Origin of the sequence: Agilicoccus flavus (assembly GCF_014857905.1) — a bacterium.
Lineage (GTDB): Bacteria > Actinomycetota > Actinomycetes > Actinomycetales > Dermatophilaceae > Agilicoccus > Agilicoccus flavus.
The window spans coordinates 1-42936 of the sequence record NZ_JACYXE010000018.1 but is presented as its reverse complement, the minus strand read 5'-3'; the positions used below and the strand labels follow the sequence as shown (position 1 = coordinate 42936).

Annotated in this window: 45 protein-coding genes; 20 read left to right on the top strand and 25 right to left on the bottom strand. The window is 72.5% G+C overall.

The window, feature by feature from the left end; all coding sequences use genetic code 11:
- Nucleotides 1-262: 262 nt before the first annotated feature.
- From ICW24_RS18375 to ICW24_RS18335, 9 genes are all read left to right on the top strand, one after another.
- Complete coding sequence (locus ICW24_RS18375) at nt 263-1198, top strand: ABC transporter substrate-binding protein (protein ID WP_226347182.1); 936 nt, start codon at nt 263-265, stop codon at nt 1196-1198.
- A 187-nt stretch (nt 1199-1385) separates the two neighbouring features.
- Nucleotides 1386-2396: an ABC transporter permease gene (locus ICW24_RS18370; RefSeq protein WP_226347181.1), complete on the top strand. Its 1011-nt coding sequence runs from the start codon at nt 1386-1388 to the stop codon at nt 2394-2396.
- 4 nt (nt 2397-2400) lie between these two features.
- Nucleotides 2401-3423 carry an ABC transporter permease gene (locus ICW24_RS18365; RefSeq protein ID WP_372361031.1) on the top strand — a complete coding sequence of 341 codons (1023 nt, stop codon included), beginning with the start codon at nt 2401-2403 and terminating at the stop codon, nt 3421-3423.
- A gap of 66 nt (nt 3424-3489) precedes the next feature.
- Nucleotides 3490-4539, top strand: a complete 1050-nt coding sequence (locus ICW24_RS18360) for an ABC transporter ATP-binding protein (protein ID WP_226347183.1) — start codon at nt 3490-3492, stop codon at nt 4537-4539.
- Entirely contained in the window at nt 4536-5828 is a 1293-nt protein-coding gene (locus tag ICW24_RS18355; RefSeq protein ID WP_226347179.1) for an ABC transporter ATP-binding protein, read from the top strand. Before ICW24_RS18360 ends, ICW24_RS18355 begins: the two co-directional genes overlap by 4 nt.
- The gene (locus ICW24_RS18350) at nt 5825-6136 is read left to right on the top strand and encodes a 4a-hydroxytetrahydrobiopterin dehydratase (protein ID WP_226347178.1); all 312 of its coding nucleotides are present in this window, start codon (nt 5825-5827) and stop codon (nt 6134-6136) included. The genes ICW24_RS18355 and ICW24_RS18350 overlap by 4 nt, the downstream gene beginning before the upstream one ends.
- Nucleotides 6137-6362: 226 nt before the next feature.
- Nucleotides 6363-7583, top strand: coding sequence for a pyridoxal phosphate-dependent aminotransferase (locus ICW24_RS18345; RefSeq protein ID WP_226347177.1), 1221 nt, complete (start codon nt 6363-6365; stop codon nt 7581-7583).
- Between the two features lie 2 nt (nt 7584-7585).
- A complete protein-coding gene (locus tag ICW24_RS18340) occupies nt 7586-8269 on the top strand; it encodes a type 1 glutamine amidotransferase (RefSeq protein WP_226347176.1) in 684 nt (227 codons plus the stop codon).
- A gap of 32 nt (nt 8270-8301) precedes the next feature.
- Nucleotides 8302-9642, top strand: a complete 1341-nt coding sequence (locus tag ICW24_RS18335; protein ID WP_226347175.1) for an alpha/beta hydrolase fold domain-containing protein — start codon at nt 8302-8304, stop codon at nt 9640-9642.
- Here the strand turns inward: ICW24_RS18335 and ICW24_RS18330 are convergent.
- The 4 genes from ICW24_RS18330 to ICW24_RS18315 all read right to left on the bottom strand — a co-directional run bounded on the left by ICW24_RS18330 (nt 9609) and on the right by ICW24_RS18315 (nt 13760).
- Entirely contained in the window at nt 9609-10946 is a 1338-nt protein-coding gene (locus ICW24_RS18330; protein ID WP_226347174.1) for a kynureninase, read from the bottom strand. The two genes, ICW24_RS18335 and ICW24_RS18330, sit on opposite strands and share 34 nt — an antisense overlap.
- A complete protein-coding gene (gene kynA, locus ICW24_RS18325; protein WP_226347173.1) occupies nt 10943-11827 on the bottom strand; it encodes a tryptophan 2,3-dioxygenase in 885 nt (294 codons plus the stop codon). Before kynA ends, ICW24_RS18330 begins: the two co-directional genes overlap by 4 nt.
- Before the next feature lie 133 nt (nt 11828-11960).
- Complete coding sequence (locus ICW24_RS18320) at nt 11961-12812, bottom strand: siderophore-interacting protein (RefSeq protein WP_226347172.1); 852 nt, start codon at nt 12810-12812, stop codon at nt 11961-11963.
- 15 nt (nt 12813-12827) lie between these two features.
- Entirely contained in the window at nt 12828-13760 is a 933-nt protein-coding gene (locus ICW24_RS18315) for a LysR family transcriptional regulator (protein ID WP_226347171.1), read from the bottom strand.
- 91 nt (nt 13761-13851) lie between these two features.
- On the opposite strand from ICW24_RS18315, the gene ICW24_RS18310 reads away from it, so the two are divergent.
- Complete coding sequence (locus ICW24_RS18310) at nt 13852-15462, top strand: SLC13 family permease (RefSeq protein WP_226347170.1); 1611 nt, start codon at nt 13852-13854, stop codon at nt 15460-15462.
- 117 nt (nt 15463-15579) lie between these two features.
- Entirely contained in the window at nt 15580-16737 is a 1158-nt protein-coding gene (locus ICW24_RS18305; protein WP_226347169.1) for a tartrate dehydrogenase, read from the top strand.
- 97 nt (nt 16738-16834) lie between these two features.
- Here the strand turns inward: ICW24_RS18305 and ICW24_RS18300 are convergent, their stop codons facing one another.
- From ICW24_RS18300 to ICW24_RS18285, 4 genes are all read right to left on the bottom strand, one after another.
- On the bottom strand, nt 16835-17149 hold the full coding sequence (locus ICW24_RS18300; protein ID WP_226347168.1) for a hypothetical protein: 315 nt from the start codon (nt 17147-17149) through the stop codon (nt 16835-16837).
- A gap of 121 nt (nt 17150-17270) precedes the next feature.
- The gene (locus tag ICW24_RS18295) at nt 17271-17591 is read right to left on the bottom strand and encodes a tetratricopeptide repeat protein (RefSeq protein ID WP_226347167.1); all 321 of its coding nucleotides are present in this window, start codon (nt 17589-17591) and stop codon (nt 17271-17273) included.
- A 64-nt stretch (nt 17592-17655) separates the two neighbouring features.
- Nucleotides 17656-18288 (bottom strand): CE1759 family FMN reductase, encoded by a 633-nt coding sequence (locus ICW24_RS18290; protein ID WP_226347166.1) that lies wholly within the window; start codon nt 18286-18288, stop codon nt 17656-17658.
- A gap of 89 nt (nt 18289-18377) precedes the next feature.
- Nucleotides 18378-19472, bottom strand: coding sequence for an LLM class flavin-dependent oxidoreductase (locus tag ICW24_RS18285; protein ID WP_226347165.1), 1095 nt, complete (start codon nt 19470-19472; stop codon nt 18378-18380).
- A 116-nt stretch (nt 19473-19588) separates the two neighbouring features.
- Here ICW24_RS18285 and ICW24_RS18280 point away from each other — a divergent pair, with 116 nt between their 5' ends.
- Nucleotides 19589-19951, top strand: coding sequence for a winged helix-turn-helix transcriptional regulator (locus ICW24_RS18280; protein ID WP_226347164.1), 363 nt, complete (start codon nt 19589-19591; stop codon nt 19949-19951).
- A gap of 101 nt (nt 19952-20052) precedes the next feature.
- Nucleotides 20053-20871: a low temperature requirement protein A gene (locus ICW24_RS18275; protein ID WP_226347163.1), complete on the top strand. Its 819-nt coding sequence runs from the start codon at nt 20053-20055 to the stop codon at nt 20869-20871.
- Between the two features lie 55 nt (nt 20872-20926).
- Here ICW24_RS18275 and ICW24_RS18270 read toward each other — a convergent pair whose 3' ends face one another.
- The 4 genes from ICW24_RS18270 to ICW24_RS18255 all read right to left on the bottom strand — a co-directional run bounded on the left by ICW24_RS18270 (nt 20927) and on the right by ICW24_RS18255 (nt 24640).
- The gene (locus ICW24_RS18270; protein WP_226347162.1) at nt 20927-21535 is read right to left on the bottom strand and encodes a response regulator transcription factor; all 609 of its coding nucleotides are present in this window, start codon (nt 21533-21535) and stop codon (nt 20927-20929) included.
- Nucleotides 21532-22743, bottom strand: coding sequence for a sensor histidine kinase (locus ICW24_RS18265; protein ID WP_226347161.1), 1212 nt, complete (start codon nt 22741-22743; stop codon nt 21532-21534). Before ICW24_RS18265 ends, ICW24_RS18270 begins: the two co-directional genes overlap by 4 nt.
- A gap of 74 nt (nt 22744-22817) precedes the next feature.
- Entirely contained in the window at nt 22818-23648 is an 831-nt protein-coding gene (locus tag ICW24_RS18260; RefSeq protein ID WP_226347160.1) for an ABC transporter permease, read from the bottom strand.
- Nucleotides 23645-24640, bottom strand: coding sequence for an ABC transporter ATP-binding protein (locus ICW24_RS18255; RefSeq protein ID WP_226347159.1), 996 nt, complete (start codon nt 24638-24640; stop codon nt 23645-23647). The genes ICW24_RS18260 and ICW24_RS18255 overlap by 4 nt, the downstream gene beginning before the upstream one ends.
- Before the next feature lie 193 nt (nt 24641-24833).
- On the opposite strand from ICW24_RS18255, the gene ICW24_RS18250 reads away from it, so the two are divergent.
- Complete coding sequence (locus tag ICW24_RS18250; protein WP_226347158.1) at nt 24834-25796, top strand: NADPH:quinone oxidoreductase family protein; 963 nt, start codon at nt 24834-24836, stop codon at nt 25794-25796.
- A gap of 89 nt (nt 25797-25885) precedes the next feature.
- Nucleotides 25886-26362: a glutaredoxin family protein gene (locus ICW24_RS18245; RefSeq protein WP_226347157.1), complete on the top strand. Its 477-nt coding sequence runs from the start codon at nt 25886-25888 to the stop codon at nt 26360-26362.
- A 72-nt stretch (nt 26363-26434) separates the two neighbouring features.
- Here ICW24_RS18245 and ICW24_RS18240 read toward each other — a convergent pair whose 3' ends face one another.
- The gene (locus tag ICW24_RS18240) at nt 26435-26614 is read right to left on the bottom strand and encodes a VOC family protein (RefSeq protein ID WP_226347156.1); all 180 of its coding nucleotides are present in this window, start codon (nt 26612-26614) and stop codon (nt 26435-26437) included.
- A gap of 596 nt (nt 26615-27210) precedes the next feature.
- Here ICW24_RS18240 and pstS point away from each other — a divergent pair.
- Both pstS and ICW24_RS18230 read left to right on the top strand, forming a co-directional pair.
- Complete coding sequence (gene pstS, locus ICW24_RS18235) at nt 27211-28347, top strand: phosphate ABC transporter substrate-binding protein PstS (protein ID WP_226347155.1); 1137 nt, start codon at nt 27211-27213, stop codon at nt 28345-28347.
- 64 nt (nt 28348-28411) lie between these two features.
- Nucleotides 28412-30073, top strand: a complete 1662-nt coding sequence (locus ICW24_RS18230) for a Na/Pi cotransporter family protein (protein WP_226347154.1) — start codon at nt 28412-28414, stop codon at nt 30071-30073.
- Between the two features lie 39 nt (nt 30074-30112).
- Here ICW24_RS18230 and ICW24_RS18225 read toward each other — a convergent pair whose 3' ends face one another.
- A complete protein-coding gene (locus ICW24_RS18225; protein WP_226347153.1) occupies nt 30113-30772 on the bottom strand; it encodes a DUF4286 family protein in 660 nt (219 codons plus the stop codon).
- A 175-nt stretch (nt 30773-30947) separates the two neighbouring features.
- Here ICW24_RS18225 and ICW24_RS18220 point away from each other — a divergent pair, with 175 nt between their 5' ends.
- Entirely contained in the window at nt 30948-32093 is a 1146-nt protein-coding gene (locus ICW24_RS18220; RefSeq protein WP_226347152.1) for a mandelate racemase/muconate lactonizing enzyme family protein, read from the top strand.
- Between the two features lie 92 nt (nt 32094-32185).
- Here the strand turns inward: ICW24_RS18220 and ICW24_RS18215 are convergent, their stop codons facing one another.
- The gene (locus ICW24_RS18215; RefSeq protein ID WP_226347151.1) at nt 32186-33208 is read right to left on the bottom strand and encodes an NAD(P)H-dependent flavin oxidoreductase; all 1023 of its coding nucleotides are present in this window, start codon (nt 33206-33208) and stop codon (nt 32186-32188) included.
- A gap of 192 nt (nt 33209-33400) precedes the next feature.
- Between ICW24_RS18215 and ICW24_RS18210 the strand changes: the two genes are divergently transcribed.
- On the top strand, nt 33401-34279 hold the full coding sequence (locus ICW24_RS18210; protein WP_226347150.1) for a LysR family transcriptional regulator: 879 nt from the start codon (nt 33401-33403) through the stop codon (nt 34277-34279).
- 261 nt (nt 34280-34540) lie between these two features.
- On the opposite strand, the gene ICW24_RS18205 is transcribed toward ICW24_RS18210, so the two are convergent.
- Nucleotides 34541-35203 carry a winged helix-turn-helix transcriptional regulator gene (locus tag ICW24_RS18205; protein ID WP_226347149.1) on the bottom strand — a complete coding sequence of 221 codons (663 nt, stop codon included), beginning with the start codon at nt 35201-35203 and terminating at the stop codon, nt 34541-34543.
- Between the two features lie 46 nt (nt 35204-35249).
- On the opposite strand from ICW24_RS18205, the gene ICW24_RS18200 reads away from it, so the two are divergent.
- Complete coding sequence (locus ICW24_RS18200; protein WP_226347148.1) at nt 35250-35672, top strand: DUF1761 domain-containing protein; 423 nt, start codon at nt 35250-35252, stop codon at nt 35670-35672.
- A gap of 96 nt (nt 35673-35768) precedes the next feature.
- Here ICW24_RS18200 and ICW24_RS18195 read toward each other — a convergent pair whose 3' ends face one another.
- The 9 genes from ICW24_RS18195 to ICW24_RS18155 all read right to left on the bottom strand — a co-directional run bounded on the left by ICW24_RS18195 (nt 35769) and on the right by ICW24_RS18155 (nt 42606).
- The gene (locus ICW24_RS18195; protein WP_226347147.1) at nt 35769-36167 is read right to left on the bottom strand and encodes a VOC family protein; all 399 of its coding nucleotides are present in this window, start codon (nt 36165-36167) and stop codon (nt 35769-35771) included.
- Between the two features lie 42 nt (nt 36168-36209).
- Nucleotides 36210-37184, bottom strand: coding sequence for an aldo/keto reductase (locus tag ICW24_RS18190; protein ID WP_226347146.1), 975 nt, complete (start codon nt 37182-37184; stop codon nt 36210-36212).
- Nucleotides 37185-37547: 363 nt separating this feature from the next.
- Nucleotides 37548-37988 (bottom strand): HEPN domain-containing protein, encoded by a 441-nt coding sequence (locus ICW24_RS18185; protein ID WP_226347145.1) that lies wholly within the window; start codon nt 37986-37988, stop codon nt 37548-37550.
- Complete coding sequence (locus ICW24_RS18180; protein WP_226347144.1) at nt 37981-38718, bottom strand: hypothetical protein; 738 nt, start codon at nt 38716-38718, stop codon at nt 37981-37983. Before ICW24_RS18180 ends, ICW24_RS18185 begins: the two co-directional genes overlap by 8 nt.
- A gap of 305 nt (nt 38719-39023) precedes the next feature.
- Complete coding sequence (locus ICW24_RS18175; RefSeq protein ID WP_226347143.1) at nt 39024-39323, bottom strand: HigA family addiction module antitoxin; 300 nt, start codon at nt 39321-39323, stop codon at nt 39024-39026.
- Between the two features lie 210 nt (nt 39324-39533).
- Entirely contained in the window at nt 39534-40022 is a 489-nt protein-coding gene (locus ICW24_RS18170) for an HXXEE domain-containing protein (RefSeq protein ID WP_226347142.1), read from the bottom strand.
- A gap of 246 nt (nt 40023-40268) precedes the next feature.
- Nucleotides 40269-41093 carry an SDR family NAD(P)-dependent oxidoreductase gene (locus tag ICW24_RS18165; protein WP_226347141.1) on the bottom strand — a complete coding sequence of 275 codons (825 nt, stop codon included), beginning with the start codon at nt 41091-41093 and terminating at the stop codon, nt 40269-40271.
- A complete protein-coding gene (locus ICW24_RS18160) occupies nt 41090-42046 on the bottom strand; it encodes an SDR family NAD(P)-dependent oxidoreductase (RefSeq protein ID WP_226347140.1) in 957 nt (318 codons plus the stop codon). Before ICW24_RS18160 ends, ICW24_RS18165 begins: the two co-directional genes overlap by 4 nt.
- A gap of 2 nt (nt 42047-42048) precedes the next feature.
- Nucleotides 42049-42606, bottom strand: a complete 558-nt coding sequence (locus tag ICW24_RS18155) for a TetR/AcrR family transcriptional regulator (RefSeq protein WP_198479776.1) — start codon at nt 42604-42606, stop codon at nt 42049-42051.
- Nucleotides 42607-42936: the final 330 nt, after the last annotated feature.

The following is a 42936-nucleotide window of genomic DNA, read 5'->3' as shown; positions in this document are numbered from 1 at the left end:
CAGCGTGATGATGACGCTGCGGCGCAGGCCCAGGGATGGCGGCCACGCGTCACTGGCCATGTCTTTTATTCGTTCACACAGCCAGTTGATCTGACGCTTCCCCAGGCCGGTGCTATGATAGTCCACGGACGGCTTCTTTCTACGTTTGAGTGTGGTAACCCAAATCGTGTCAAGAAAGGAGCCGTCCGTCATGTAGGCGCGCCGCGCCTTGCCTCTGCTTTAATTGTGGTTCATGCCGTCCTTATTGGGTGCTTGAGCTGCGGTGAATAAGCCTCATTCCTACTGGGGCGAGAAGCCCACGCTGTCGAAGATCGTCTTCAAGATCATCCCCGACGAGACGGTGCGCCGCCAGGAACTCCAGGCCGGCAGCATCCAGGGCTACGACTTCCCGAACCCCGTCGACTGGGAGGCGCTGAAGTCCGAGGGCAACCAGGTCATGGTCCGCCCGGCGTTCAACGTCCTCTACCTCGGGTTCAACGCGACGAAGAACCCCAAGCTCAAGGACCTCAAGGTCCGCCAGGCCCTCATGATGGCGGTCAACCGCGAGCAGATCGTCAAGACGCAGCTCCCGGACGGCGCCAAGGCGGCCTCGCAGTTCATCCCCGACACCGTCGAGGGCTACAACTCGAGCCTGCAGGTCCCGGCCCACGACACGGCCAAGGCCAAGGCGATGCTCACCGAGGCCGGCGCCGCGGGGATGACCCTCGACGTCTGGTACCCCTCCGAGGTGACCCGCCCCTACATGCCGGCGCCGCAGAAGATCTTCGAGGCGATCCGCACCGACCTCGAGGCCGCCGGCGTCAAGGTCAACCCGGTCACCAAGCCGTGGAACGGTGGCTACCTCGACCAGGTCGACGCCGGCCAGGCCCCCGCGTTCCTGCTCGGGTGGACCGGCGACTACAACACGCCGGACAACTTCATCGGCACGTTCTTCGGTGACACGACCAACCGGTTCGCCACGAAGAACTACCCGTGGGGCCCGACGCTGAGCAAGGCCCTGCAGGCCGCCGACTCCGAGCCGGACCAGGCCAAGCGCAAGACCATGTACGAAAAGCTCAACCAGCAGATCATGACCGAGTACCTGCCGGCGGCGCCGATCAGCCACAGCCCGCCCGCCCTCGTCGTCGGGAAGAACGTCTCGGGCATCACCCCGAGCCCCCTGACGGACGAGAAGTTCTGGCAGGTCAAGGTGGGCTGACGCGCCTTCCTCCTCCCCGTCCCCCGGCGGCGCGTGCCGCGTCGTCGGGGGGCGGAGAGCGTGGGTCCGGGGACTACCCCGCGCCCCGCCCCGGTCGTGGGCGGGCTCGACCCACCCGCCGTCGGACCGCCCGTCCGGCCCGTTCCCGACGCCCGCCCGTTCGCACCCGCCCGGCCCAGGAGGTCTCGTGGCCCGCTACATCGTGCGCCGACTCATCCAGATGGTCGGGGTCGTCCTCGTCCTCTCGGTCCTGCTCTTCGCGTGGCTGCGGTCCCTGCCCGGCGGCCCCGTGTCCGCGCTGCTCGGCGAACGCGCCACCCCCGAGACCCGGGCCGCCCTGGAGGCGGAGCTCGGCCTCGACCAACCGCTGTGGATGCAGTACGTCAAGTTCCTCTCCCGCGCCGCCTCCGGCAACTTCGGCCCCTCCACGGGGGTCCTGCCCGGCACGGACGCGCTGAAGATCTTCCTCGATCGCCTCCCCGCGACGATCGAGCTCAGCCTGTTCGCGATGATCATCGCCGTCGCGCTGGCCATCCCGCTCGGCTACCTCGCGGCCCGGCGGCGCGGCAGCGCCCTCGACACCTCGAGCATCGTCGTCTCCCTCATCGGGGTCGCCGTCCCCGTCTTCTTCCTCGCGTTCCTGCTCAAGTACGTCTTCGCGATCGAGCTGCACTGGCTGCCGGTGTCGGGGCGCCAGAGCGGCGGGCTCGACGCGACGCGGGTCACCGGCTTCTTCGTCCTCGACGGGCTCATCACCCGCGAGTGGGACGCCGCGCTCGACGCCCTCGCCCACCTCGTCCTGCCGGCCGTGGCACTCGCCACCATCCCGTTCGCCGTCATCTTCCGGATCACCCGGGCCTCGGTGCTCGAGGTGCTCGACGAGGACTACGTCCGCACCGCCGAGGCCAAGGGACTGACCAACCGCGTCATCCGCGGCCGACACGTCCTGCGCAACGCGATGCTGCCGGTCGTGACCACCATCGGCCTGCAGATCGGCGCCCTCCTCGCGGGGGCGGTCCTCACCGAGCGGGTGTTCTCGTTCGGCGGGATCGGCGAGGCACTCGCCCTCTCGTTCGAGCAGCGCGACTACGCGGTGCTGCAGGTCCTCATCCTCGCGGCCGCCGCGATCTACGTCCTCGTCAATCTGATCGTCGACGTCCTCTATGCCGTGATCGACCCCCGCGTCCGGACGCGGTGAGGAGGTGAGCCCCGTGAACGACCCCCGTCCGCACCCCCGCGGCGGTCTCGGAGCGCGCAAGAAGGAGCGGATCGACTCCCTCGCGCGCGCCGGCGCCCGCCGGGACGACGCGCCCGACACCGAGGTCGCCTCCGCCGGGACCGTCGACGACCGCGCCGGCGTCAGTCTCGTCGCGAGCGCGTGGCGGCGTCTGCGCCGCAACGTCGTCTTCCTCGCGGGCGCGACGATCGTCGTCCTCTTCGTGATCCTCGCGCTCGTCGCGCCGCTCGTCGCGCCGCACGACCCCAGCGCGGGCCTGCTGCTCAGCCAGGTGCGTCAGCAGACCAACCCCATCCCCGGGCCGCAGCCCGGCTTCCCGCTCGGCGGCGACCAGGCAGGCCGGGACCTGCTCTCGCGCCTGCTCGTCGGCAGTCGGCAGACGCTCTACGTGGGCGTGTTCGCGACGCTGGGCGGGCTGATCGGCGGCCTCACCCTGGGCACCCTCGCCGGGGCGTTCGGCGGGTGGATCGACTCCCTCGTCATGCGCGTCGTCGACGTCATGCTCAGCATCCCCAGCCTGCTCATGGCGTTCAGCATCGCCGCCATCGCGGCACGCCCGTCGCAGTGGACGGTGATCCTCGCCATCGCCATCGTGCAGGTGCCGATCTTCGCCCGCCTGCTGCGCGGGTCGATGCTCGCGCAGCGGCACAGCGACCACGTCCTCGCGGCCCGTGCCCTCGGCGTCAAGCCGGCCCCGATCGTGTTCCGGCACATGCTGCCCAACGCCCTGGGGCCGGTCATCGTCCAGGCCACCCTCGTCGTGGCGACGGCGATCATCGACGCCGCCGCCCTGTCGTTCCTCGGCCTCGGCAACCCCGACGACCGCGTGCCCGAGTGGGGGCAGATGCTCGGCGCCGCGCAGACCTACCTGGCCGGCTACCCCCACCTCGCGTTCTACCCCGCGGCGTGCATCATCGTCGTCGCCCTCGGCTTCACGCTCATGGGCGAGTCCCTGCGCGAGGCCCTCGACCCGAAGAGCCGGAGGTAAGACGTGAGCACCGCTGCGTCCCCACCCGATCGCCGCCACCCGACCGCCCCCGCCGACGGCCCCGCCGTGCACGACCCGGCCGCGGCCGGACGCTCCGACGCGACGGGGCCCCTGCTGTCGGTGCGGAACCTCACCGTCCGGTTCCGGCGCCAGGGCGAGGAGGACTTCGTCGCGGTCGACGACGTCAGCTTCGACGTCCGCGCCGGCCAGACCGTGGGCCTCGTGGGCGAGTCCGGCTGCGGGAAGTCCGTCACGTCCCTCGCGATCATGGGGCTGCTGCCCAAGCGCGGGAACACGGTCACCGGCCGGGTGGACTTCGAGGGCATCGACCTGTTGTCCCTCTCGCCGCGGCAGCTGCGGGACCGGCGCGGCCGGGACATCGCGATGATCTTCCAGGACCCCCTGAGCTCGCTCAACCCGGTGGTCCCCATCGGGGTGCAGGTCAGCGAGGTCATCGAGCGCCACGTGGGCCTGTCCCGCGCCAAGGCGCGCCCCCAGGCGCGCGAGCTGCTGAGCAAGGTGGGCATCCCCGACCCCGACCGCCGCCTGTCCGAGTACCCGCACCAGCTCTCGGGCGGCATGCGCCAGCGGGCGCTCATCGCCATGGCCCTCGCCTGCCGGCCCCGGCTGCTCATCGCCGACGAGCCGACGACCGCCCTCGACGTGACGATCCAGGCGCAGATCCTCGCGCTGCTCAAGGAGCTCGTGCAGGACTCGGGCACGGCGCTCGTCATGATCACGCACGACCTCGGCGTCGTCGCGGGGCTGTGCGACCGCGTCAACGTCCTCTACGGCGGTCGGATCGTCGAACGGGCCGACCGGCACGAGCTCTTCGCGACCCCGCGGCACCCGTACACGAACGGGCTGCTCGCCTCGATCCCGCGGCTCGACGCGCCCCGGGGCCAGCGGCTGTCGCCCGTGCCGGGATCCGTCGCCGACAACATCCCGTGGGACCACGCCTGCGCCTTCGCGCCCCGGTGCGACCGCCCGGTGGCCGCGTGCCGCGAGGTGACGCCCGAGCTCGTCACCGACGAGGCGGCGCCGTCGGCCCCGGGCGGCCTCCCCCGGGCGCTGCGCTGCCACCACCCCGTCGAGCCCGGACAGGAGTCCCGATGAGCCCCGCCCGCGCCGCCGGACACGACGGCCACGACCACGATCGCTCTGGGGAGCGGGAGCAGCAGCGCGAGCGTGAGCACGCCCAGGAGCACCGCCCGGGCCGGGAGCCCGACGGGCCCGCCGGTGAGGGGACGGACGGCGACGTCCTCGTCCGGGTCCGCGGCCTCAAGGTGCACTTCCCGATCAAGCGCGGGATCGTCCTCGACCGCACCGTCGGCCACGTCTACGCCGTCGACGGCATCGACATGGACATCCCGCGCGGCCGGACGTACGGCCTCGTGGGCGAGTCCGGCTGCGGCAAGTCGACGTTCGGGCGTGCCCTGCTGCGGCTGGAGGAGCTGACCGAGGGCAGCGTCGTGTTCGACGGCGTCGACGTGGCCTCGCTCAAGGGTGAGGAGCTGCGCCGCCGCCGGCAGGACATGCAGATGATCTTCCAGGACCCCCTGGGCAGCCTCGACCCCCGCCAGACCATCGAGTCGCTGCTCCTCGAGGGCATGTCGGCGCACGGGTTGACGAAGGGCCAGGACACGCGGACCCGCCTGCGCGAGCTCATGGCCGCCGTGGGTCTGCCGACCGCGGCGCTACGCAAGTACCCGCACGAGTTCTCGGGCGGCCAGCGGCAGCGCATCGGCATCGCCCGGGCCCTGTCGGTGAACCCCAAGCTCATCGTCGCCGACGAGCCCGTCAGCGCCCTCGACGTGTCGGTCCAGGCGCAGGTCGTCAACCTCCTCGAGGACCTGCAGGACGAGCTGGGGCTCACCTACCTCGTCGTGGCCCACGACCTCGCCGTCGTCCGCCACATCAGCGACGTCATCGGGGTCATGTACCTCGGTTCCCTCGTCGAGGAGGCCGACGCGGACTCCCTGTACGAGGCCCCGCTGCACCCGTACACGCGGGCCCTCATGTCGGCCGTGCCCGTCCCCGACCCCGAGGTGGAGGACGTCCGAGAGCAGATCCTCCTCTCGGGCGACCTCCCGAGTCCGGCGGCCCCGCCGTCCGGGTGCCGCTTCCACACCCGCTGCCCGTGGCGGCAGGAGACGCGCTGCGACGACGAACGACCCGAGCTGCGGGTGGTCGACGTCACCGGGCGGTCGGTGGCCGGCGACGCAGACCCGACACGGCGGGGCGGCCCGGGTGCGAGCTCGCACCGGGTGGCGTGCCACTGGGTCGAGGAGATCGCCGCGGGGACGATCACGCCGCGCCGGCGCGCGGCGTCGGACGCGGAACCCGAGACGATCGGCCGGACCGGTGACAACCCCCCGGGACGTTCGGCAGACTCGGGCGCATGAGCCGACTCCTGGACGACGACGAGATCAGCCGCGCGCTGGAGGACCTCCCGGGCTGGAGCCGGGACGGTGACACGATCCGGGCGAGCTACCGCTCCCCCGCGTTCCTCGACGCGATCGGCCTCGTCACGCGCGTGGCCGACGAGGCGGAACAGATGAACCATCACCCCGACATCGACATCCGCTGGACGACCACGACGTGGGGACTGTCGACGCACGACGCGGGCGGTCTCACCCAGCTCGACGTGGAGCTCGCGCATCGCATCGCGCAGGCCGCCGCAGCGAGCGGGGCCACGCCCGACGGCGGCTGAGGGAGCCGTGGTGGGCGGCGGCCCCTCCTCCGCCGCCCACCACGTTCCGCGCTTCCTATCGACGGCACCCGGACGGATCGAAGGATTTTGCGGACAGCCGGTGACAGCGGGCGAAAACCCATGTCAGAGCGACGATCCGGACCACGACGGCGGCCGCGCGGCGGCGCCGGCGGGCGCGGGCGAGCCGCGGCGTCGGGCCGGCCGGCGCGGGTGGGATGATGCCGGGATGCGGCCCATCCACCAGTCCCACAAGCTCGACGACGTCCACTACGCGATCCGCGGCCCGGTCCTCGCCCAGGCCAAGCGCATGGAGGACGAGGGGCACCGCATCCTCAAGCTCAACATCGGGAACCCGGCGCCGTTCGGTTTCGACGCCCCCGACGAGATCCTCGTCGACATCAAGACGGCGCTGCCCACGGCGCAGGGCTACGCCGACAGCAAGGGGCTGCCGGCGGCGCGGCGCGCGGTGGTGCAGCACTACGAGGAGCAGGGCATCGAGGGGCTCGACGTCGACGACGTCTACCTCGGCAACGGGGTGAGCGAGCTCATCACGATGACGATGCAGGCGCTGCTCGACAACGGCGACGAGGTGCTCATCCCGGCGCCGGACTACCCGCTGTGGACCGCCTCGGTCTCGCTGGCCGGTGGCCGCCCCGTCCACTACCTGTGCGACGAGGGCGCCGACTGGGCGCCCGACCTCGACGACCTGCGCTCCAAGATCACGCCGGCCACCCGCGCGCTGCTCGTCATCAACCCGAACAACCCGACCGGGGCCGTGTACTCGCGCGAGGTCCTCGAGCAGATCGTCGAGCTGGCCCGACAGCACGACCTGCTCCTGCTCTCGGACGAGATCTACGACAAGATCCTCTACGACGACGCCAAGCACGTCCCGCTCGCGAGCCTCGCGCCGGACCTGCTGTGCCTCACCTACAACGGGCTGAGCAAGTCGTACCGGGTCGCCGGGTTCCGCAGCGGATGGCTCGTCATCTCCGGGCCCAAGGAGCACGCCCGCAGCTACCTCGAGGGCATCTCGATGCTCGCGAACATGCGGCTGTGCGCGAACCACCCGGCCCAGCACGCGATCGCGACGGCGCTCGGCGGCCGGCAGAGCATCACCGACCTCATCCTCCCCGGGGGGCGGCTGCTCGAGCAGCGGAACGCCGCCGTCGAGCTGCTCAACCAGATCCCCGGGGTGTCGACGACGACCCCCATGGGCTCGCTGTACTGCTTCCCCCGCCTCGACCCCGCCGTCTACCCCATCGACGACGACGAGCGGTTCGCCCTCGAACTCCTCTCGGAGGAGAAGGTGCTCGTCGTCCAGGGCACCGGGTTGAACTGGCCGCGGCCCGACCACTTCCGCATCGTCACCCTGCCGCGGGTCGAGGACCTGCAGGACGCGATCGGACGCATCGAGCGGTTCCTGTCGCGGCGCCGGGTCAGGTCCTGACGGTGCCGGGGGCCTACCTCTGCGTCCAGCCGGAGACGAACTGCGGGGCCGGCCTCATCGCCGACCGGGCGAAGGAGGTCGGTGTCGGGCTACGGTTCGTCCGGCCGTTCGCGGGCGAGACCGTGCCCACCCGTCTGCCCGACGGCGTCGACGGGCTGATCGTCCTCGGCGGGTCGATGGGCGCGCACGACGACGCGGCCCACCCGTGGCTGACGGCGACGAAGGGGCTGCTCGCGGCGACGGTGCACGACGGGGCGCCCGTGCTCGGCGTGTGCCTCGGGCACCAGCTCCTCACCGTGGCCCTCGGCGGCGCGGTGCGCCGCTCCCCCGACGGGCGCGTCTGCGCCGTCGTCGAGGTCAGCACGGCGGGCACAGCCGACGCCGTGTTCGGCTCGCTGCCGCAGCGGGCCCCCGTGCTGCAGTGGAACGAGGACGTCGCCGTCGTCCTGCCGCCGGACGCGGCCGTCCTCGCGACGTCGTCGACCGGCCGCCCGCAGATCGTCCGTTTCGCCCGGCGGGCCTGGGGCCTCCAGGTGCACCCCGAGGCCGTCGCCGAGCAGGCGCGGACGTGGGGCGGACCGGCCGATCGCCCCGTCGTCGACGCGCTCGCCGCGCAGGTGGACGAGGTGGCCGCGGCGTGGGCCGGGCCCCTCGACGCGTTCCTCGCCCTCGGGGGCCGCCCGTGAGGGTCGCGGCGGACGAGGAGCTCCCTCTCGGTTTGCACGAGCTCCCGTTCGCCGGACTGCTGGCCGTCCTGTTCGTCATCGCGTTCACCCGCGGCGGCGCCACGTACGCCGTCGGGCGCGCGGCCGTCGCCGGCGGCCGCCGGGCGCAGCGGCTGCGGGCCCGCCTCGACGGCCCGACCATGCGCCGGGCGGAGTCGTTCGCCGCCCGCTGGGGCGTGTTCGCCGTCCCCTTCTCGTTCCTCACCGTGGGCGTGCAGACGGCGATCAACCTCAGCGCCGGCGCGACGCGGGTGCCGTTGCGGCGCTACGTACCCGCCCTCGCCCTGGGGGCCGTCTTCTGGGCCGTGCTGTACGCGACCGTGGGGCTGGCCGCCGTCGCTGCGGCTCTCTCGCTCGCCGCGACCTCACCGTGGGCCGCGGCCGCCGCCGGCATGGCCGTCGTCGTCGCCGTCGTGCTGCTGCGGCGCCGCGGGCGCCGATCGCCCTCGACCTCGACCTCGACCTCGACCTCGACCTCACGAGCAGAGTTGCCCACCACGTCGGACGCACACCAGGGCCGGGCCACATCAGCCACGTCGACCCCGCCGCCGGAGTCGGTTGTCGCGTCGCCGGCGCCCGCCGACGTCGCCGAGGCCGAGGACCTCGCGCTCGCCCGCCTGCTCGCGAGCGCGCCCACCGGGACGTCGTTCGCGTACGGGGACGAACCCGACCAGGTCGCCGAGCGGTTCGGCACCGACGACGCCCCCACGGTGGTCGTCGTGCACGGCGGGTACTTCCGCCCACGCACCGATCGCCGTCACGCCCGACCGTTCGCGGCCGGCCTCGCCGAGCGCGGCCTCGACGTCGTCCTCGCGGAGTACCGCCGCCGACCCGGTGATCCCGACGCGGCCGTCGACGATCTCCGCGCGCTCGACCTCTACCTGAGGTCGACGGGAACGCCGCCCGTCGCGTACGTCGGGCACTCCGCGGGCGGGACGCTCGCGCTCCTCCGGGCGCTGGCTGACGATCTCCCGCCCGTCGGTGCCGTGGCGCTCGCCCCGCTGTCGGACCTCACCCTCGACGTCGACCGCTCCGGTGGCGTCGGACCGGTCGTCGAGTGGATCGGCGCCACCCCGGCGGCGCGGCCGGAGGCGTACGCGCGGCTGGACCCCGCCCGCCGGATGGCGGCGGGCGCTCGCCCGGGCGGCCGCCTCGTCGTCGTGCACGGCGACATCGACGGGGTCGTGCCGGTCGGCGACTCGTCGGATCTCCGCTGGCCGAGCGGCACCGACGTCCGCGTCCTGCCCGGCGCCCACCACTTCGACGTCGTCGACCCGACCTCGCCGCACGTGGCGGCCGTCTACGACGCGGTCGAGTCCTGCGCGAGGAGCTGATCGATCCGCACGAGTGCCCGCGCCACCTCGGTGTAGCTCGTGCTCAGCGGCGCGAGCCCGAGCCGGATCCCGTCCGGCTCGCGGAAGTCGGGCACGATGTGCTCGCCCCAGAGCCGGGCGCAGAGTTCCCGCGAGCGGGGGTGCGCGATGGTCACGTGGTTGCCGCGGCGCTCGTCCTCGCGCGGTGAGACGACCCGGACGCCGCGGTCGGCGAGCACGTCGTCGACGGCCTCGACGACGAAGGCGCCGAGCGCGCGGCCCTTCTCCCGGACGGCGTCGAGGCCGACGGCCTCGATGAGGTCGACGGTGTCCTCGATCCCGACCATCCCGAGCACCGGCGGTGTCCCGGAGATGAAGCCGCGCATGCCCTCGCCGGCGCGGTAGTCCGGCCCCATGACGAACGGCTCGGCGTGCCCCATCCACCCCTGGATCGGTTGGCGCAGGCGACCCTGGTGCCGCCGGGCGACGTAGGCGAAGGCGGGGGCCCCCGGCCCGCCGTTGAGGAACTTGTACGAGCAGCCGACGGCGAGGTCGACCTCGTGGGCGTCGAGGTCGACGCGCACGGCGCCCGCCGAGTGGCACAGGTCCCACAGCACGAGCCCGCCGGCGTCGTGGACGACGCGGGTGATCGCCGGGAGGTCCGCGAGCCAGGCCGACTTGTAGGCGACCTGGGACAGCAGCACCACGCCCGTCCGCTCGCCGACGACCGCGGCCACGTCGTCGGGCGTGACGCCGCGGGCCGGTTCGGGCTCGATCCAGCGCAGCGTCGCCCCGGTCTCGGCGGCGACGCCCGCCGCGACGTACCGGTCGGTGGGGAAGTTCTCCGTGTCGAGGACGATGTCGGTCCGCCCCCGCTCCAGGGCGTCCGCGACCCCGGCGCGCAACAGCTTGTAGAGCAGCACGGTCGTCGAGTCGCCGACGACGCATTGGCCCGGGGCGGCGCCGAGCACGACCTCGCCGAGTCGGTCGCCGAGCCGGGTCGGCAGCGCCATCCACTCCTCGTCCCACGAACGGATGAGCCGGGTCCCCCAGCCGTGCCGGACGAGGGTGTCGAGCCGATCCGCGGTGGCCCGCAGCGGGCGGCCGAGCGAGTTGCCGTCGAGGTAGGCGACGACCGCGTGCTCACCCTGCCCCGCCGGCACGAACGCGTCGCGGCAGCCGGCCAGCGGGTCGGCGGCGTCGAGCGACGCCGCCCGTGCGAGCAGGGCCTCGTCACCGGTGGACCCGTGCGTGGACGCGTCCGTGACCCTGTCCGTGGCCCCCGATGCAGCCCCTCGCCTCGCCCCGGGCCCCGCGGCGCTCATCGACCCACCTGCGTCCGGAGCGCGAACAGCTCGGGGAAGAAGGTGAGGTCCAGGGCCCGCTGGAGAAAGCCCACCCCGCTCGAGCCGCCGGTGCCGGTCTTCATCCCGATGGTGCGCTGGACGGTCTTGAGGTGCCGGAAGCGCCAGAGCTGGAAGTTGTCCTCGAGGTCGACGAGCTCCTCGCACGCCTCGTAGACGTCCCAGTGATCGTCGGCGTGCTCATAGATCCGGGTGAAGATGGCCGTCAACTCGTCGTCGCACTCGTGGGCCCGCGTGATGTCGCGCTCCAGGACTCGGGCGGGGATCGCGTAGCCGCGACGCGCCAGGTGGCGCAGGAACTCGTCGTACAGGCTCGGCGCCGCGAGCAGCTGCGACAGGACGTCGTGCGCGTGGGGGTCCGCCTCGTGGACCGCGAGCATCCCGGCGTGCTTGTTGCCGAGCGCGAACTCGACGGCCCGGTACTGCCACGACTGGAAGCCCGACGCGTGCCCGAGGAAGCCGCGGAACTGGGCGTACTCGGTCGGCGTGAGCGTCGCGAGCACCGACCACTGCTCGGTGAGGGTGCGCTGGATGTGCTTGACCCGGGCGATCCGCTTGAGCGCGACCCGCATCTCGTCGTCCGCGAGCAGCGACATCGCCGAGCGCAGCTCGTGCAGGACGAGCTTGAGCCAGAGCTCCGAGGTCTGGTGCTGGACGATGAAGAGCATCTCGTCGTGGTGCTCGGGGTCGCTGACCGGTCGCTGGGCCGACAGCAGCGTGGGCAGGTCGAGGTAGGAGGCGTAACTCATCTCGGCGCGGAAGTCCTCGTGGATCCCGCTCTCGATGTCGCGTGTGTTGCCCGCGACACCCCTGTCGTCGTGACCTGCCCCGCCCGTACCCATGCGCACCGCTCCCCTCCCCGCGCAGCCGGTCGGCCACGCCGCGTCCTCACCGTAGCTCGGTGCGTCGGTGGCCGCGCCGGGCTCGGGGCGGGGCGCCGACACGGGAGCCGCTCGGCGGCCGCGCGGGGTGCGCTCACGAACGGGCGGCCCGGGCCTCCTCCGCCTCGACCCCGGCCATGAACTCCTGCTTGCCCGACTGCCACCCGTCCTCGTTCAGGCCGGCGCGCCAGTAGCCGGAGATCGAGACCCGGTCCTTGGGCACGCCGTTCTCGACGAACAGGAACCGGCGTAGGTCACGCACCATCTCGGCCTCGCCGTGCACGAAGGCCCGCACGTCGCCCTCGGGCAGGCCGGCGGCGCGCACGGCCGCCGCCAGCGGCCGGCCGTAGGCGGCGTCGCCGCGGTGGACCCAGTTCACCGCCAGTCCGGGCAGGTCGCGAAGAGGCACCTGCCCCGCGGCGTCCCGGACCTCGAGGTGGACGAGGGCCCGCGCCCCCTCGGGAAGGGCATCGAGCGCCGCCGCCACGGCGGGGATCGCCGACTCGTCGCCGACGAGGAGGTGCACGTCCGCGGCGGGGTCCGGGCCCCACCCGCCGCCGGGTCCCATGAACTGCATGACGTCCCCCGGCGCGGCGGCGGCCGCCCACGGCCCCGCGAGGCCGGCGTCGCCGTGCACGACGAAGTCGATCGTCATCCGCCGCGCCGCGCGGTCGAACGCGCGGATCGTGTACGTCCGGGTCACCGGCCACTGCTCGCGCGGAAGCTGCTCACGGATCCGAGCGGGCTCGAAGGGCCACGTGTAGTCGGCGCCCGGCGGTGGGAAGAGCAGCTTGACGTAGTGATCGGTGAACTCGAGCTCACCCAGGGCCACGAGGTCCTCGCCGGTGAACTCGACCCGGACGAGGTCCGGCGTGAGGCGCCGAGCGCCGACGACGGTGACGCTGCGGGCGGGCCGATCGGGGCGCTTGCGGGACGGGGGAGCCATGTCGTGAGGCTACCCTTACCCGGCGCCGCTCCCGTCGGTCGGCCCGGGGCCGGGCTGCCCCTCCCCCGCGGCGAGCCGGACGAACGCCGCGGCCAGCGGGGTGAGGTCGTCGCGCCGGCAGACGACCGCCGTCCGCACGACCGCGGCGACCTGCAGGGTGCGGACGACGAGCCCGAGGGCCGTCGCGTCCTGCGCGTACGCCGCCGGCAGGATCGTCGCCCCCGCCCCGGCGCGGACGAGCGGGAGGATCGCGGCGCGGTGGTCGATCTCGCAGACGATCGCCACGTCGGGGTGATCGACGAGCACGTCGTCGACGTAGCGGCGCATGACCGTCCCCCGCCGCGAGGTGATGAGACGGCACCCTCGCAGGTCGCCGGCGGACACCTCGCCGTCGCCGGGCGGGGCGTCCTGCGGACGGGCGATGAAGACGAGCCGGTGCGCGACGGTCGGGATGACGGCGAGATCCTGTTCGCGGCGCAGCACCGCCGAGGCCACGAGCCCCACCTCGACGCGCCCCTGCCGGACGAGGTCCGCGATCTCCTCGTCGGTCCAGCCGGCCACGACGGTGAGCTCGGCCCCCGGGTGATCGCGGGTGAACCTCGACATGAGGTCGACCCCCGGACTGATCGCCGCCGCGGGCATCGCCGCGATGCTCAGCCGACCCAGCCGGGCCGTCGCGACGCTGCGGGCCGCGTCCTGCGCGACCCCGACGGCCCGCAGGGCCGTGCGGCAGGGTTCGAGCAGGTCACGACCCGCGTCGCTGAGGACGATGCGGCGGCCGACCCGGTGGAACAGGGGCACCCCGAGCTGCCGCTCGAGCCGCGAGATGGCCTGGGACAGCGACGGCTGGGCGATGCGCAGGTCGTCGGCGGCGCGCGTGAACGAGCCCCGCTCCGCGACGGCGAGGAAGTACCGCATCTGACGCGTCTCGAGATCAGGGCCGTCCATAGCGAGAGCCTATGCGGCGCAGAGTCGACCGGTCTTGGACACGAACGACCTGCAGAGGTCAGGGTGACCGGACACCGATCGAGGAGGCACCGTGGCCACCGATTCACCGACGCAGCGCTCACGCGAGGGCTGGACCGACGTCGAAGCCGTCCTGCTGGGCAACCGCGACGCGCTCGGGTCCGAGCGCCTCAGCGACACCGAGGAGCGGGTCGAACGCATTCGGCAGACGAGCGGCTGGTTCCTCGCCCCGCTCGTGGCGATCGTCTTCTTCTTCCTGCCGCTCGGCATGGACGGCACGCAGCAGACGCTCGCCGCCGTCCTCCTCGGCGTCATCGTCCTGTGGATCACCGAGCCCGTCCCGATCCCGATCGGGGGACTCATCGGCGTCGCCGCCATCGTCTTCCTCGGCGTGGCCAAGGCCGCCGACGTGCTCAAGCCGTTCGGTTCGACGACCGTGTTCACGTTCATCGGGGCGTTCATCCTCGCGCAGGCGATGATGCAGCACGGCGTCGCGCGGCGGATCGCGTTCTGGCTGCTGGGCCTGCCGGGCGTCGGCAAGACGACGATGCGGGTGCTCCTCGCCTTCGGCGGCGTCACGTGTCTGCTCTCGGCGTTCGTCTCGAACACGGCGACGGTCGCGATGCTCCTGCCGACCGCCATCGGCATCGTCGCGGTCATCGCGCGGCTCCTGCAGGAGCGCGGCCTCGTCGAGCCCGGCTTCGACCCGACGAAGCTGCGCATCGCGACGGCGTTCATGCTCATGCTCGCCTACTCCGCGAGCGTCGGCGGCCTGCTCACCCCGGTGGGATCCCCGCCCAACCTCATCGGCCGCGGCCTCATCGAGGAGGCGACCGGCAAGACCATCGACTTCGGGCAGTGGTTCGCCATCGCCTTCCCCATCTGCGCCGTCATGTTCGTCGCGCTGGCGATCATCCTCACGCTCATCAACAAGCCCGAGGTGCGCAAGCTCGAGGGCGTCGGCGAGTACCTGGCCGAGCAGAAGCGGCACCTCGGACCGCTCTCGCGCGCCGAGCGGAACACGATCATCGCGTTCACGTTCACCGTCGTCGGGTGGCTGCTGCCGTCGATCCTCAACGTCATCCTCGGGGACGACCACGCGGTGGCCGAGGCCGTGGCCGGCCGCCTCAACGAGGGCATCGTCGCCGTCGCGGGCGCCTGCCTGCTCTTCATGCTGCCCGTCGACTGGTCGGAGCGGCGCTTCACGATGTCGTGGGAGGAGGCCGCCAAGATCGACTGGGGCACGATCATCCTCTTCGGCACCGGCATCATCTTCGGTGCGCTGCTGGACGACACCGGCCTCGCCGAGACGATCGGCAAGGGCGCGGCGAGCACGTTCGGCGTCACCACACCGTTCGCGCTGACGGTCTTCGCGGTCCTGCTCGCCATCCTCATCTCCGAGACGACGAGCAACACGGCGGCCGCGGCCGTGACGGTGCCCATCATCATCCCGTTGGCGACGGCGGCGGGCCTCGACCCCTTCGTGCCCGCCCTCGCGGCGACGTTCGGGGCCTCGTTCGGGTTCATGCTGCCCGTCTCGACGCCGCAGAACGCCATCGTCTACGGGTCCGGGGTCGTCCCCATCACCCGGATGATCCGCTCCGGCATCAGCTTCGACATCATCGGCGCGATCCTCATCATCATCTTCCTGCCCATCGTCGCCGGCCTCGTCGGACTCGTCTGACCCGGTTGCATAGGCCGAGCCGATCGACCGCATCGCCGATCGGTCTTGGACCTATGCGAACTGCCCGCGATTGACTGGCGACATCGCCCGCGCCACCCCCGATCTCCAGGAGCATCCATGACCTCCACCACCACCAGCCCGGCCGCCCCGACGACGCACCGCATCGCCGCGATCCCCGCCGACGGTGTCGGCATCGAGGTGATCGACGCGGGCCGCCACGTCCTCGACGTCGTGGCCAAGATCGCCGGCGACTTCTCCTTCGACTGGACCGAGTTCGACTGGGGCAGCGAGTACTACGCCCAGCACGGCCGGATGATGCCGGAGGACGGTCTCGAGACGCTCAAGCCCTTCGACGCCATCTACTTCGGCGCCGTCGGCTGGGAGAACGTCCGGGACGACGTCAGCCTGTGGGGCCTGCGGCTCAACATCACCCAGAACTTCGACCAGTGGGCCAACATCCGCCCGGTCCGCTTCCTGCCCGGTGTGCTCAGCCCGCTGCGCAAGGCCGACGACACGCAGCTCGACTGGGTGTGCGTCCGCGAGAACAGCGAGGGCGAGTACGCCGGCCTCGGCGGGCGCAACCTCGCCGGCCGCGGCCCCGGCAACGAGGTCGCGATCCAGAGCTCGCTGTTCACCGAGAAGGGCTGCGAGCGCATCATGCGGTACGCGTTCGACCTCGCCCGGACCCGCGAGGTGAAGAAGGTGAGCAGCGTGACGAAGTCCAACGCCCAGCAGTACGGGATGGTGCTGTGGGACGAGGTCTTCGCCCGCGTCGCCGCCGACTACCCCGACGTGGAGACCGAGAGCGTGCTCGTCGACGCCATGAGCGCCAAGTTCGTGCTCAAACCCGAGGACCTGTCGGTCGTCGTCGCCTCCAACCTCAACGCCGACATCCTCTCCGACCTCGGCTCCGCCCTCGCCGGCAGCCTGGGACTGGCCGCGAGCGCGAACATCAACCCGGAGCGTCGTTTCCCCAGCATGTTCGAGCCGGTCCACGGGTCGGCCCCCGACATCGCGGGCCAGGGCATCTGCAACCCGATCGGCACGATCAGCAGCGGTGCGCTCATGCTCGAGCACCTCGGCCACCCGGACGCCGCCCGCGTCGTCGAGGCGGCGATCGAGAACGTCACCGGCCGGGGCGTGAAGACCCGCGACATCGGTGGGAGCGCCTCCACGCGGGAGGTCGCCGAGGCCGTCGCGGCCGAGGTCGAGGCCCTGTGGCGCGCCGACGAGGACACCCGGACGCCGGACACCTCGGACGCCGCGCTCGCCTGACCGGACGGGGACGCGCGACAGCGGCGGAGGTGGGTGACCCACCTCCGCCGCCGTCGTCGTGTCGTCGTGTCCCTCGACGGACGCCGGGCCCGGCGCCCTACTCGACGGCGGCCGTCGTCGTGAGGTCGTCGTCGCCGGGGTCGAGCTCCTCGGCGGGGCCGGCCGCGCCGTCGTCGGCGTCGGTGCCGTTGCCGCTGCCCCCGGCGTCATCGCCCTCGACGTCGGCGCTGCCGCCACCCGCACCTCCGGCGGCGGAGCCCTCGTCGGCGCCGGACGCCTCGTCGGAGGCCTGGCCCGGGTCCGCCGCGCCCGAGGTGGGCGCGGTGGTCGACGTCTCGCCGTCGTTCGCGTCCCGGGTGGCCTGCTCGGCGATGTCCTGTGCGGGGGCCTGGTCGGAGGAGGTGTCGCTCATCGTGGATCTCCTTCTCTACGTCGCCAATCGGTCGTGGGCTCACCGTAGCCCCGCCGACGCGACGGCGCCCTCCCGCCGACGGTGCCGACCACAGCGGTGCCTGCCGCCCGCCGGCCGGGCCTCACTCCACCCCGAGGGCCTGCGCCCGCCGGTGCCACGGCTCGGCCCGCTCCGGGCGGCCCTGCCGCTGGAGCGTGCGCGCGAGCAGGAGCATGGCGTGGCCGTCGGTGGGATCCCGGTCGACGAGGGCGGTGGCGGCCGCCTCCGCGCGCGCGAGCTGCGCCGAGTGGTAGTAGGCGCGGGCCAGGAGCAGCGGCGCGTCGCCGACCCCGGGCCCGTCCGCGGCCGCGACGACGCCCTCGAGCTCGCGGGCGGCCGCGGCGTGGCGACGCTCGTCGAACAGACGGGTCGCGTAGGTGTACCGGTCGAACTCCTCGATCATGGGTCCTCCTTCAGGCCCGGTCGGCGCCGCGGGGCGAGGCGCCGGGGAAGAGACGGGTCACGGTTCAGCGGCCGGCGGCGCCGGCCCGGGCGAGCAGCTGCTCGAACGGCGTGACCTGTGCGAACTCGTCGCGCCGCGCCGGGCGGGGGGCACCGCCGCCGGTCAGGGCGGCGAGCTCGCCGGCGGCGCGGGCGATCCGCTCGTCGAGGGCCGCGCTGCCGTCCCCGCCGAAGTCGGCGGTGGCGGCGTAGACGCCCGTCGGCACCCCGACCGCGCCGAGGTAGGCGAAGAGCGGGCGCAGCGCGTGCTCGACGACGAGCGAGTGCCGCTCGGAGCCGCCGGTGGCCGCGAGCAGCACCGGCGTCCCGCGCAGCACGCCCGGCTCGACGAGGTCGACGAAGGACTTGAACAGGCCGCTGTACGAGCCCTGGAACGTCGGGGAGACGACCACGAGCGCGTCCGCCTCGGCGACGTCGGCCAGGGCGGACCGGAGCGCGCCGGTCGGGAACCCGGTCAGCAGGGCGTCGGCGACGGGGTGCGCGTGGTCGCGCACCTCGACGACCCGGACCTCGACGTCGACGTCGGGCCCGCGGCGCCGGAGGGCGTCGCCGGACGCCTGCGCGAGGCGGTCGGCCAGCAGCCGCGTCGAGCTGGGTGTGCGAAGACCGGCGGTGACGACGGTCAGGACGTAGGTCATGAGGACTCCTCGGGGGTGGTCGAAGGGGTGGGCCCACCGCGGGAACCGTTCCTGTCAAGCGGTTCCCGCGGCGCGGGGCGGACGGGCGATCAGGCGGGGGCGGCCGCCTGCGCGCCGCGGGCGGCGACGAGCGAGGCGTGCGTCGGCGCCTCCGGCACGTGCGCCGGGCGCAACGCGTCGAACTCGCGGCGGAGCACCGGCACGACGTGCTCGCCCAGCAGGTCGATCTGCTCGAGGACGGTCTTCAGCGGGAGGCCCGCGTGGTCGAGCAGGAACAGTTGGCGCTGGTAGTCGCCGGCGTAGTCGCGGAAACCGAGCGTGCGCTCGATCACCTGGTCGGGGCTGCCGACCGTGAGCGGCGTCTCACGCATGAACGTCTCGAGACTCGGCCCGCCGCCGTAGACGGGCGCGTGGTCGAAGTAGGGGCGGAACTCCCGGATCGCGTCCTGGCTGTTCTTGTTCATGAACACCTGCCCGCCCAGGCCGACGATGGCCTGGTCGGCGGACCCGTGCCCGTAGTGCTCGAACCGGCTGCGGTACAGCTCCACCATCTCCCGCGTGTGCTCCGGGGGCCAGAAGATGTGGTTGTGGAAGAAGCCGTCCCCGTAGTACGCGGCCTGCTCCGCGATCTCGGGACTGCGGATCGACCCGTGCCACACGAACGGCGGCACCCCGTCGAGCGGCCGCGGGGTCGCCGTGAACGACTGCAGCGGCGTGCGGTGCCGGCCCTGCCACGTCACGACGTCCTCGCGCCACAGGCGGTGCAGCAGCGCGTAGTTCTCTACCGCGAGCTCGATGCCGTCGCGGATGTCCTTGCCGAACCACGGGTACACCGGGCCGGTGTTGCCGCGGCCGAGCATGAGGTCCATCCGGCCGTCCGTGAGGTGCTGCAGGGTGCCGTAGTCCTCGGCGATGCGCACGGGGTCCGTCGTCGTGATGAGGGTCGTCGACGTCGAGAGCATGATGTTCTTCGTCTGCGCCGCGACGTACGCCATCGTCGTGGTGGGCGCCGACGCGACGAACGGCGGGTTGTGATGCTGGCCGAAGGCGACGACGTCGAGACCCACCTCGTCGGCCCGCTGGGCGATCTCGACCTGCGCCTTGATCCGCTCGTGCTCGGTGGGCGTGTGGCCGGTCACCGGGTCGGTCGTGACGTCGCCGACGGTGAAGATGCCGAACTGCATGGGGGTCCTCCTCGGTTTAGATCCCTCGGGTACGCCACTATCAACAACCTAGGCGCTAGGATATTCCTAGTAGCTTCGCCAGCGAGTCAGACCGATCCGAGGAGGGAGCCGACACGATGGACGCCCAGGCCCGATTCCCGGACCCGCGACACCCCGGTGACACCTCGTGCACCGTCGTCGAGGACGTCATGGGCGTGCTCGGTCGCGCGTGGGCGGGGGCCGTCCTCGAGGCGATGCTCGCGGGGCACGACCGGTTCTCCGAGATCTCGCGGGCGGTCCCCGGCGCGACGGACAGCGTCCTGTCGGCGCGCCTCAAGGAGCTGTGCGCCCGCGGGCTCGCGCACCGGGTCGTCTCCCCCGGCCCGCCGACCAGCGTCACCTACCGCCTCACCGACGCCGGCCGCGACGTCGCGCCCGTCCTCGCGGCCGTGAAGGACTTCGGCCACGCCCACCCGGAGGTGGCCCGCCCCCCGCGGTGAGGGATCGACCCGGCGACGGCCGGAGCCTCGTCCCCACGGCATCGCCCGATGTGCGCGAAGGAGATTGGCCGCTCCCGCCCCCTCTGGTGGACCATGTCGCCATGACCGCCGCGGCGGCCCGGACGTCGGCTCTCGTCGTGGGGCTGGCCCAGCTCGGGTGGGTCGCGCTCATCCCGCTGCACCCGCCCGTCGCCGTGTGGCTGCCGGCCTACCTCGTCCTCTTCGCGCTCGAGGTCGGCGGCCCCTGGGCGGTCGACCGCACGCACGGCCGCCTCCCGTGGCACGCCCACCACATCGCGGAGCGATACGGGCTGCTCGTCATCATCGCGCTCGGCGAGGGGGTGGTCGGCACGGTCGTCTCCACCCAGTCGCTCATCCAGACCCAGGGCTGGAGCGTGGCCGCGGCCGTGCTCGCGGTCGGCGGCGTGACGCTGACCATGGGCATGTGGTGGATCTACTTCGCCGCCCCGTTCGGCTGGCTCCTCGAACGGCGCCCGGGCCGGGCGCTCAGCTTCACCTACGCCCACATCCCCCTGCTGGCCGCCGTCGCGGGCGTCGGCGCGGGTCTGCACGTCGCGGCCTACGACGCGGAGGGCGTCGGCCACCTCACGCCGGCGCTGGTCGTCGCGACGACCGCGGCGCCCGTCGCCGTCTTCTGGCTCTCGGCGCTCTGGCTCTACCACCACCTGGTGCCGGGACGGGACCGCGTGCACGTCGTCGGCTCGCTGGGCGTCGCGCTCGGGCTCGCCGGCGGCATCGTCCTCGCCGCGGCGGGGGTCCCCGTCGCGTACGCGCTCGCCGTCGTCGTGCTCGCGCCGTGGGTCAACGTCGTCGGCTACGAGACCGTCGGGCACCGCGCCGTGACCGACAACCTGCGCCGCGTGGCGGCGGGATCGCCCGGCTCCGACGCCCACGGCTGAGGGCGGATCCGTCACGGCGGCTCACGGCGGGGCACGGCGGGTCGTCGCGAACGGGTCAGAGCCACCCGTTCTCGGTGGCCACGTGGGCCGCGTCGGCGCGGTTGCGGGCGCCGGTCTTGCCGATCGCCGACGACAGGTGGTTGCGCACGGTGCCCTCCGACAGCGAGACCGACCTCGCGATGTCGGTCACCGTCCCGCCGCGCCGGGCCTCGCGCAGGACGTCCTCCTCCCGGGCGGTCAGGGGCGAGTCCCCCGCCACCATCGAGTCCATGGCGAGGGTGGGGTCGATGACCCGCAGCCCCTGGTGCACCCGCCGGACGGCGTCGGCGAGCTCCCGTGCCGGGGTGTCCTTGACGACGAAGCCGTCGGCGCCCGCGCGCAGGCCGCGCCGCACGTAGCCCGGCCGGCCGAACGTCGTGACGATGAGGATCCGCACGGCCTCCCGGGCCTCGCGCAGGGCGGCCGCCGCCGCGATGCCGTCGAGGCCGGGCATCTCGACGTCGAGGAGGACGACGTCGGGGCGGTGGGCGCGCACGGCGGGCAGGACCTCGTCGCCGCGGCCCACCTCCGCGACCACCTCGAGGTCGGTCTCCATCGACAGGAGCGCGGCCAGGGCGCCGCGGACGAGGGCCTGGTCGTCGGCGAGCAGCAGGCGGATGGTCACGAGTCCTCCTGGGCGCTGAGCACGAAGCCGTGCGGGCGGGCGGGTTCGGCCACGATACGCAGCCCCGCCTGGCGGGCCCGCTCCCGCAGCCCGGTGAGCCCGTTCCCGGGCGCCACCGCGCCGGTGAGCCGGCCGTCGTCGCGGACCTCGACCGACGACGGCGTCAGCGTGATCGTGCACGTCGCGGCCCCGGAGTGGCGGATGACGTTGGTGACGCCCTCCCGGACCACCCACGCGAACGGGTCGCGCAGACCGGTCGGCACGGCGTCGGCCGCGGACGGCACGTCGGCCGCGATGCCCGCCGCGGCCAGGGCGTGCGCCGCCCGGGTCAGCTCGACCGGCAGGGACAGGGTGCGGTAGTCGGACACCGTCGTGCGCACGTCGGCGAGCGCGTCCCGGGAGAGCCGCTCGAGGTCGGCGATCTCCGCCTTCGCGCGCTCCGGGTCGAGGTCGACGAGGCGGCCCGCGAGCTCGGCCTTGACCGTGATGACGGTGAGGCTGTGGCCGAGGATGTCGTGCAGGTCGCGGGCGAGGCGGGTGCGTTCGAGCTCGACCGCCAGCTCGGCCCGTTCCTCCCGGGCGGCGAGGACGACCTCGCGCTGGCGGCCGGCCGCGACCGATCCCCACACCATGAGCCCGATGAGCAGCACCCAGCCGGCGACCGAGCCCGCGACGAGCAGGTCCTGGCCCGCGGCGGCGACGAGAAGGGCCGTGACCAGGCCGGACCCCGCGACGATGGCGAGCCCCGGCCGGGTGGGGGTGAGTGCGGCGCCGCCGCAGGCGACGTACGTCATCCCGGCCGCGCCGAACGACCCGGTCACCACGACGAGCAGCACCGTCAGCACGACGAGACCGGTGATCCACGTCGCGATGGCCGGCTGGCGCCGGCCGTGACCGGCGCGCCAGCCGAAGCGCTCGGAGTAGTACCCGGCGCCGTACCAGAGGCAGAAGGCGACGACGACGGCCACGCCGACCGGGCGGTGCCAGCCGCCGCGCCCCCACGCCTCCACGAGCGGGAAGAGCAGGAAGACGAGGAAGAGGCAGGCGTACAGGGACATCCCGTCGGTGCGGGGACGCCCCTCCTGCGTTCCGTCCCCGCCCTCGCCCGCCTCGGGGTGCGCCCGGGTGACGCCGTCGGCGCCGCCCCGCTCCTCAGCGTGTCCGGCGCGTCGCCGCTCGGCGGCGACCGGGCCGATGTCCTGCACCATCTCTGCTCCCTCGGGTCGCATCCTGCGGTCGTGAGCCACGTCGCGTGTCGTCACCTCGGGCCGTCGCGGGCGTGTCACTCGCGGCCGGCGACGGTGCGGTACCGCCACATCGCCACGCCCGCGAACACCGCGAACCAGAGGACGACGTTGGCGAGGGCCACGAGGTCGAACGGGTCGCCGGCCACCGTGTCGTCCATCATCTCCCGCAGCCCCCACATCGGGGTGAACCGCGCGAGCGTCTGCATGACCGAGCCGAGGGTCGCGAGCGGGATGAACAGCCCGCCGAAGAAGGCGAACAGGCTCATCAACGGGCCGACGACGCCGAGGACCGCCTCCCCGGTGAACAGGTAGCCGGCGGCGAGGCCGAAGGCGGCGAAGAGCGCCGTCCCCCCGAACCACGCCAGCGCGACGCAGAGCGCGGCCCGCGCCGGGTCGAGCACCGCCCCGGTCGCGAACGCCACGCCGAACACCGCCGCGACGATGAGGAGGCCGAGGATGAGGGCGTTGAGCAGCTTGGTCGCGACGTAGGCGCTCGGGCGCAGCGGGGTGAGGCGGAGCTGCCGGTTCCAGCCGACACCACGCTCGTCGGCCACCGAGCCGGCGACGTTGGCGGCCGCCATCATCGCCCCGAAGAGCGCCATGTTGGCGGCGATACTGCCGGCGACGTTGCCGTGCGCGAGCCGGATGTCGCCGTAGTCCGGCGCGGCGCCGAAGAGCAGGTAGAGCGCGATCGGCATGAGGATCGAGAACCCGATCATCCACGGGTTGTGCAGCACGCGCACGAGCTCGATCCGCCAGTAGGTGGCGTTGAGCCGGCCGTCGGCGCGGGCGCGCTCCGGGGCGGGGACAGCGGGCTCGGCGGTGTGCGCGGACTGGGGGACCTGGGCGTGGGCGGCGGTGGTCATGACGGGTCCTCTTCGGTGGTGGTGGAGGTGCGGTCGGTGACCTCGAGGCCGGGAGCGGCGGTCAGGTCGACGAAGGCGTCCTCGAGGGCGGCGGAGGTGATCTCGACGTCGGTCGCGCACGTCGCGGTGAGCAGGTGCCGGGCGAGGGCGTCGGAATCGCTCGTCCGGATCGTCACGGCCTCGCCGTGACGGGTGAGGTCGGCGACGCCGGGCCACGCGCGGAGGGCGGCGTCCTCGCCGGGGTCGAGCGTGGCGCGCACGCTGCGCCCGAGGGCCCGCGCCTTGATCTGGCCGGCGGTGCCGTCGGCGACGATGCGACCGGCCGCCATGAGCACGATGCGGTCGGCCATGTCGTCGGCCTCGGCGAGGTAGTGGGTCGCGAAGACGATCGTGCGCCCGCGCGAGGCGTCGGCGCGGATGGCGTCCCAGAACCGGCGCCGCCCCGCGACGTCCATGCCGGTGGTGGGCTCGTCGAGGACGAGCAGCTCGGGGTCCGGCAGGAGGGCGAGGGCGAAGCGCAGCCGCTGCTGCTCGCCTCCGGAGCACCTGCCGACCCGGCGCCCCAGGAGGTCGGCGATGCCGGCCCGCCGCGCGACCGACTCGATGTCGTCGGTGCGGTCGAACAGGCTCGCCACGAGGCGCAGCGTCTCGCCGACGGTGAGGGTCCGCAGCAGCCCGCCGCTCTGCATGACGGAGGCGATCCGCCCGGTCACGACCGCGTCGGCCGGGGGGCCGCCGAGGACGGCGACGGTGCCGTCGGTGGGGGCGGTGAACCCGAGGATCATGTCGAGCGTCGTCGTCTTGCCGGCCCCGTTGGGGCCGAGCAGGGCGACGATCTCACCGCGCCCGATGGTGAGGTCGACGCCGGCCACGGCCTCGACGGGACCGCCGCTGCGGCGGGATCCGGGGAAGGTCTTGCGCAGGTCGGCCACCTGGATCGCGGGCGGGCTGTGCCGGGAGCGCGGGGCGGAGGTGAGTGAGGTCGTCGTCATGGGACCACGCTCGCGCGCCCGGGGCCCGGGCACCCCGGCCGAACCTCACGACCCGGGTGTGACATCCGTCAGGGGTGGCCGCCGCCCCCGCACCGGCGCCGTGTGGGGCACAGTGGGCCCACGGCCTGGGCCCGTCCCGCGCCTCGGCGTCCGCCCCCGCGCGCGCCCTCACGTCGCCCGGCAGGAGAGTCACATGCGCGCCGCTCTCGTCACCGCCCTCGACGGGCCCCGATCCATCGAGGTCACCGACGTCCCGGAGCCCGTGGCCGCCCCGGGCCAGGTGCTCGTCGACGTCGACGTCGCCGGGGTCGTGTTCCCCGACGTGCTCATGACCCGGGGGCTCTACCAGAGCAAGCCGGAGCTGCCGTACACGCCCGGCTGGGACGTGAGCGGAACCCTGCGCGAGGAGTGCCACGGCCTCCCGGCGGGGACGCGGGTGGCGGCCATGCCGATCGTCGGCGGCTTCGCCGAGACCGTCGCGGTCGACGTCTCGAGGGTGTACGCGCTGCCCGAGGGCGTCACCCCGGAGGTCGCGGCCGCCCTCCCCCTCAACTACCTCACCGCCCATTTCGCGCTCGTGCACCGGGCCCGCCTCCGCGACGGCGACACGGTGCTCGTCCACGGCGCCGCCGGGGGCGTCGGGTCCGCCGCCTGCGGGCTCGCCGCGGCGTACGGCGCCCGCGTCATCGCGGTCGTCTCCTCCCCCGATCGGGCCGAGGTGGCCCGCGCCGCCGGGGCCCACGAGACCGTGACCGCGGACGGCTTCCTCGAGCAGACCCGCGGGCTCACGGGCGGCCGCGGCGTCGACGTCGTCGTCGACCCCGTGGGCGGGGACCGGATGACCGACTCGCTGCGTTCCCTCGCGCCGGAGGGGCGCGTCGTCGTGCTGGGCTTCACCGCCGGCGAGATCCCGACGGTCCGGGTCAACCGGCTCCTGCTGACGAACACGACGGTCATAGGGGCGGCGCTGCTCGAGTTCTGGCGCACCGACCCCACCCTCGGGCAGCGGCAGTGGCACGACCTCGTCCCGCTCGTCGGCTTGGGCGCACTCACCCCCCCGATCGCCCGGGTCCTCCCCCTGGAGGAGGCCGCCGAGGCCGTGGCCACCCTCGACGAGCGCCGCGCCGTCGGCCGCGTGCTCGTGCGGGTGCGGTGACCCGTCGCGCCGCGAACCGGCACGGACCGGCACGGACCGGCACGGACCGGCACGGACCGGCACGAAACCGGCACAGGTACCGTAGCCCGATGGGGTCCGAACGCCGCAGGAACGCCTCGGTCACCGCCGTCTCGGGCGTCGTGGGGGCCGGCGTCGCCGGTGTCGTCCTCGGGCGGACGAACGTGTGGCTGGGGGTGGGAGCAGCGCTGGTCCTCCTCGGAGGGGTCGCGCTGATGCTGTACCTGATCTGCCGCACGGGTCCTCACACGCCGTGGGCGCAGGCGCGTCCCCTGGTGGCGCCCGGGCACGCGGTGGTGCTGTGGAAACCGACCTGCGGCTACTGCGAACGGCTCCTGCGGGCCGTGGGCCGCCACCCCCAGGTCACGTGGGTCAACGTGTGGACCGACCCGGACGCGAACCGGGCGGTCCGTGACCTCAACGACGGGGACGAGTTGACTCCGACGGCCATCGTCGGAGACGCCGTGCTTCGCAATCCGACGGCCGCCGGGCTCCGCGCCGCCCTCACGCAGGAGCGACCCCCGCCCCGTCCGGAACCTCGGCGCTGAAACCCACGGCGACCCGACCGACGCCGGGGCGAGCCCGGTCCGCGGCGCCGGGGCCGCGGGGCACCTCCCGCGTCAGCCCGCGGACGTCAGTCCGTGGGCGACGGCGTGGCGCGGCTCGTACAGGAGCATGTCGTCCGCGCCGGGCACGCGCAGGAGGGCGCCGCGCCCGAAGCCCATGTCCTGGGCCGGGCCCGCGAACTCGGCCCCGCGCGCCGCCAGCTCGGCGGTCGTCGCGTCGAGGTCGTCGCACATGACGGCGATCTGGTGGTGCCGCGGCGAGCTGTAGGCCCCCCGCCCTCGTGCTCGCCGGAGGTCGGGTGCACGCCGAGCTCACTGGGTCCCGTGCCGAAGATGAGCCACTGCGCGGTGTCCGCGGATCCCGTCCCGGCCCCGCCGACACCCTCGTCACCGTGCTCCCCTTCACTGACGTACGGCCAGCGCAGCACGTCGCGGAAGAACGCCCTCGTCGCCGGGGCGTCGTCGGAGTACACGAGGGTGTGGATCGCGGTGATCGCCATCCGATCACGGTAGCCGTCACTCCCGCCGGCCCGAGGCGGTCGGCGGCTCCGAAGGGTCAGCGACGACGTCGGCCCCGCCTCGCCCGGATCGAGACCTTCCTCGTGCGGCCCGACGTGGACGAACCGGGGAGGTGCGCCGACCCGCACCGCCGGCCCGCGGGCATCATCCCCGGCGAGCCTCCGTCGCACCGCACCCGCGAGGCGAATACGCCTGCCGCCGTTCACGACCGGGACCCATCACCGTCACGCCGCATCCACCGGACGTCACTAGCTTTCCCGTACCGACCCCGTGTCCGGACGGATCGCTCGGGCGGGCTCACAGGAGGCATCGTGCTGGGTTCCCCCGACAACGGCGTTCCGGTCCTGCGGACCGAGGAGGCGCGCAGGCGACGCGTCCTCATGCCGCTGTTCGTGCTCGTGGTCCTCGCCGTCGTTGTCCTCCTGTTGACCGCCGCCGGCCGACGCACCGAGGTCGTCGGCAGCGGCTCCACGCTCGCGCAGCCGCTCATCGAGCGCTCGGCCGTCGACTACCGCAACTCGCGGTCCGCCGACGACCCCCAGCGGCCGGGCGCCACCGGCGGCGACTGGATCATGGACGGCTCCGGTTCCGGGGTGGACTACGAGGCCGTCGGCTCGCTCGGCGGCATCATGCGGCTGTCGGACCCCGACGTCGACTTCGCCGTCGCGGACTACCCCCTCACGCGCGCGGCCCTCGCGGGACAGCGAGTCGTCCAGTTCCCGCTCGCGATCGGAGCCGTGGCCGTCGTCCACGGACTCGACCTCGGCGGGCGCCCTCTGCGCCTGGACGCGACCACCGTCGCCGACGTCTACCTCGGCCGCATCACCCGGTGGGACGACCCGGCACTGGCCGCGCTCAACCCCGGCACACCGTTGCCGCCCCGGCCCATCACGGCCGTGCACCGTACGGACGGATCCGGGTCGACCCTCGCGGTGACCCGCTACCTCGCGGAGGGGAGCCCCGCCTGGGCGAAGAGCCCGGGAGCGGGCACCGAGGTGGCGTGGCCGACCGGCCGGGGCGTCGAGCGCTCGGCCGGCGTGGTCGCCGCCGTCCGGGACGACCCCGGCGCGATCGGCTACGTCGAGCACGGCCAGGCGACGCGGGCCGGAGTGCAGGTCGCCCGACTGGAGAACGGCCGGGGCGAGTTCGTCGCGCCCGACGAAGGGTCGATCGGGGCGGCCGTGGCGGGGACCGATTTCTCCGGCAAGGACGACTACGCCGCCGGCCTGGCCGCCCCCACCACGACGGGCGCCTACCCGCTCGCAGCGGCCGTCTTCGCTCTCGTCGAGCCGGGCCGTCGCGAGACGAGGGCGGTGCTGCGCTACCTCGACTTCGTCATCGACTCCTCGGACGCGGCGGCTCGCGACCTCGGGTACGTCCCCCTGTCCGAGGACGCGGCCGAGGCCGTCCGCTCCTACCGGGCCTCGGCCCTCCACGGTAACGGCTGACCGCTCGGTCAGCCGCCACCCCTCCCCCTCCCCGCGTTCGACCGGCCCGAAAGGCATCCATCCCATGGACGTCGACATCTTCAAGGACATCCTCGTCCCCGTCATCGGGGGCCTGGGCATCTTCCTGCTCGGTCTCGAGTTCATGGACAACGGCATTCAGGCCCTCTCCGTGAACAAGATGCGGGAATGGCTGGCCAAGATGGCCGGCAGCCCCGTCAAGGGCATTCTCGCCGGCACCCTCATCACCGGGATCATCCAGTCGTCGACGGCCATGACCGTCATGACGGTCGGTCTCGTCAACGCCGGGGTGCTCACCCTTCGCTCGGCGATCGCCGTCGTCATGGGAGCCAACATCGGGACGACTCTGGGCAACGGCCTGATCGCCTTGCCACTGGGTCCGCTCGGGCTCCTGTTCGGGGGCATCTTCGCCGTCTTCTACTGCTTCGCGACGTCGGACAAGGTCCGCAATATCGCGCTCTTGTGCATGGGTTTCGCCCTCATCTTCTACGGCCTCAACCTCATGACCGGTGGCCTCAAGCCGCTGCGCAGCATGCCGGAGGTCATGTCGATCCTGTCGGGGCTCGACTCGTCCACCTTCATCGGCGTCGTGTCGTGCGCGCTGATCGCCGCCCTCGTCACCGCGATGATCCACTCGTCGTCGGCCACGATCGGCATCGTCATGGGCCTCGGCGCGTCCGGTGTCCTCGAGTGGCAGACCGCGATCGCGTTCGCCATCGGGGCCGACCTCGGCACGACGATCACCTCCTGGATCGCCTCGCTCAACCTCAGCAAGAACGCCAAGCGCACGGCCTACGCACACATCACGTTCAACCTCATCGGCGTGTGCGTCGTCCTGGCCCTCTTCTTCCCCGCGATCCAGGTGCTCACCTGGGTCATGGGGTTCTTCGGCGGCGACCCCGGGACACCCGTGGTCGTCGACGGAAAGGAGACGTACCCGCTCGTCCCGGTCGCGGTGTGTCTGTTCTCGATCTTCTTCAACGTGTTCAACGTCCTGATCCTCTTCCCGTTCGTCGACACCTTCGAGCGGGTGCTCTCCAAGGTCGGCCGCACCGACGACGAGGACGCGGAGGACTACTCACAGCCGAAGTTCCTCGACCGGCAGGTGCTCGACGACTTCTCGAGGGCCGTTCCCGCCATGCAGGCCGAGACGATGCGCGTGCTGCGCGCGGGCGCCGTCTTCCTCGACATGGCCCGCGACAAGCCTCACGCCCCCAAGGAACCTGAGGAGCACTTCCAGGCGGCGGACAGCCTCTCCCGGAAGATCCGCACCTATTCCGCGCACCTCTTCCACGAAGACCTGTCCCGTGAACAGATGGACCTCGTCGCCAGCATCATCGAGGAGGTCGACTTCACCGGTTCGCTCACCGAGACGCTGCACCAGATCGCGCGCCGGGTGAAGCGCGAGAACTTCAGCGCCCCCGGCCGGGAGCTCATCGAGGAGGCGCTGACCCGCGTCGATCACGCCATGGACCGCCTCCTGTTCCCCGAGACGGCGCAGCGCCGGCTCCCACCCGGCCACCTGAGCCGGTCCGAGTTCGAAGAGATCCGGTGGCGGGTCATCGACTCCGGGAACGTGCCGGTCACGGAGAAGGGTGCCATCCTGGCCCTGCTCGGGTCGATCGAGCGGGCCGAGGGACTCATCGATCGGATCGAGGTCGAGCGCGCGTCGGTCGACCGCGACATCAGCAGCCTCGCCACCGCGTGAGCCGTCCCCTCCCGGTCACGCCCCGCTCGGGCGGGGCACCTACGGCAGCCTGCTGAGCATGAGTCGGCGAGGAGCGACGAACTCGTGGTGGATCCGATCGCGCCACGGGGTCGTGATCGCGGCACGCCAGGCGGGGCCGCCCTGGACCTCCCGTTCCGTGAGGTCGTAGGCGGCGAGGTAGCGGGGCGCCCCGTCCGTCCGGTAGCGCGCGGCGCTCACCGTGCCCTCGACCGCGGCGAGCTGGGGCAGGTGTTCCTCGTCGAACCACCGGTTGAACTCGTCCTCGACCGCCGCCGGGATGTCGGTCTGGGAGGTGTAGTGCCAGCTCTGCCGCGCGCCGTCGTCGAGGTCGCCCACGGTCAGCAGGACCTGGAGCCGGCGGTGCCGGAAGCCGGGCAGCGCGTCACGGTCGATGTCGAGGCGCCTCGTGAGCAGCCCCGCCGCGCCGCCGATCTCCTTCCACGTCGGGGGCGGCGCGGTGGCGTAGATCCACGTCTCGTCCTCGTCGACCGCGGTCAGGACGTCCAGGCCCAGGTCGGGCGTGCGGTGCCGGGCCCGCCGCGCGTCCGCCTCGTCCCAGCGCAGCCCCGGGAGCTCGACGAGCCACGTGTCGTCGTCGAAGTGAGAGGGCAGCATCGGCGTCTCCTCGGGCACGATCTCGGGCCGTGCTGTGGGGCGGACCATCGGGGTCGGAGTCATCGGATCATCGATCTTCTCGGAAAAGGGTCGACGGCACGGGAGCCGTCGTCGCGGCGTGGGGGCGACACTGGGGGCGACGCCGAGGTCCGGGGCAGACCGGGCCGACACGGGCGTCGAACGCTTCCCGACCCCGCCCGGCCGAACAGCGTCGGCCAGACAGAAGGGTGCCGCGTCCATGACGGCCCACCTCGCCCGGATCGAGACCTTCCTCCTGCGCGCCGACGTGGACGAGCCGGTGAAGACGTCGTTCGGGTCCATCCCGTGGCGCTCCGTGCTGCTCCTGCGCGTCGAGGACTCGGACGGCGCGCAGGGGTGGGGTGAGGTCTGGTGCCACTTCCCGCCCTACTCCGCCGACAACAAGCGGCGGCTCATCGAGAGCGTCGTCGCGCCGACCGCCCTGGGCCTGCCGTGCGACCGCCCCGACGAGGTGTGGGCGACCCTGACCCGCCGCACCCACCGCTGGGTGCTGCAGACCGGGGAGACCGGGCCGATCGCGGCCTGCCTCGCCGGCCTCGACCTCGCGCTGTGGGACCTCGCCGCCCGGCGCCGCGGCCTGCCGCTGAGAGCCCTGCTGGATCCGGGCTGCACCACGGATGCGGTGCCGGCGTACGCGAGCGGGCTGAATCCCGACACGGCGGTGGCGACCGTCGACCGCGCCCGGGAGGCGGGATTCACCGCGTTCAAGGTGAAGGTCGCGTTCGGGCCGGCCCAGGACCTCGCGGCCGTGGACGCCGTCACGGCCGGGCTGCGCGACGGGGAACGGCTCATGGTCGACGCCAACCAGGGGTGGGACCTCCCCCAGGCGCGCGAGGCCGCGGCGGCGCTGTCGGACCGCGGTGTCGGCTGGATCGAGGAACCCCTCGCCGCCGACAGCCCGCCGCAGGACTGGGCCGAGCTGGCCGAGCTGTCGGACGCCCCGTTGGCGGGCGGCGAGAACCTCGCGGGATTCGACGCGTTCCGCGACCTCATCGCCCGCGGCAGCCACCAGGTGGTCCAACCGGACCTGCTCAAGTGGGGCGGCGTGACCGGGTGCGCCACGGTGGCGCGCGAGGCGGTGGCGCAGGGACTCTCGTACTGCCCGCACTGGCTCGGCAGCGCCGTCGGACTCGTCGCGTCCGCGCAGGTGCTCGCCGCCGTCGGCGGACCGGGGATGCTCGAGCACGACGTGATGGACAACCCCCTCCGCGAGGCGCTCATCACCGCGCTCCCCCGCGTGGACCGGGGCCGGTTCACGCTCCCGGACGGCCCCGGGATCGGGTTCACCCCGTGCGTCGAGCAGGCCGAGCGGTGGTTGCTGCACCGGGACTCCTTCCAGCTCTGAGGGTGCTGCCGGGGGGCCGCTGACGGTTCTCCCGGAGGGGTCGGCGAGGGTCGTGACCCGAGCACCGGGTCGGATCCGACGGCGGATCCGCCTCAGAGCCTTTCGGCGAGGTGGGCGATGACGTCGGCGGCGGGCCCGGTCGCGGCGCGGCGCCATCCGGTGCCGGCCCACAGGTGGAGGCGGTCGGTGTCGTCGGCCGCGCCGGCCGCCTGCCGCAGCGCCCGGGTCAGGTGGTGCACGGCCGGGTAGGCGTTCAGTCCCGTCTCGTGGTGGCGGTCGACGAACCCGTTGCGCAGCGCGCGGGCCGGCCGGCCGGTGAAGGCGCGGGTCAGGACGGTCTCGGAGAACGCCGGGTCTCCCAGGGCCCGCCGGTGGGCGGGCGAGGTGCCGGCCTCGTCGGTGCGCAGCAGGAGCGTCCCGACCGCGACGGCCTGTGCGCCCGCGTCGAGCAGCCGACGCACCGCGTCGGGGCCGTCGACCCCGCCCGTGGCGACGACGGGCAGGTCGACGGCCGCGCGGATCTCCCGGACGAGGGACGCCGTGTCGACGGGTTCGGGGGTGCGCGTGGGGTCGAACGTCGCGCTGTGCCCGCCGGCGTCCGGGCCCTGCACGACGAGCCCGTCCACCCCGGCGTCGCGGGCGAGCCGCGCCTCCTGCGCCGTGGTCACGACGGCGAGCACCGTGCTCCCGGCGCTGCGCAGGGCGGCGATGTCGGTCGGGTCGGGCAGCCCGAAGGTCAGCGACACCACCGGCACCGGGTGCTCGACGAGCAGCGCGAGCTTCTCGGCCCATCGATCGTCGTCGACGACGTGCGCGGGGTCGACCTCGAGCCCGTAGGCCTCGGCCTCCTCCCGCAACTCCTCGGCGTACGCCGCGAACGCGGCCTCGTCCACCGGGTCGTCGGACGGCACGAACAGGTTGACGCCGAAGGCGACGCCGAGGGCTCGGACCTCCTCGATCTCCGCGGCCAGCGCGTCGGGCGTCTTGTACCCGCCCGCGAGGAACGGGAACGCGCCCGCGGAGGCGACCGCGCGGGCCAGGGCGACCGTCGACGGGCCTCCCGCCATCGGTGCGGCCACGAGCGGCAGCCGGGAGTCCAGCAGCGGAGCAGTCATGTCGGGCACTTCCTTCTCGGGCGGGCGGGGCCGGGACGACGGGGCGTGCGCGCGCGAGGGGCCGGCGGCCCGCCGCCGAGTCTCACGGTAGGCAGCCTCGCGCGGGACGGGAAGTGCCGCTCACGCCCGATCTATGCCCGACGGGCATGGATGTGGAGTGCGACACCGGCGCCCGATCTATGCTCGGCGGTCATGGACGTGGAGTTGCGGCACCTGCGGGCGTTCGCCGCCGTCGCGGGCACCCGGTCGTTCACGGCGGCCGGTCGACAGCTGCTCGTCACCCAACCCGCCCTGACTCGTACGATCCAGCAGCTCGAGCGCATCCTCGAGGTCCGGCTCCTCGACCGCACGACCCGCTCGGTCGAGCTCACGGAGGCCGGGCGCGCGTTCCTGCCCCGGATCGAGGTCCTGTTGCGCGACCTCGACGTGGCGACGGCGGAGGCGCGCGGCGAGCGCGACCTGCGCATCGGGTTCGCCTGGGCCCTGCCGGATCCGTGGGCGGGTGGCGCCGTCGCGGCGTTCGAGGAGACCACCGGCGCCACCGCCCGGCTCCTGCGCCGCGACGACCTGGCGAGCGCCCTGCGCCGCGGCGAGATCGACGTCGCCGTCACCCGCCACCGCCTCGAGGGCAGCGACGTCACGACCGTGACGCTGTTCGACGAACCCCGGGTGGCAGCGGTCAGCCGCCGCTCGCCGCTCGCCGAGCGCGACCGGATCGCCTGGACCGAGCTCGCCGACTTCCCCGTCGTCGTCAACATCGCGAGCGGCAACACCCGACCCGACCTGTGGCCCGTCGACCATCGCCCTCGGCGCGTCGTCGAGTGCGACACCTACGACGAGTGGCTCACCCTCGTCGCCGCGGACCGGGGCGTGGGCACGACGCCCCGGTCCGCCACCGCGACGCACGCTCACGCCGGAGTCGTCTTCGTGTCCCTCACCGACGCTCCCCCGGTGCCGTTGCACCTGGCCTGGCTCCCCCACCGGGCCGGGGCCCTGACCCGCCGCTTCGTCGACGCCGCCCTCGCGCAGGACCCGCCGCACACCCCGACCGGACGCGGCCCCGCCGCCTGAGCGTGGAGCAGTCCCCGAGCGGGAGCGCGACGCCTCCGGATATCGGCGCTACACGTTCGCTGATCTGCTTCGCCTCGGACCGAAGGAAGACTGGCTCTCCGAGATCGCGACAGCGGATGGACTACCTCGCCGTCGAGGTCACAGAGGGCCACCTCGGCTCAGGCAGGACGATCACGGACGGACGACCCGACGTTCCTACCGGAAGCGCTTCACCGACGAGTGACCGTATCGGGACAGCCCGATGGGCTGGGCGGCAGGCGCTCAGATCGGCCGGTCGCGCGCGGCGGCGGGGAACACCGCGCGAAGGACGCGCCCGTCTCCCTCCAGTTTTGCCCTGGTGAGCGCCTCGTCGATCGTCAGCCCACCCGCCGCCAGCCCCACGACGACGTCCGGCGCAGCCGTGAGCACGCTCTGCGGCCGGCCGCCGGCCGGGACGGACACGCTGGGCCCGTCGGAGTCCACGCGCAGGACCATGAGCAGGCCGTCCGTCTCGATCCCCAGCTCGACCGCCGGCGTCGCGGTGACGCCGTGCAGCAACGCCGGGAGGGCGAGGGTCAACCAGCGCGGCCGGAACGCGTCGTCGCCGCGACCGGTCGCCAACAGCGGCGCACCCCACCGGCCGAGCGCCTCCATCGGCTCGCGCAGCTGGGCGCCCCAGGCCGTGAGTGCGTAGGCGACGCCGGAGTCCTGGAGGCGCCGCTCGACGATCCCGTTCGCCTCGAGCGTCCGCAGCCGCTCCGCCAGGAGGTTGGTCGCGACCCCGGCGAGGGAGGACTTGAGCTCCGTATAGCGCAGCGGCCCGGGCAGCAGCTCGCGCACGATGAGGAGATTCCAGCGCTCGCCGACCACGTCCAGCGCGCGGGCGAGGGCGCAGAACTGCCCGTAGGAGCGATATCCGGTCGATCGCTTGACGTTATCCACCATAGTTGATCTTATCAACTGGCAGGACGACCGAGCAGAGGTGATCCGCATGGAGTTGGGCATCAGCGCACCGGCCGTGGTGGCGGCCACGGCGACCGGGCTGGCGATCGCGTGGGTCTGGTACAGCGACTGGGGCGTCGTCGGGCGCGGCGTCTGGCGCGGGCTGACCGGGGTCACCCCGGAGGACTCGGCGAGGGCGGGCAGACGACCGCTCGCGGTGCTGCTCGTGGCGATCGCCGCCACGGCCGTGGCGCTCGCCGGCGCGTGTTCCCTCGCATCGAGCGTCCTCGGCCGTGACTCGCTCGGGCTCCACCTGGCCGTCGGGTGCGCCGCGTGGCTCGGGCTCTCCCTGACGACGCTCGTGCAGCACAACGCCTTCGAGCAGAAGCCGGTCCGACTCACGACGATCAACGGCGCCTACCAACTGGTGCTGTTCGCGGGGATGAGCCTCGCGATCGGGCTGGCGTCGTAGCCCGCGAGCGCCTGGCCGCCCACCCCGCTGATGCACCACGGACCGCAACCGGTCATGACGCGGTGCTGTGCGGTACGGCGCCTCCCACGACGACGTTTACCTGGTCAGAGGCGCCTTGAGCCCGATGCGGTGCCCGTCGGGGTCGAGGACGATCGCGAACCGCTGCCCCCAGGCCATGTCGGTGGGCGGCTTGACCGTCGTCGCGCCGAGGGTGGCCAGCTCGGCCAGCACGTGCTCCAGGTCCTCCACGGAGTCGAGCTCGAGGTCGATCTGCGGTCCGCCGGCCCGGGGCCGAGGCGCGGTCTCGTCCCACCAGGACGCGAACGACGTCGAGTGGAGCACGACCGTGACGCCGGGGTTCGCCGACACCCACGCCTCGGCCGGACCCTCCCCATGGCGATTCCGGGACCGAAACTCCAACCCCAGGCGCTCGTAGAAGGAGCGGCTCGCCTCGAGGTCGGCCACGATGACGTTGATCTGGGCCACGGTCACCATGGGCCCAGTCTCCCCCGCGCACGCGATGATGTCGTCGATTCCTCAGGCCGGGCCGGCCGGCGCGGTGAGCGCGGACACGGCGCCCAGTTGCTCCGGGGTGAGCTCGACGTCGGCGGCCGACGCGTTGGCGCGCACCTCCGCCACGTTCTCGGCGCCGACGATGACCGAGGCCACCGCGGGGCGGGAGAGCAGCCACGCCAGCGAGACCTGCTGCAGGCCGAGGCCCCAGTCGCGGGCGAGGCGGTCCAACTCACGGGCCACCTCGATCTCGCGTTCGGTGAACCCCGGCCCGCCGTAGCGCTGGTCACCGGCGATGTTCCGATCCAGGACCGACAGGTCGGCCAGCAGGCCGCCGTGCAGCGGGGCGTAGGGGACGATCGACACGCCGAACCGGGTGCAGGCGGGTGCGAGCTCCTGCTCCGCGCTGCGGTCCACGAGGCTGTACTTGACCTGCGTCGCGACGGGGCCGGACACCAGGCGGCGGTCGTCGGCGATCCACAGTGCCTGCGTCACCTGCCACGCCGGATGGTTGGACAGCGCCGCGTAGCGGATCTTGCCCTGGCGGATGAGGTCGTCATAGACCGAGAGCGTCTGCTCCAGCGGCGTGTCCGGATCCGGGAAGTGGCCGTAGTAGACGTCGACGTGGTCGGTGCGCAGGCGACGCAGGCTCTGCTCCACCTGCCGGATCACGTGCCGGCGCGACAGTCCGGCGTCCGGGTCGAAGCGCCGCTCCCCCGACTTCGTCGCCAACACCACCTCGTCGCGGCGACCGGACAGCGCCCGCCCGACGATCTCCTCGGCCGACTCACGCTCCGACGCCGGCGGCGCGCCGGGCCGGTCGAAGCTCGGCGTCGAACCGTAGACGTCGGCGGTGTCGAAGAAGGTGATTCCGAGATCGAGCGCGGCCCCGACGACGCCGTCGGCGTCCCGCGCGCTCGGGGCCACCCCGAAGGTGGCGGTGCCCAGGCAGATCCGCGACACGCGCATCCCGGTCGGGCCGAGGACGGAGTACTTCATCGACGGCTCCCTTCGCCGGTGCTGACCGTAGGCACGCTAGCCGGTCGGCGACACGCCTCCCGCCGACTGCGGCCCCGACATCCCCATACCGGCCGCGATCTGGATGCTCACGTCCGTCGCGGGTGGCATCGGTCGAGCAGTGTCGGCCCGGCTGCCGCGTCGCAGCGCAGCAGGTGATCGGGGACGTCGTCCTCCCGCAGGCACGCCTCGTCGACCCCGCAACCGATCCAGACCGACGAGGCGCCACACTCGGCCCCCATGACGGGGCCGCCCCGATCGAGGAGCGCCGCGCCGTCCGTCAACGGCCTGTCGTCGCGCTCCGGGCGAGAACGCCTGGAACAACAAGACATCGCAGGCGATCCCTCAGGCAGGTCCCAGGACATGGCTCGCACAGGCAGAGACGATCTCGGAAGCCGCCTCGATCGCCTCGGTGACGTCCCGGGCCGTCGCGGTCGGGCGCTCAGCGTCCGGATACTCGGTCGCGTTGCGGACTTGGCGCATCCAATCGAACTCTGCGAGCGACTCGTCGGCGACGAACGACGCCGCCGCCACCCCCGTGTTGCGATGCGCTCCACCGACCGGGCGAACGCGCAGCCCTTCGATCGCAAGGACGGCCGTGAGCGCCTTTCTCTCACCGTCGTACGCGGCGGTGAAGGCCATGGCGTGATCCTCGGTGTTCGCGAGCACCTTCGCCGTGCCGAGATGCTGCTCGGCCATCCGGATCATGCCGACCGCGTGGTCTCGGTTCACCGCGACGCGCTCGAGCCTGCGGTTCGCCACCATGTGCTCGATCACCTCAGGCATCGAGCACGCCCGACCTCACATCGACAGTGGGGCGCGATCGGAGCGTGGACACGAAAGGAGACGCGTCCACGGCGTCCCACTCCTGCGTCGACAGCCTCGTGATGTTCACCGGCATGTCGATCCGGTCCCCGGCCTCGGACGCGATCTTGGTCAGCGTCCGCCGGGGGGTATCGCCCACGACCAGGACGTCGATGTCGTTCGGGGACAGCCCGGCCTCGCCGGCCCGACGGGCGGCCCACGACCCATAGATCAGAAGCCGATCGACGCCGTCGACGTCCTCGAAGAGCTCACGAAGCACCGGCACCGGGCCGTAGGTCGCAGCGATCAGATCCCGCATGAGGGCGAACAGCGGGTGCTCCTCGTTGGCGCGGACGAGGCGGTTGCGTCCCTCCTGCCGGTCACGAAGAACCCCGTTGTCGACGAGCCGGCCCACCTCGCGATGCACCACCGGACCGCTCGCGCCGGTCCGTCGGCCGAGCTCGGCCAGCGACGCCTCGCGGTCGGGGTGCCCGAGCGTCTCCGCGAGGATCGCCCCGACCGCGTCGGAGCGCACGAACGGCGTCAGCTGCGGAGCACGGGTCTTCACAGGAACGGACAATATCTTCCATTTATAGGTAGCTTCAAGCCCTGCGCCCCTGAGCGCCGGGATGGGCAGGCCGGTTGCGCCCGATTTATGCTCTGGCGCCGGTTGTCGCGAGACCGGCGGCGCCGTCGGCTCCCGTTCCGACACGAAAGACCGGTGGGTGAAAACATTCCGGAACGTGGTGATACGTCGCCAGCCGCTCGCACGACAACACCACGGACGAGATCGGGTGGGGGGGATCAGGGAGCTCTACCCGACGACGGGCGGGGGGTTCGGTTTCACCGAAGCCCGCGATCGGCGCGTCCGGCCAGACACGGGAAGACGTGCGGCGCGACGTACCCCACATGCTCCAGGACATTCAGCTCCCGATCTTTGATCTGACGATCGAGCCGGCACGCCTCGTCGATCCGGAGGATGCTCCGGGTCGACGACGCGTCACGTAGGGACTCGATTCATTCATTCTGCAGCGGCTGGATAATGTCGAGGGAGTCCCCGAGCGCGTCCATCTCGACCTCCAGGTCATGGCGCGCCTGCAGGTTGATCCAGAACTGCGGGTCCATCCCGAAGTAGCGACCCAGGCGCAGGGCGGTGTCGGCCGTGACCCGGCGCTTACCGTGCACGAGCTCGTTGATCCGGCGCGGCGGCACCCCGACGGCCACGGCCAGCTTGTGCTGCGCGATGCCGAAGCCGCCCAGGAAGTCCTCCTGGAGGATCTCGCCGGGATGAACAGGCGGATAGAGCTTCTCGGTCATGTGCACCTCAGTGGTCGTCCTCGGTGATGACGCCATCGGGCCAGCGCAACCAGACACGTCGGTCTCGTCGGTAACCGAACGATCTGATCGCCCGTCGAGCGCGACACGCGCATGACGCCTCGCGTCAATCACGTCACACGTTGAAGCGGAACTCCACCACGTCGCCGCACATACCAACCTCACACGACATGCCGTTTCTTGCTTTTCCGGTCAGTTCTTGGCCGCGGACACCCGACGGATCAGTCGTGCGACCACCTGGCATACCAGGGCGGCGGGCAGGAGCAATGCGACGCCGTTGACCGTGTCACGAAACCGCAGCTCGCACCCGTCCCGCTGGAGTTCTCGACGTGCCATGAGTGCCCCGGGAAGCATGATCGGCAAAGCCGTCACAACTCCGGCGGTGTAACCACGCTGCGCGACTGAAGCGCCGAGGTGAGTCACGACGTGGGCTTCCAGCCCGGCAACGACTGCCCGATAGATCGCCGACTTACCGGTAGAGCGCACGCCGCGGCCACACGCCACCGCCACCAGAATTCCCATCAGACCCACGGCGATCCACGATTGCTGCGGCGTGATTCTGAGTTGTTCTATACCAGTGCGATCCACGAGACGATCGCAGGATGCAGGAAACGCGAACGCCTCTTCGAGGTCGTGGATTACCCACGCCGCAAAAAGTGCAGTCGGCCCCTTCCAACTCACAATTCAGCCTTTCCCTCACGCATCCCACCCCGATGAATCTGCTGGCAGACGCACACGCCCACCAGCATCATTTCACAGCCGACAGAGTGTTTGAGGCCATGCGATCGAGAGGTTGAACCGGAACTCGATTAAACGTTGAAGCGGAACTCCACCGCGTTCCGGTACGTACAGCCATCTGGTTCCGATCAGGGATCAAGGTCACTGAGACCGCTCACATGCAGCCGAGGGGTTGTGGGCGCATGCTCTTCACCAGTCGATGCTGAGCATGGCCGCGCTTCGCCGCCAGTGCTCAACCGCGATACCGGCGGCGTAGGCCTGCCTGTTCGTGCGGCCGATCCGGCCCGGTGCACCGTAGTACTCCCCCGATGTCCATGCCCGGCCCGGTTGACCCTCGATGAAGTGCCGCAGGCGTGCTCCTCCCTGCTCTGGGGAGATCAGGAACGCCCTGAGCGCGCCGTGGTAGACGCGTTGGAAGTAGCTGTCTGTGTCCGAGGCGAAGTTCGTCGCGACATTGCCAGGATGGAATGCGACTGAGGAGAGGCCCCGGCCGTGGAAGCGCTCGTGCAGCTCCTTGGTGAACAGGATGTTTGCGAGCTTGGCGTCGCCATAGGCCTTGTTCGGTGAGAACCCCGCCCAGTTGTTCAGGTCCTCGAGGTCGATGTGGCCGAACAGTCTCGCGCCGATGCTGGAAGTGTTGACCACGGCCGAGCGGCTGCCGATCAACTTGTCGATCAGCAGGTGCGTGAGGAGGTAAGGGGCGAGGTGATTGACCTGGAAGGTCTTCTCGAAGCCGTCCTGGGTGACTGTCGGTCCGGAGAACATGCCGCCCGCGTTGTTTGCCAGCACGTCGATCCGCTCGCAGACCTCATTCAGCTCGCCGGCGAGGCGGCGTACGTCGTCGAGCCTGGCGAAGTCGGCGACATAGTGCTCGGCACCGGTGGCGGCGGCGACCGAGCTGGTCTTCTCCGGCGAACGCCCTACGATGATCAGCCGTGCGCCGGTCTCCGCGAGCTGTCGGCTGGCTGCCGCGCCGATGCCGTCACTGGCTCCGGTGATGACGATCGTTCTCATCGGTTCTCCCTTCCTGGATTCGGGTCAGCGGCGGAGGGGAGGAACCGGGCTGTGAGCGCTTCGACCGCCTCCCAGGCTTCACGCTCGCGCTGCCGGTCATAGGACGCCGGCGATGATGCAGCCACTCGGTCGCGGTCGATGTACGCGCCGGTCGGGGCCGAGACGGTGCCGAGTACCGCGTCGGCCAGGAACCGCCCTGCCAGGCTGGGGGAGGTCGCCAGCGGAGTGAGCGTCAGCAGGGGCATGACCCGTCGCATGGCGAACCGGGAGATGGCATCGGCATCGCGTGCGAGGTCGGTGCCGGGCACGAAGCCCGGGTTGAACGAGGTGATCGTCAAGCCGGTCGGGAGTCGGCGCGCGTATTCGTGGACGAGGTAGATGGCGGCGAGCTTGCTGGTCGAGTAGGCGGCCCGCCCCGCTGTGCTGCCGCTCGGGTCGGGGAACGCTGCGGCCCGGGCCAGGGTCTCGACCGGGTGCCACTGCGGGCCCGGCACCATGCCGAGGTTGTGCCTCAGGTCGCCGAAGTGCGTGTCGCTGACCGTCACGACGACCCGCGCGCTGGGAGGCAGGTGCCCCTGGAGCCTCCGCAGCAGGACGTGGTTGGCCAGGACGTTGACCGCGAAGGTCGCCTCGAAGCCGTCCTCGGTCTCGGTCAGTGCGTTCGTCAGCTGCACCCCGGCATTGCAGACCAGCGCTCCGATCGGTGGCAGGCGGCCGGGATGCACCAGCTCCACCACCTCGTCAGCCGCCTCGCTCACGCTGCGCAGAGAGGACAGGTCGGCGCGGATGACAGTCACCGACCCGCCGGCTGCTCGCAACTCGTCGACCAGTGCCTGCGGGACGGTACGGCTCAGCAGCACCAGATGCGCCTGCGGGCGACCGGCGAGCAGGCGGCGCGCCGCCGTGCGGCCGATCCCGCGGCTCGCTCCGGTCATCACCACGGTCTGCTCCATCGTCATCGCCTCCGGGCCCTTCCGCCGGGACCCGGTTGGGCGGTGTCACCGGCGATGGCCTGGATCAGGAGTGTCACGTCGCTGCCCGGCAGAAGGTCGTCGTGTCCTGCGCCTTCCGCGAAAGCGACGCGGGCCAAGACCGTCCCCACGACCAGGTGCGCCGCGGATGCGGCATCGGCTCCCACGGCCTCGCCCCGTGCGGCAGCACGGTCGAAGATCGCCTCCAGGTGCTCCCGCGTCGGTTCGAGGATGCTGGTGCGCACGATCGCGGCGAGTTCTCGGTCATGCGCCGACTCGCCGACGAGCGCGACGAGTGTCGCGCCGATCCTGCCGGAGAGCACAGCACGCTTATGGGCCAGCAGCGCGCGCAGGTCTCCCTCCACTGTGCCGGTGTCGACGTCGTCCGCCTCGGCCTCGCCGATCTGACCAGCCGCGGCCAGCAGGAGCTCCCGCTTGGAGGGCCATCGGCGGTACAGCGTCGCTGTGGACACCCCGGCCCGCTTCGCGACCGCAGCGGTGGTCAGCCGGGCGTAGCCCTCGTCCGCGAGCAGAGACAGCACCGCCTCCATGATCGCCGGCGTCAGTTCAGCATTGACAGGGCGACCTGACGATCCTCCGAGTCCACCTGAGCCCTCTGTCATGACGATGCCCCGTCCTTTCGATACGAAATGGTTTCCTTTCATAAGGTACCCGCACTCGCCCTCCTACACAACCGAGCCCCGTGGATACTCGGTCCGCGATCCGCACGAAGGACGACCACAGACGTTAGCCCCGGTCTTTCATGACGGTGCCGACGACGGCATCGCTGCGTGGGGTGAGTCGATGACGGTGCGCGGGTACGACGTTGGGCCGGCTGGCGCTGCCGGGCTGCGGTTCTCCGGGTCGTGATG

Bases quoted from the DNA above. Each gene is read 5' to 3' on its own strand.
- ICW24_RS18215 (WP_226347151.1), bottom strand. From the start codon at position 33,208: ATGACTGCTCCGCTGCTGGACTCCCGGCTGCCGCTCGTGGCCGCACCG.
- ICW24_RS18210 (WP_226347150.1), top strand. From the start codon at position 33,401: ATGGACGTGGAGTTGCGGCACCTGCGGGCGTTCGCCGCCGTCGCGGGC.
- ICW24_RS18175 (WP_226347143.1), bottom strand. From the start codon at position 39,323: ATGACCGAGAAGCTCTATCCGCCTGTTCATCCCGGCGAGATCCTCCAG.
- ICW24_RS18195 (WP_226347147.1), bottom strand. From the start codon at position 36,167: ATGGTGACCGTGGCCCAGATCAACGTCATCGTGGCCGACCTCGAGGCG.
- ICW24_RS18285 (WP_226347165.1), bottom strand. From the start codon at position 19,472: ATGCAGTTCGGCATCTTCACCGTCGGCGACGTCACGACCGACCCGGTG.
- ICW24_RS18275 (WP_226347163.1), top strand. From the start codon at position 20,053: ATGACCGCCGCGGCGGCCCGGACGTCGGCTCTCGTCGTGGGGCTGGCC.
- ICW24_RS18355 (WP_226347179.1), top strand. From the start codon at position 4,536: ATGAGCCCCGCCCGCGCCGCCGGACACGACGGCCACGACCACGATCGC.
- ICW24_RS18230 (WP_226347154.1), top strand. From the start codon at position 28,412: ATGGACGTCGACATCTTCAAGGACATCCTCGTCCCCGTCATCGGGGGC.
- ICW24_RS18320 (WP_226347172.1), bottom strand. From the start codon at position 12,812: ATGGCTCCCCCGTCCCGCAAGCGCCCCGATCGGCCCGCCCGCAGCGTC.
- ICW24_RS18250 (WP_226347158.1), top strand. From the start codon at position 24,834: ATGCGCGCCGCTCTCGTCACCGCCCTCGACGGGCCCCGATCCATCGAG.
- ICW24_RS18290 (WP_226347166.1), bottom strand. From the start codon at position 18,288: ATGACCTACGTCCTGACCGTCGTCACCGCCGGTCTTCGCACACCCAGC.
- kynA (WP_226347173.1), bottom strand. From the start codon at position 11,827: ATGGGTACGGGCGGGGCAGGTCACGACGACAGGGGTGTCGCGGGCAAC.
- ICW24_RS18160 (WP_226347140.1), bottom strand. From the start codon at position 42,046: ATGGAGCAGACCGTGGTGATGACCGGAGCGAGCCGCGGGATCGGCCGC.
- ICW24_RS18220 (WP_226347152.1), top strand. From the start codon at position 30,948: ATGACGGCCCACCTCGCCCGGATCGAGACCTTCCTCCTGCGCGCCGAC.
- ICW24_RS18255 (WP_226347159.1), bottom strand. From the start codon at position 24,640: ATGACGACGACCTCACTCACCTCCGCCCCGCGCTCCCGGCACAGCCCG.
- ICW24_RS18225 (WP_226347153.1), bottom strand. From the start codon at position 30,772: ATGACTCCGACCCCGATGGTCCGCCCCACAGCACGGCCCGAGATCGTG.
- ICW24_RS18295 (WP_226347167.1), bottom strand. From the start codon at position 17,591: ATGATCGAGGAGTTCGACCGGTACACCTACGCGACCCGTCTGTTCGAC.
- ICW24_RS18190 (WP_226347146.1), bottom strand. From the start codon at position 37,184: ATGAAGTACTCCGTCCTCGGCCCGACCGGGATGCGCGTGTCGCGGATC.
- ICW24_RS18245 (WP_226347157.1), top strand. From the start codon at position 25,886: ATGGGGTCCGAACGCCGCAGGAACGCCTCGGTCACCGCCGTCTCGGGC.
- ICW24_RS18330 (WP_226347174.1), bottom strand. From the start codon at position 10,946: ATGAGCGCCGCGGGGCCCGGGGCGAGGCGAGGGGCTGCATCGGGGGCC.
- ICW24_RS18305 (WP_226347169.1), top strand. From the start codon at position 15,580: ATGACCTCCACCACCACCAGCCCGGCCGCCCCGACGACGCACCGCATC.
- ICW24_RS18165 (WP_226347141.1), bottom strand. From the start codon at position 41,093: ATGAGAACGATCGTCATCACCGGAGCCAGTGACGGCATCGGCGCGGCA.
- ICW24_RS18315 (WP_226347171.1), bottom strand. From the start codon at position 13,760: ATGGACGGCCCTGATCTCGAGACGCGTCAGATGCGGTACTTCCTCGCC.
- ICW24_RS18205 (WP_226347149.1), bottom strand. From the start codon at position 35,203: ATGGTGGATAACGTCAAGCGATCGACCGGATATCGCTCCTACGGGCAG.
- ICW24_RS18240 (WP_226347156.1), bottom strand. From the start codon at position 26,614: ATGTGCGACGACCTCGACGCGACGACCGCCGAGCTGGCGGCGCGCGGG.
- ICW24_RS18345 (WP_226347177.1), top strand. From the start codon at position 6,363: ATGCGGCCCATCCACCAGTCCCACAAGCTCGACGACGTCCACTACGCG.
- ICW24_RS18300 (WP_226347168.1), bottom strand. From the start codon at position 17,149: ATGAGCGACACCTCCTCCGACCAGGCCCCCGCACAGGACATCGCCGAG.
- ICW24_RS18185 (WP_226347145.1), bottom strand. From the start codon at position 37,988: ATGCCTGAGGTGATCGAGCACATGGTGGCGAACCGCAGGCTCGAGCGC.
- ICW24_RS18280 (WP_226347164.1), top strand. From the start codon at position 19,589: ATGGACGCCCAGGCCCGATTCCCGGACCCGCGACACCCCGGTGACACC.
- ICW24_RS18350 (WP_226347178.1), top strand. From the start codon at position 5,825: ATGAGCCGACTCCTGGACGACGACGAGATCAGCCGCGCGCTGGAGGAC.
- ICW24_RS18260 (WP_226347160.1), bottom strand. From the start codon at position 23,648: ATGACCACCGCCGCCCACGCCCAGGTCCCCCAGTCCGCGCACACCGCC.
- ICW24_RS18200 (WP_226347148.1), top strand. From the start codon at position 35,250: ATGGAGTTGGGCATCAGCGCACCGGCCGTGGTGGCGGCCACGGCGACC.
- ICW24_RS18265 (WP_226347161.1), bottom strand. From the start codon at position 22,743: ATGGTGCAGGACATCGGCCCGGTCGCCGCCGAGCGGCGACGCGCCGGA.